Below are 57,671 nucleotides of genomic sequence, written 5' to 3'. Positions count from 1 at the left end.
GGGGTGAAGAAGGTGATCTCCGCGGCGATCACGCCGAACGGGGTGCCCAGGAAGTTCAACGGCCCGTGGTCGGCACCGGACAGCTTGGCGATCAGGGCGTTCACCGCGCCGGCGGTGCCGTAGAGGAAGGTGAACGCGAGGGTGATCAGGAACGAGGGCAGCGACAGGATGGTGTCGATCAGCCGGCCGACCACCTTGGACCCGGCGAACGGCACGAAGGCCAGCACCAGCGCCAGGAAGGTGCCGAGCACCAGGCAGCCGAGGGTCGAGAGTGCGGCGATCTCGACGGTGCGCCACAACGCCTTTCGGAACAGTGTCGACCCGAGGACGTCGGCCCAGGTGGACAGCCCGCGGCCGTCGTCGGTGACAGTCGACTCGGCGAGGACCCGGCCCATCGGGTACACAGCGAAGCCCAGCACCAGCAGCAACGGGGGCATGGCCCACGCGATCCGGCGCCAGCCGCCCTTCTCGGGCCGGACCTCCGGCGGCTCGAGCTGCGTGCGGTCGAGAAGGGCGGTCATGACACGGGTCCCGGCGCGGGCACCAGCACGGCGCCCTGGTCGGGGAAGCGCACACCGACTTCGGTGCCCACCGGTCGCTCGTCGTGTCCGGTGACGTCCGCCTCGATCGGCGTCTCGGGCATGCCCACCAGCGCGACCGTGAGCCGGGTCGAGGCTCCGCGCCACACGGTGCCGACGATCCGGGCCGGCATCGCACCTCGCTCGGCGGGCGAGACCAGGTTGACGGCGTGCGGTCGAATGCACAGCAGCGCACCGGAATCCGACTCCCAGTCGACGTGGCCGATCTCCGGCTGCGGGGCCTGCGCCGTGACCGGGGTGCCGCCCACCGTGACCAGCGCGGAGGTGCCGATCACCCGGGTCACGACGGCGGGCAGCAGGTTCGCGCCCCCGAGGAAGGCTGCGGTGAAACTGCTCGGCGGCCGTTTCCACAGGTTCTCGGCGGTGTCGATGTCGACGAGCCGGGCGTCGCGCATGACCGCGATCCGGTCGGCGAGCGCGAGCGCCTCCGACTGGTCGTGCGTGACGTAGAGCATCGCGGTGTCGGGCAGCGCCGCGCGCAACTGCTGCAGTTCGGTGAGCATGCTCTGGCGCAGCTGGGCGTCGAGGGCGGCCAGCGGCTCGTCGAGCAGCAGTACCTTCGGTCGGATCGCCAGTGCGCGCGCGATGGCGACGCGTTGCTGCTGACCGCCCGACAGCTCGCGCGGGAAACGCTTGCCGTAGGCGGACATTCCGACCATCGCGAGGGCGTCCGAGACGCGCCCCCCGATCTCCGAGCGCGGGACGCGGTGCGACCGGAGACCGAAGGCAACGTTCTCGGCGACCCGCATGTGCGGGAACAGTGCGTAGGACTGGACGACCACGCCGATGCCCCGCTTGGCCGGCGGCAGGTCGGTGACGTCCCGGCCGCCGAGCCGGACCGTGCCCGAGACGGGCTGGGTGAACCCGGCGAGCGCCTTGAGCGCGGTGGACTTGCCGGATCCGCTGGGCCCCAGGAGCGCGACGGTCTCTCCGGGGGACACCCGCAGGTTGAAGTCGATCAACGCCCGGGTAGCGCCCCGGCCCCGCCCGTAGGCCACGTTGACGCGGTCGAAGGTGATGGCGGGGGCGTGGTCGGTGGCCCCGTGGGTGGCGGTGGCGGTCACCCGCCGGGTGTTGATCCGTGACATCTCAGCTCCCGGTGGCTTTCTGGTATGCGGCGACGTCGGCGTCGAGGGTGCCGATGACCTCGGTCCAGTTCGGGGTCCACACGGTGACGCCGTTCAGGAGGCCCGCGGGGGTGGACTTGTCGCTCGCGTCGACATTGGCGGACTCGCGCACGTCCTTGCGGACCGAGACGCCGAGCGCGTCGGGGCCGACGGTCTTCTGCGCCTTCTCCGAGAGCAGGAACTCCATCAGCTTCTTCGCCTGCTCGGACTTCGGCGCGCCCTTGGCCAGGCCCATCACGTAGGGCAGCGCGACGGTCGTGCGGGCGCCGTTCGCCTCGGCCGGGAAGAAGACGTTGAACTTCGAGCCGTCGTCCTTGATCGACGCCAGGTTCATCTGGACATCACCATTCGCGACGAGGAGTTCGCCATTGCTGACCTTCGGCTGGAGCTTCCCGGTGGACGAGGACGGGCCGACGTTGTTGGCCTGCAGCTTGCTCAGGTAGTCGAGTGCGCCCGCGTTGCCCTTGAGGTGTTGGAGCAGTAGCAGGACCGCGGTGCCGTCGCCGGCCTGGCCGGGGGTGGAGTACTGCAGCTTGCCCTTGAACTGGTCGCTGAGCAGGTCGTCCCAGGTGACGGGCGCCGGGTTCGCGCCGGGGTTGGCGATGAACGAGAGGTAGTTGTTCACCACGGGCACGTACTTGCCGGCAGTGTCCTTCTCCTCGGCCGGGACCGCGGAGGTGTCGATGCCGCTCGGCTGGAGCAGGCCCTGGGCGTCGGCCTTCTGGATGAACGGCGGCAGGGTGACGACGACGTCGGCCTGCGGGTTGGACTGCTCCTTCTCGACGCGGGAGACGACCTCTCCCGAGCCGGCCTCGACCAGGTTCACGGCGATGCCGGTTTCCTTGGTGAACTCGGCGAACTGGGGCTTGTACCAACCGGACAGGCCGTCGGCGCTGTAGACGGTGACGGTGCCCGCGTCGGACGAACCGGCGGCGGTGCCGGTGCCGCCACAGGCGGTCAGGGACAGAGCCGTCGCGGCCAGGGCGATTGCGGCGAGACCGGGACGCATCGAAATGCTGAAGCGGCGCATCGGATTCCTAACTGTGAGTGGAGGAGCGAAGGTGGGCGAAGCGGTGGAACATGGTGGGGAGTGCGCTATCGGGTGAGCAGCAGCTGGGCGAACTCGCGCACCGACGGCACCACGTGGGTGGCGCCGGCCGCACGCAGCTGATGCTCGTCGTGGGCGCCGGTGAGGGTGCCCGCGACGACGGCGGCGCCGGCGCGCAGTCCGCTGGTCACGTCGTTGGACGTGTCGCCCAGGACCGCAACGTCTTTCACGTCGTCGGCCTGCAGCCGCAGCAGCGCGGTGAGGATCAGGTCGGGGTACGGTCGGCCGCGACCGGCCTCGGACGGAGCCAGGGTGAGGTCGGCGAGGGTCTGCCAGCCGAGGGCAGCGAGCAGCTTGTCCTGGGTGCCACGGCTGAACCCGGTGGTCAGTGCCACCTTGATGCCGGTCTCACGCAGTGCGGTGATCGATTCGGCCGCACCGGGAATCGGCTCGGCGTTGCCCTCGTCGATCAGGCGGTCGTAGGTGGACTCGAAGGCGACGTTGGCGGCCTGCGCGCGGTCCTCGTCGCCGAAGAGCGCTCGGAACACGACTATCTTGGACTGGCCCATCGTGTCGAGCACGTACTGCCGGGCGGCGTCGGCTTCGGCGCCCTCGGGCGGCAGGCCGGCGGCGTCGGCCGCCGCGGCGAACGCGCGCAGGACCAGGCCGTCGTCGGCGACGGTGGTGCCCGCCATGTCGAGCACGGCGAGGGTGATTCGGTTGTCGGACATGCTGTCTCCTTGGATTAGAGGCCGAGCTGGTCGGCGGTCTGCTCGGCCAGGGCAGGACCGAGGGTCATGCCGCGACCACCCGGGCCGGCGACGACCCACACGTTGTCGGTCGGCTGCCCGCGGTGCACCAGCTCGCCCGGGTCGAGGTGCTGGCTGTAGACGCCGGCCCACCGCTTCACGATCGGGGGAAGCGTGCGGCCGAGCAGTTCCTCGACGACGCCGGTCAGGTGCTGGTAGGGCGCCTCGTCGACGTCGAAGTCGAACGGTTCGTCGTATTCGTGGGTGTCGCCGATCGTCAGCCCGCCGTGCAGGCGCTGCACGCACAGCAGCTGCATCCGGTGGGCCTCGGCGGTGGGAGCCTGCGGCTGCGCCGCCTTCAACGCGTCGAGCGCGGTGCCGGCGAAACCGGGGTAGTAGCGCAGGCTGTCGCCGTCGGCGATCGCGGTGGTCAGGTCCTCGCCGAGCGGCGCGGTCTGCATCATCTGCAGCCGAACCCGGCGCAGAGGCAGTTCGCCGGCCAGGTCACGTGCGAGGCCGCCGAGGGTGGCGCCCGGGCAGACGATCGCAAGATCGGCGTCGAAGGTGCGGCCGTGGTCGTCGCGGATGTGGACACCGGTGGAGTTGCTGGTGACCTCGCGAGCCTCGGTGCCGGAGTGGAAGGTGTACCGTCCGCTGGCTGCGAGCTGACGGCGGATGGCGGGCAGCGCGATTCGGGACTCGACGGCGCCGTCGAGGGTGCAGTGCAGTCCCGCGAGGTACTTGCCGCGCAACGCCGGGTTGACGGCGAGCACCTGCTCCGGATCGAGCAGTGCGAAGCCACGGACGTCGGCGTCGGGCCGGGCCATCGTCTGCTCGGCGACGGCCACCTCCTCGGGGGTGCGCAGCAGGGTCAGGGAGCCGGCGGGCCGGAAGCCGATCTCGGGGACACGGGAAGCGAGGTCCTGCCACAGCTGACGCGATCGCAGCGCCGCCTCGAGTTCGAACTCGGCCCGGCCGGACACCCAGACCAGTCCGAAGTTGCGTACCGTGGCACCGCGCGCCTCGTGCTCGCGTTCGAGTTGGATGACCTCGTGTCCTCGACGGACGGCCTCGTCGGCGTGGGCCGTTCCGAGGATTCCGCCTCCCACAATTGCAATTCGCATGGGGGAAGCATGGACTTTGGTCTAGACCAAATGGTGTTGCCGAGGAATACAACAGATTAACAATTGGTATAGACCAATTCTTGGTACGCTGACCAGCATGAACGACAACAACTTCGTTCTCGGGGAGACTGCGGCGCTGCTCAGTTCGCTGCGGGGGGTCTTCGACGAGGAGTGGGTCGACGAGCTCGACCACGCGCTGCAGGCGGCCGGCCGCGCGAGTGTGAACGGAGCCGACGACGAGCTGGTGCTGGCGAGCGCGTTGCACGACCTCGGCCGCAGCCCGCTCCTGGCGCCGGCGGCGGAAGCGCCGCATGACGTCGTTGCTCGCCGGTACGACGACGGAGCGAAAGTTCCTGGCGCACAGGCTCCGTCGATCGAGGATGTGCTCGGCGTAGCCCGTCGGGTGCTGGCGGGAGCGTCGGAGTGACCGAGACCGGAAACCTGCCCAAGTACTACCGCGTGCGCACCGAGCTGGCCGCGATCGTCGCCGACCTCGCGGAGGGCGACGCGGTTCCCACCGAGCGCGACCTCGCGGCGCGGTTCGCGGTGTCCCGCGAGACCGTGCGCCAGGCCGTGCACGAGCTGCTCGTCGAGGGCCTGATCCAGCGCCGGGGGCGTGGCACCGTGGTCGCCAGTCCCAAACTCGTCCAACCGCTCTCGCTCGGCTCCTACACCGAGGGCGCGCTCAGCCAGGGTCGGGTGCCCGCTCGTGAGCTCGTCACCTTCGAGGAGGAATTGGCCGACCCGGAACTCGCTGTGGAACTCGAGATCCCGGTCGGCGCGACCGTCATCCGGCTCGAGCGGGTGTTGCTCGCGGACGGCCAGAAGATCGGCCTCGAGAACACTTATCTGCCGGCGCGCCGCTTCGCGGAGATGGCAGAGTCGTTCGACCCGGGCACCTCCCTCTACGCCGCGATCCGGGCGACCGGGGTGGTCTTCGGTTCGGCGACTGAACGCATCGAGACGGTGCTCGCGTCGCCGCGCGACGCGGCACTGCTCGACTCGACCACCGCAATGCCGATGCTGCTGCTCAATCGGACCTCACTGGACATCGACGGGGTGCCGATCGAGCGGGTGCGCTCGCTGTATCGCGGCGACCGGATGGCTTTCCTCACCACACTGCGTGAATAGCGACACTCGACGGCCGGCTTTCGGAGGTCTCGGATTTCGGTCCGGTGTTAGCGTGCCGACATGGGCACGGTGCTGGTTCCACTTCCCGCGTGCGACTTCGATCCGTCCGAGGTTGCGGTCAGCTGGCGAGTGCTCCGCCGGCTCGGTCACCGGGTGCGGTTCGCCACTCCAGACGCGACCGTCGCCCGGGCCGACGACGTGATGGTGACCGGGCGTGGTCTCGACCCCTGGGGTGCCGTTCCCGGGCTCGATCGGCTGGTGCTGGTGGGGCGGATGCTGCGCGCGAACGCCGCCGCCCGCGATGACTACGCTGCGTTGCTCGACGACCCCGAGTTCAGTGCGCCGTCGAACTGGGACGCCATCGACCTCGAGGGCGTCGACGGCCTTCTGCTGCCCGGCGGACATCGCGCCCGGGGCATGCGTCCGTACCTCGAGAGCACAGGCCTGCAGCGGGTTGTCGTCGATGCCTTCCGCCGCGACCTGCCCGTCGCGGCGATCTGCCACGGCGTGCTGCTCGTCGCGCGCAGCGTCGATCCGGCGACCAGGCGTTCGGTGCTGTACGGGCGCCGCACCACCGCGCTGACCTGGGCCCTGGAGGGGCGGGCCTGGCAGCTCGCGCGCGTCACCCGCTTCTGGGATCCCGACTACTACCGGACCTACCGAGAGGGGCATGGGCAGCCGAAGGGGTACATGTCCGTGCAGCAGGAGGTGACGCGCGCGCTGAAGCAACCGAGCGACTTCGTCGACGTCGAGCCGACGGACCGGGATCGCCGACTGAAGTCGAGCGGGCGTGCCCGCGACTCCTTCGACGATGCCCGGCCCGCCCTCGTGGTGTGCGACGGCAATTACCTGTCGGCGCGCTGGCCCGGCGACGTGCACACATTTGCGCGCGAGTTCGCCGGAATGCTCGGAGGCGCAACGTGAATTCCGCTCGCTCGACGAGTAGCAGGATCGCCGCCGGGTTGCCGGTGCACGCATATGCGTCGCACCCCACGCGCGGGAGCGGGGGGAAACTTGGGACGAGGTGCTACCGCGGCGGCATCGCGGGGCGGACAATCGAGTGACGCGACATCGCAGAGGCGACGGACGAAGGAGTGGCGTGGTGAATCGGACCGAGCTCCCACAGACATTGCGGCGATCGTCGAAGGAGGTGCAGGCGGCCTTCGAGGCGGCGCACGACACCGCGGTCAAACGGTTCGGGGACAGTGAGGAAGCCCAGCGGGCGGCCTACGGGGAACTCAAACAGGGCTACGACCTGATGACCGACCACTGGGTGCCCAAGCAGGAGTGACTGCGGTGTCGCCGGCTCACTCGGCGAGCAGCCCGGAGCCCATCGCGGCATAGATCAACATGAACGTCATGAGGGCCCAGCCGGCGCCCTGCCACGCCGGCCAGGTACCGCCGTGCCGCCACACCGTGTAGGTGTGCACGAAGGCGCCGAGACCGCCGACCATGAGCACCGCCGCCGGCGCGATGGCGAGCACGTAGCGGTCGGCGGTCCCGCACACCGCGGTCGGGGCGTCGGTGCAGTCGCTGCGGCCGAGGTACGCCCACAGTCCTGCCAGTGCCATGACCACGAGGGCGGTGGCGAGCACCACGACCGCGTACCGAGTGGCCCGACGGATCTCCGGCGGATCGTTCCACCGCTTCTCGACGTCGTCCGACATCGCGCCTCCATCGAGTGCGCGGAATTCCTTCCGCTACCTCGTGTTCCACGCTACGCCGACCAACGGGAGCCCCCGGCCCGACGGGTCAGGAGGTCCGAGTCCCGTCCGACTGCGGGGCGGGGCGCGGCCACGGGCGCCCGGCGCGGCGCTCTATGTCGAGATTGAAGCGTTCGAGCAGTCCCGCGAAGGCGGCGCGGTCGTCGGGTGTCCACTCCTCGAGGACGAGTTCCAGCCCGCTGACGTTGCCCGACCGCTCGCGGTCGAGGCGGCGTCGGCCCTCGTCGGTGAGTCGGAACTTGCGAGCCATGCCGCCCTCGGGGTCCGGGATGCGTTGGACCAGACCGGAACTGAGCATCGACGCGGTCTGGCGGCTCAGGGTGGAGGTGTCCAGGCCGAGGGCCTCACTGAGTTCGCCGACGGACATGGGCCCCGCCATGCTGAGGCGGGTGAGCAGGAGGTACGCGCTGCCGTCGAGGTGGCCCTCGCCGCGGCGCGGGTGTGCGAGATGTCGGGCGAGCAACTGGGGCATCTTGAACACCACCGCGTCGAACGCGTCCTGGATCGTCACCGCGACGCTGGTCGCCGGCGCGGTGTGCGTCCCGATCACCGGCCGCCTCGGCGACATCTACGGCAAGCGCCGCATGCTGCTGATCTGCACTGTTCCCCTGATCGCGGGTTCGGTGCTGTGTGCGGTCGCGACGTCCGTGGTCCCGATGATCGCCGGGCGCGCGTTGCAGGGCATGGGCATGGGCCTGATCCCGATCGGTATCAGCGCGATGCGTGACCTGATCCCCGCCGAGCGGTTGAACTCGTCGATCGCCCTGATGAGCGCGTCGATGGGAATCGGCGGCGCGTTCGGCCTGCCGATCGCCGCGGCGGTCACACAGAACACCAGCTGGCGAGTGCTGTTCTGGGGTGCCGCCGCTCTCAGCGTCGTCATCGCCGGGCTGATCTGGAAGATGGTGCCCGCCACCCCGGTCGACTCCGACGCCGGCAAGTTCGATCCCGTCGGTGCTCTCGGTCTCGGCGTCGGCCTCGTGTGCCTGCTGCTCGGAGTGTCCAAGGGCGCAGTCTGGGGCTGGACCAGCGGTACCATCCTCGGCCTCTTCGTCGCCGCGATCGTCGTCCTGCTCGCATGGGGCTGGTGGGAGCTGCGCACCAGCGATCCGCTGGTCGACCTCCGCACCACCGCCCGGCCGCAGGTGCTGCTGACCAACGTCGCCGGACTCGTCGTGGGCTTCGCCATGTACGCGCAGTCGCTGATCCTGCCCCAGCTGCTGCAGCTCCCGGAGTCCACCGGCTTCGGACTCGGGCAGTCGATGCTGGTCATGGGCCTGTGGATGGCGCCCGGTGGCATCGTGATGATGCTCATCTCACCGATCGGCGCCAAGTTGTCCTCGGCTCGCGGGCCCAAGATCACGCTGATCGTCGGTGCCCTGATCATCGCGCTCGGCTACGGATCCTCGATGCTGCTGATGGGCTCGGCCTGGGGTCTGATGATCGTCGCCGCCATCTGCGGTGCGGGCACCGGCTTCGCGTACGGCGCGATGCCCGCCCTGATCATGAGTGCGGTGCCGCACTCCGAGACCGCGGCCGCCAACGCCTTCAACACCCTCTCGCGGAGCCTGGGCACCTCGGTCGCTGCCGCCGTCGTCGGCCTCGTCCTCGCCCAGATGAGCATCCAGGTCGGCGACTACACGCTGCCCACCGAAGACGGCTTCCGGACCGGGCTGCTGATCGGCTGCGGTGTGGCGCTCGTCGCCGCAGCGGTCGCCGCGTGCATCCCGGCGCGCCGAGCGGCCTCGGCTCCGCAGGCCACCGACGGGGAATTGGTCTCGGCGCGAGGCTGATCCACTCGAACAGACCGGGCCCGGCAGTCGTCCACGCGGACGACCGCCGGGTTCGTCCGTCCCGGCGCGGTGCGCCGCGTAACCTGGACCCATGTCTGTGCGCGTACCCCTCGTCCCCGGAACCGTCTCGCCGACCCTGCCCGTGCCCGCGAAGATCGAGCGCCCCGAGTACGCGTGGAAGCCCACCGTCAACGAAGGCCACGAGCCGTGGGTGCAGACCCCGGAGACCATCGAGAAGATGCGACTCGCGAGCAGGATCGCGGCACAGGCGCTCGCGCAGGCGGGCAAGGCCGTCGCGCCGGGCGTGACCACCGACGAACTCGACCGGATCGCGCACGAGTACATGATCGACAACGGCGCCTACCCGTCGACGTTGGGCTACAAGGACTTTCCCAAGTCCTGCTGCACCTCGCTGAACGAGGTCATCTGCCACGGCATCCCGGACTCGACGGTGATCCAGGACGGCGACATCGTCAACATCGACGTCACCGCCTACATCGACGGCGTGCACGGCGACACGAACGCCACCTTCCTCGCCGGCGACGTGTCCGAGGAGAACCGCCTGCTCGTCGAGCGCACCCGTGAAGCCACCATGCGCGCCATCAAGGCGGTCAAGCCGGGCCGTGAACTCAACGTCATCGGCCGGGTCATCGAGGCCTACGCCAACCGGTTCGGTTACGGCGTCGTCCGCGACTTCACCGGCCACGGTATCGGCGAGACCTTCCACAACGGCCTGGTGATCCTGCACTACGACCAGCCGAACGTGGACACCGTCATCGAGCCGGGCATGGTGTTCACCATCGAACCGATGATCAACCTCGGCACCCCGGACTACGAGATCTGGGACGACAACTGGACCGTGGTCACCAAGGACCGCAAGTGGACCGCACAGTTCGAGCACACCATCGTGGTCACCGACTCGGGGGCGGAAATCCTCACCCTCCCGTGAAGGGCGCGCTGCTGGTCGCCGGTACCACCTCCGATGCCGGCAAGAGCGTCCTCGTCGCGGGGCTGTGCCGGATGCTGGCCCGACGGGGTGTGTCGGTGGCGCCGTTCAAGGCGCAGAACATGTCCAACAACTCCGTGGTCACCCTCGACGGCGGAGAGATCGGGCGCGCACAGGCGCTGCAGGCGCGGGCCTGCGGCCTCGAGCCGAGCGTCCGGTTCAACCCGGTGCTGCTCAAGCCGGGCAGCGACCGGACGTCGCAACTGGTGGTGCGCGGGCGGGCGGTGACCTCGGTCGGTGCCCGCGACTACATCGAGCACCGCGAGTGGCTGCGCGAGGTCGTCGTCCGCGAACTGGCCTCCCTGCGAAGCGAATTCGACGTGGTGATCTGCGAGGGTGCCGGTTCGCCCGCCGAGATCAATCTGCGTGCCACGGATCTGGCGAACATGGGGCTGGCCCGGGCGGCGGCACTGCCGGTGATCGTGGTCGGGGACATCGACCGCGGGGGAGTGCTGGCTCACCTGTTCGGCACCGTCGCGGTGCTGTCGCCGGAGGACCAGGCGTTGATCGCGGGCTTCGTGGTCAACAAGTTTCGCGGCGACGTGGGACTGCTCGAACCCGGACTCGACCAGTTGCGGGCACTGACCGGGCGGCCGACCCTCGGGGTGGTGCCGTTCGCCGAGGGACTGTGGATCGACGCCGAGGACTCGCTGTCCACCACGCCCGACGCTCCCGTGGGCAGGCCGGCCGCGCCGAGGGGCGAGGCGTGGCTGCGGGTTGCCGCGGTGCGACTGCCGCGGGTGTCCAATGCGACCGACGTCGAGGCGCTGGCCTGCGAACCCGGCGTGTCCGTGCACTGGGTGAGCGAACCGTCGCGGCTCGCCGATGTCGACCTGGTGGTGCTCCCCGGCAGCAAGTCCACGGTCTCGGACCTGAACTGGCTGCGCTCGAGTGGAATCGCCGACGTGCTCGCCGCCCGCGCCGAGGCCGGGCTCCCGATTCTCGGCATCTGCGGCGGGTACCAGATGCTCGGCCGGACCATCGTCGATGAGGTCGAGTCCCGGGCGGGCGCGGTGGCCGGGCTGGGCCTGCTCGACCTGGACATCGAGTTCGCGGACGAGAAGGTACTACGTCAGGTCACCGGCCGCCACGAGTCGATTCCGGTGTCGGGCTACGAGATCCACCACGGGCGTGTCGTGCGCAACGGCGACGCGCCGCTGCTGCGCGGCGACGACGGGCAGCCCGAGGGCAGCCTGCGGGGGTGGGTGTTGGGCACCCACTGGCACGGCCTGCTCGAGTCCGACGAGTTCCGGCGGTCCCTGCTCACCCGCGTCGCGGCCGCGACCGGGCGGGCGTTCACGGTCGCCCCGGACACCTCGGTCGCCGCCGAGCGGGACGCGCAGCTGGACCTGCTGGCCGACCTGGTGGAGCGGCACATCGACATCGGCGCGGTGGCCGCGCTGATCGACGAGGGGGCGCCGACGGGGCTTCCGGAGATCGCGCACACGACCTCCGTCGGCTGACCGGTGGATCAGGAGAGATCGAACCGGTCGAGTGTCATCACCTTGTCCCAAGCGGAGACGAAGTCGTCCACGAACTTCCGTTGCGCGTCGTCGCTGGCGTAGACCTCGGCGAGAGCGCGCAGCTGTGAGTTCGAGCCGAAGACCAGGTCGACGGCGGTCGCAGTCCAAGCGAGTTCGCCGGTCGCCCGATCGCGAACCTCGTAGACACCCTCGGTCGAGGTGGATGCCGTCCACTCCTTGCTCATGTCCACCACGTTCACGAAGAAGTCGTTGGTCAAGGCCTCGGGCCGGTCGGTGAACACGCCGTGGGCGGATCGGCCGACGTTGGCGTCGAGGGAGCGCATCCCACCGACGAGAACCGTCATCTCGGGAGCAGTCAGCGTCAACAGGCTCGCCCGGTCCAACAGCAGGCGCTCCGGCGGCTGCTTCTCGCCTTCCCGGATGTAGTTGCGGAATCCGTCGGCCTTCGGTTCGAGCACGGCGAACGCCTCCACGTCGGTCTGCTCCTGCGCGGCGTCCGTGCGACCCGGTGCGAACGGGACCGCGACGTCGTGACCGGCATTCTTCGCCGCCTGTTCGACCCCGGCGCACCCGGCCAGGACGATCAGGTCGGCGAGCGAGACCCGCGTTCCACCCGTCTGCGAGCCGTTGAAGACCTGTCGGATCTCCTCGAGGGTGCGCAGAGCGGCGGCGAGTTCGCCCGGCTCGTTGACCTCCCAGCCCTTCTGCGGTTCGAGCCGAATCCGTGCGCCGTTGGCTCCGCCGCGCTTGTCGGTGCCGCGGAATGTCGCTGCCGACGCCCACGCGGTGGAGACCAGTCGGGGGATGGACAGTCCCGAGTCGAGAATCTTGGCCTTGAGGGCAGCGATGTCCGCCTCCCCGACCAGTTCGTGATCGACTTCGGGGACGGGATCCTGCCACAGCTGCGGCTCCGGGACCCACGGGCCGAGGTAGCGGGAGGCGGGTCCCATGTCGCGGTGCAACAGCTTGTACCAGGCCTTGGCGAACTCGTCGGCAAACTCCTCCGGGTGGTCCAGCCAGCGACGGGTGATCGGCCCGTAGATCGGATCGACCCGCAACGAGATGTCGGTGGTCAGCATCGTGGGGGCGCGCCCCGCCGTCGTGTCGAACGGGTCGGGAATCGTGCCCGCTCCCGCACCGTCCTTCGCGACCCACTGCCAGGCGTCGGCCGGACTCTTGGTCAGTTCCCACTCGTAGCCGTACAGCGTCTCGAGGAAGCTGTTGTCCCACGTGGTCGGCGTGGGTGTCCACACGACCTCGATGCCACTGGTGATCGCGTCACCGCCGACGCCGGTGCCGAAGGAGCTCTTCCAGCCCAGGCCCTGTTCCTCGAGCGGGGCGGCCTCGGGCTCGGGACCGACGAGGTCGGCCGGCCCGGCACCGTGGGTCTTGCCGAAGGTGTGGCCACCCGCGATCAGCGCGAGGGTCTCGACGTCGTTCATCGCCATCCGGCGGAACGTCTCCCGGATGTCCGTGGCCGCGGCGAGTGGGTCCGGATTGCCGTTGGGCCCTTCCGGATTCACGTAGATCAAGCCCATCTGCACGGCGCCGAGGGGACCCGCGAGTTCCCTGTTGCCGCTGTACCGCTCGTCACCGAGCCACGTGTCCTCGGGTCCCCAGAACACCTCGTCGGGCTCCCAGATGTCCTCGCGACCGAAGCCGAAGCCGAACGTCGTGAAGCCCATCGATTCCAGGGCGCAGTTGCCCGCGAAGATCAGCAGGTCGGCCCAGGAGATCTTGCGGCCGTACTTCTGCTTGACCGGCCAGAGCAACCTGCGCGCCTTGTCGAGGCTCGCGTTGTCGGGCCAACTGTTGAGCGGCGCGAAGCGTTGCGCGCCCCTCCCACCGCCACCCCGGCCGTCGGCGATGCGGTACGTACCCGCGGCATGCCAGCTCATCCGGATGAACAGCGGACCGTAGTGCCCGTAGTCGGCCGGCCACCACGACTGCGACGCCGTCATCACCTCGATGAGGTCACGCTTGAGCGCCTCGACGTCGAGGGTCGCGAACTCCGCTGCGTAGTCGAAGTCCTCGCCCAGGGGATTCGCACGCGGTGACTGCTGGTCGAGGACGCGCAGGTCCAGCTGATTCGGCCACCAGTCCACGTTCGAACGGGGTGGATGGGGGCGGGGGGTCGGGGCGGGGATTGCCGGGTTCTCACTTTCACTGCCATCGGCATGACGTCCATCGGCGACAGGCGGGCGTTCGTCAGACATGGCCTTCCTTCCGGGCGTGGGTGGCTCGGCCGACGGCGCCCGTACGCAGCTGCCCTACGTATTCGACGTCGAGGACACCAACGAATTGTTTCGCAGTCTTCTGGAGTCAGTCAATGCGTCAGGTAGCGATCTCGGCATTCCGTGCTGAACAGTGGTCACGGCGTGGGGTGCCGCAGCGTGTACCGTCCGATGCCATGGAATCCAGGCAAGTGGCCGCAGGGGACGGCACCGTCACCGTTCGCGTCGACGGACCCGAGAGCAAGCACACTGTGCTGCTGCTGCCCGGGGCAGGAGAGGACGGGTCGATCTTCGACGCGGTCTGCGAGCGGCTGCACAACTCCGACCTGCGCACGATCGTCCCGGAGACGCTCGACGGACTCGACGTGACGTCGACGATTGCGCTGCTCGACGCGCTGAAGCTGCCCTGGGTGAACCTGGCGGGCAACCGCGAGGGCGCGGCGCTGGCCTGGTTGCTCGCCGCGCGCACATTCGGGCGCTTCGCCAGCCTGGTGGTCGCCGACTGCCCGCACCCGGCCGTGGCCGACCTCGACGGCGCCGTCCGGCAGGCCGACTGCCCGGCGATCGAGATGCCCACGACGCTGCTGATCGGCAGCTCACTGGCCCGGCCGTTCGCCGACAACAGTGGTCGCCGCGTGTACTCCGACTACCGGGTCGTCCAGCTCGACGGCATCGACTCGGTCCCGACCTCCGCGCCGGCCGAGATGGCCACGGAGATCGTGCTGCGCACCAGTTCCTGGTGATGCGCGCTTCGCGCCTGTGAGTCCTTCTGGTGCCTGTGGGGGCCGGAAGGACTCACGGGCGGCGCAGCCGCCTACAGCCCGAGCAGGGCGTTCTCGACGACCTCGGTCAGGGCGGGGTGGATCCAGTACTGGCCGAGGGCCATGTCCCGCACGGACAGGTCGAAGCTCATCGCCTGGATCAGCGGCTGGATCAGGGTGGAGGCCTGCGCGCCGATGATGTGTGCTCCCAGCAGGCGCCCGGTGCCGCGTTCGGCGATCAACTTGCACAGGCCCTCGTCGTCCTCCATCGCCCAGCCGTAGGCGACGTCGGCGAACTTCTGCACCTTCACCGTGATGTCGTGCCCCTGCGCGCGGGCCTGGTCCTCGGTCATGCCCACCGAGGCGATCTGCGGGTCGGTGAACACCGCCGACGGCACGAATCGGTGATCGGTGCGGACCAGTGGTTCACGCTCGCCCCAGGCGTCGCGAAGCAGGTTCTCCTGCACCACCCGGGCCTCGTGATTCGCCACGTGCTTGAGCTGGTGCGGCGAGGAGACGTCACCGAGCGCGAAGACACCCTCCGCGCTGGTGCGCTGGAACTCGTCGACCACCACCCTGCCGTCGGCGGACACCTCGATGCCCGCGCTCGCCGCCCCCAGTCGGTCGCCGTTCGGGGTGCGGCCCGTCGCCACCAACAGCGTGTCGCCGGCGATCACCGTGCCGTCGGCGAGCGTGACCCGGATGTCGCCGGGGCCGCCGCTCACGTCGGTCACCCGGTTGCCCAGGTGCACATCCCATTTGCCGCGAGCGAGGTCGGTGAACTGCTGCGAGATGTCGGCGTCGAGGTCCCGCAGCAGGCGGTCGCCGCGACCGATGATCGAGACCCGACTGCCGAAGGCGGAGAAGACGTGCGCGAACTCGGACGCGATGAACCCGCTTCCGATGATCACCAGGTGCTCGGGCAGCGCCGGCAGTCGCATGATGTCGTCGTTGGTGAAGTACGGGACGCCGCTGCGACTGACCTCGTCGGGGATGATCGGGCGCGATCCCGCCGCGACCACCACCTGGTCCGCGGTGATCACCTCCCCGGTCCCGGTTCGGATCTCCCGCGGACCGACGAACGAGGCGTAGCCGGAAAACAGTGTGGTGTTGGGGTTCTCGTCGCGCCGGTACCGCTCTCCGCCCGCCGAGATCGGGTCGATCCGGTCGAAGACCCGGTCGACGATGTCCGACCATCGCACTTTCTCGACGTGCGCGTCGACGCCGTACCGGCTCGCGTGCTGGATCGCCCTCGCGACCTCCGCCGCGTAGACGAACATCTTGGTCGGGATGCACCCGACGTTCAGGCAGGTGCCGCCGAAGGTCCCACCCTCGAGGATCGCCACCCGCTTGTCCGCGAACCGGTCGTCGAGAATCGTGTTGCCCGAACCGGATCCGATGATCGCGAGATCGTAGTTGTTCATGCGCCCTGTCCATTCAGCCAGCCCAGCCACTGGTCCACCTCGTCGAAAGCCTGCTTGCGTGGAACCTCACGGGACAGGAACACGTCGTGCCGTGCCCCCTCGATCGGAACGATGGTCGTGCGATCACCCAAGCACCCCGCCCATCGCGCGATCTGCTTCACGTCGAGGATCAGGTCGGCCACCTCGGACTTCTCGGTGTACCGCCTCGAGTAGTGAGTTGCCTTGGAGCGCAGGATCAGTGACGGGACACCGACGTCGAGACCGCGGTGCAGGCGGGCGTGACCCCGGCGGACCGCCCGCAGCCACCCGAAGGTGACCGGGAAGCCGGTCAGCGGCTTCCAGTCGAGGTCGTAGTCCCACTCGCCGCCGTGATCGCGGTGCAGGGTCCGGCCGTACACATCGGTGGGCGGCTGCTTGATCACCAGCCTGTCCTTGACCCGGCCGACCGCGTCGACCGCGACCGTCCCGACACTGCGCACCAGCGAGGGTCCCTGCATGTCGAACCACGGGCTGTTGAGGATCAGGCCACGCACGCCCGCCCCCGCACTGCCGCCGGGCTTCGCGTTGAGCCGGTCGAGCCAGAGCGGCAGGATCAGCCCGCCCGTCGAGTGCGCAGTGAGCAGCACTGAGCTTCCACTCGTTCCGCCGGCTCCACTCGAGTCGATGCTCGTTCCGCCGGCTCCACTCGAGTCGATGCTCGTTCCGCCGGCTCCACTCGAACGGCCGTCCAGGTCCTCACGGACGAGCGCCAGCGCCCGGCCGAGTTCCTCGTCGTAGAACGAGAGATCGGTCACGAAGTGCGGTGTCTGGCCTGCCCGCAGTGATCTGCCGCACTTGCGCAGGTCCAGTGCATAGAAGGCGTAGCCCTGCTCGTGGAAGTGCTCCGCGAGATGCTTCTGGAAGAAGTAGTCGGTGAATCCGTGCACGTAGAGCACGGCGTGGCGGGTGCGTGCGGCACCCTCCGGTCGGTAGCGAACCAGGGTCGCTTCCACCGTGCCCTCGCCGTCCGGATCGGCCCCGAGAGGGATCGTCAGCTGCTGATATCCGGTGCCGAGGAGGTCCGGTGCCCAGGTAGTCACAGATCACAACAGTAATGTGCGGGATACCCCTCCGCAGAGGGGCACAATTGGGTGAGGTTAACGCCGCTTATACGCACGGGTAACCTGTCGGCTGCAGTCGGTGTGACTGCCCACTGCCAATGGACAAGGAAGTCGATTCTCCAGTGTCAGACAACAACGCGGTACAGACCAAGACCGATGTAGTGCTCGTCGGTGCAGGCATCATGAGCGCTACTCTCGGCGCCCTCCTTCGTCAGCTGCAGCCGGACTGGTCGATCAGCGTGTTCGAGCGGCTCGACGCCGCCGCTGCGGAGAGCAGTGACCCGTGGAACAACGCGGGAACCGGACACTCGGCACTGTGTGAGCTCAACTACACCCCGGAGAACGCCGACGGCTCCGTCGACATCGCCAAGGCGGTCAATGTCAACGAGCAGTTCCAGGTCTCGCGGCAGTTCTGGGCGCACGCGGTCGAGAAGGGGATCCTCACCGAGCCCCGCGAGTTCATCAACCCGATCCCGCACGTGAGCTTCGTGCACGGCGCGGACAGCGTGAAGTACCTGCGGGCGCGTTACGACGCCCTCGCCGGCCACCCGCTGTTCGCGGGCATGGAGTACACCGAGCGACCGGACGAGTTCGCCCGCCGCCTCCCGCTGATGGCCAAGGGCCGCGACTTCTCCGACCCCGTCGCGCTGAACTGGACCGACGGCGGCACCGACGTCGACTTCGGCGCGCTCACCAAGCAGCTGCTGGGCCACGTCGGCGCGTCCGGCGGCCTCGTGTACTTCGGCCACGAGGTCACCGGGATCAAGAAGCAGTCCGACGGCACCTGGAACCTCAAGGTGCACAACCGTCGCACCGGCGCCCGCAGGAAGGTCAACGCGAAGTTCGTGTTCGTCGGCGCGGGCGGCGGTGCGCTGCACCTGCTGCAGCAGTCCGGCATCGCGGAGGCCAAGGGCTTCGGCGGCTTCCCGGTCAGTGGAGCGTTCCTGCGCTGCACCAACCCCGAACTCATCGCTCAGCACCGCGCGAAGGTGTACGGCAAGGCGGCCGTGGGCGCCCCGCCGATGTCGGTGCCGCACCTGGACACCCGCGTCATCGGCGGCAAGCCCGGACTGCTCTTCGGCCCCTACGCCGGCTGGTCGCCGAAGTTCCTCAAGGAGGGCCGGGTCACCGACCTGCCCGGTTCGGTCAAGCCGAACAACCTGCTGTCCATGCTCGGCGTGGGCGTCTCCGAGCTCGGACTGGTGAAGTACCTGGTCAGTGAGCTGGCGAAGTCCGAGGCTGGTCGCATCGAGACCCTGCGCGAGTTCGTTCCCGAGGCGCTCGGCAAGGACTGGGAGCTCATCACCGCCGGCCAGCGTGTCCAGGTGATCCGCCGGGCCAAGGGCAAGGGCGGCGTACTCGAGTTCGGTACCGCGGTGGTCAGCGCCGCCGACGGCAGCATCGCCGGCCTGCTCGGCGCCTCCCCGGGTGCCTCGACCGCTGTCCCCGCGATGCTCGACGTCCTGCAGCGCTGCTTCGGCGACCAGTACAAGGCGTGGGAGCCGCAGCTCAAGCAGATGGTGCCCTCGCTCGGGGTCAAGCTCTCCGACAACGAGTCGCTGTTCCGGGAGGTGTGGGACTGGTCGAACCGTGTGCTGCAGCTCGACACCTCCGACGCCGTCGCCGCCGCGAGCGCCTGACCCGCTCGACGCACCGAACCACCGCCGTCATCGCGCCCACCGGGCGCGGTGGCGGCGGTCGTCGTTGCGCCCGATAGAGTCGGGTCCCGAACGACAATGTCCCTGCCGCGGGGAAGTCCTGTGCAAGTCAGGCACGGTCCCGCCACTGTGACGGCCGCTCGACCCCGGTCGGTGCCGAAGTCAGATCACCGCGGCAGTGGATCGACTCCGACCCCCGGCGTGGAGACCAGGGAGTGAAGGGAATTGCACTGTGGTACAAGATTATTCGGCGGCACACGATGGTTCGACGGAACCTGCTCGTCCGGAACCGGGATTCCCGTTCAGTGCGATTGTCGGTCAGGATCAGCTGCGGCTCGCGCTGACGTTGTGCGCGGTGCACCCCGGCATCGGCGGCGTGCTGGTGCGCGGCGAGAAGGGCACCGCCAAGTCCACCGTGGTCCGGGCGCTCGCGGCGCTGCTGCCGCCAGTCGTCGGAGACGACGGGTCGCGGCCTGCCCGCCTGGTCGAACTGCCGGTCGGCGCCACCGAAGACCGGGTGGTGGGGTCGCTGGACCTCGAGAAGGTGCTCCGGGACGGCGAACGAGCCTTCCAGCCCGGACTGCTCGCCGCCGCGCACGACGGCGTGCTCTACGTCGACGAGGTGAACCTGCTGCACGACCATCTGGTCGACGTGCTGCTCGACGCCGCAGCGATGGGCCGGGTGCACATCGAGCGCGACGGCGTCTCGCACTCGCATCCCGCCCGATTCGTCCTGGTCGGCACCATGAACCCCGAGGAGGGCGAGCTGCGCCCGCAGCTGCTCGACCGGTTCGGCCTCGCCGTGGACGTCGCCGCCTCGCGCGAGGTGGACACCCGCATGCAGGTGGTGCGCCGCAGACTCGACTTCGAGTCCGACCCAGCGGCCTTCGCCGCGCGCTACGCCGCGCAGGACGAGGAGCTGGCCCGGCGGATCGCGGCCGCACGGGACGCCCTCGCGGGCGTCGAGCTCAGTGACACCGAACTGCGCCGGATCGCAGCCCTGTGTGCCTCCTTCGACGTCGACGGCATGCGGGCGGACCTGGTGCTCGCCCGCACCGCCACCGCGCACGCCGCCTGGCGGGGCGCGAGCGCGGTCACCGAGGAGGACGTCCGGGTGGCGGCCGAGCTGACCCTGCCGCACCGGCGGCGCCGCGACCCCTTCGACGAGCCGGGCCTGGACCCGCAGCAGCTCGACGATGCGATGCGAGACGCCGGCGAGCACGTCGACGACGCAATGCGTGACGCCGCCGAGCAGCCCGAGCCCGACCCGGAACCGGATCCCGACGGTCCGGGCGGCGGCGCCCCCGAACCCGAATCAGGCGACGGCGGTGACACTTCCGCTCGCTCCGACGACCCGGCGGACCGACCCGACGAGCGTGAGCGCCCGGCGCCCGGGCGTGCGCCCGACCGGCCGGCCGCGGCGCCGTCCGCACAGTTCAAGACCCGACTGTTGACGATCCCCGGCGTCGGTGAGGGCGCGCCGGGGCGCCGTTCGCGGTCGCGGTCCCCGCAGGGTCGGGTGGTGCGCTCGACCACCGAGCCGGGCCGCGGCCTGCACCTGGTCGGCACGCTGTTCGTCGCAGCCGAGCACCAGGTCGCGCGCGGGCGAACGGACGGCCGGATGATGCTGGCGCCCAGTGACATCCGCGGCGCCCACCGCGAGGGTCGGGAGGGAAACCTGGTGGTCTTCGTGGTCGATGCCTCGGGCTCGATGGCCGCTCGCGACCGGCTCTCGGCCGTCACCGGCGCCGTGATCTCGCTGCTGCGCGACGCCTACCAACGCCGCGACAAGGTCGCCGTGATCACCATGCGGGGGAGCGCAGCGGAACTGGTGCTGCCGCCCACCTCCTCGGTGGACGTGGCGGTGCGGCGGCTCCGGTCGCTGCGGACCGGCGGCAGGACTCCGCTCGCGCAGGGCTTCCTGAAGGCCCGAGAGGTGGTGCTCCGTGAGAAGGTCCGGGACCCGCAGCGCCGCGCGATGGTCCTGGCACTGACGGACGGCAGGGCCACCGGCGGAACCGATCCCGTGCGCCGCGCCAAGGTCGCCGCCTCTCTGCTCGCCGACGCATCGGTGGCTTCGGTACTGGTCGACTGCGAGTCCGGGATGGTCCGTCTCGGCCTGGCACGCGAGCTGGCCACCGCGATGCGCGGCGCCTACGTCCGGATCGACGAGCTGTCGGCGGAGAAGGTCGCGGGCGTCGTCCGGGCCGGTGCCGCGGCGTTCGCGGCCTAGATCCTCACCGCGACAGAAGGAGTTGCACGATGCCCAAGGGAGTTCCGCTGCCCGAGTCCGTCCCCGACGACGGGCTGACCACTCGCCAACGCCGCAACGCGCCGGTCCTCGCCGTGCACACCGGCCCGGGGAAGGGAAAGTCGACCGCCGCGTTCGGGATGGCGCTGCGCGCCTGGAACCAGGGTTTCGACATCGGGGTGTTCCAGTTCGTCAAGTCCGCGAAGTGGAAGGTCGGCGAGGAGTCGGCGTTCCGCGCGCTCGGCGAGCTGCACGAGTCCACCGGCGTCGGCGGCCCCGTGCAGTGGCACAAGATGGGTGAGGGCTGGTCCTGGACCCGCAAGAAGGGCGAGGACGAGGACCACGCCCGCGTCGCGTTGGACGGCTGGCGCGAGGTGGCCCGCCGAATCGCGGGCGAGGAGCACAAGTTCTACGTCCTCGACGAGTTCACCTACCCGCTCAAGTGGGGCTGGGTGGACGTGAACGAGGTGGTCGAGGTGCTGCGCACCCGGCCGGGCAACCAGCACGTGGTGATCACCGGTCGGGACGCGCCGCAGGCGCTGATCGAGGCGGCCGACCTGGTCACCGAGATGACCAAGGTCAAGCACCCGATGGACGCCGGCCGCAAGGGCCAGCGGGGCATCGAGTGGTGACAAGTGTTCCGGCGATCGTCATCGCCGCGCCCGCGTCGGGTAGTGGAAAGACCACCGTCGCAACGGGTCTGATCGGCGCGCTGCGCGCCGCCGGCGATCGGGTCGCGCCGTTCAAGGTGGGACCGGACTACATCGACCCGGGCTACCACGGCCTCGCGGCCGGGCGGGTCGGACGCAACCTCGACCCGGTCCTCGTCGGCGCCGACCGGATCGGACCGCTGTACCGGCACGGCTCGGCCGGCTGCGACATTGCCGTCGTCGAGGGCGTGATGGGCCTGTTCGATGGCAAGATCGCGGACCCCGCGGACGGGATCGACGGAATGGGGGGAGCCGCCGAGGGCTCCACCGCACAGGTCGCCGGACTGCTCGGCGCCCCGGTGGTTCTCGTCGTCGACGCCCGCGGTCACAGCCAGTCCCTGGCCGCCGTGCTGCACGGCTTCGCGACCTACGACTCCGGCGTCCGCATCGGCGGCGTGATCCTCAACCGGGTCGGCAGCGCGCGACACGAGCAGGTGCTGCGGCAGGCCTGCGACCGCGTCGGCGTCCAGGTGCTCGGGGTCGTGCCGCGGCTGGCGGAACTGGCCGTCCCGTCCCGGCACCTCGGCCTGATCACCGCGGTCGAGCACGGCCGCGCCGCGACCGCGGCGGTGGACGCGATGACGGAGCTGATCGCCGCCCACGTCGACCTTGTCGCGGTACGGGCGCTGGCCCGGTCCGCGGTGACCGTGCCCGCGTGGGATCCGCACGTCGAGGTCGGCGAGCCGGTACCGGGCGCCCCCGTCGTCGCGGTCGCGGGCGGGGCGGCATTCACCTTCGGCTACGCCGAACACCGCGAACTACTCGAGGCCGCGGGCGCGCGGGTGCACGTGTTCGATCCGGCCGTCGACCAGCTGCCCGACGGCGTCGCGGCCCTGGTGCTGCCCGGCGGCTTCCCGGAGGAGCACGCCGCGGACCTGGCCGCCAACACCGCCCTGCTCACCACCGTGCGCGAGCTCGCCCGGCGCGGGATGCCGATCCACGCCGAGTGCGCGGGACTGCTGTACCTCGCGCGGCGCCTCGACGGCCATCCGATGGCCGGTGTGATCGGCGTGGACGCGACCTTCGGCAGCGCGCTGACCCTGGGCTACCGGGAGGCCGTCGCGCTGGGGGAGTCGGTGCTGTTCGAGCCCGGTCAACGGGTGGTCGGGCACGAGTTCCATCGCACCGCCCTCGAGGCCACAGCGGTGTCCGGGTGGCCGCCCGCGTGGGGCTGGCGCGCGGCGGACGCCTCCGTCCGGGAGGGTTTCACCGGCGGCGGCGTGCACGCGTCGTACCTGCACACGCACCCCGCAGGTAGTCCGGCCTCGGTTCGTCGATTCGTCAGTGCGGCAAGGAAGTTCGAGGTGTGCAGTGGGTAGTCTGGGTGGCGGTGACCTGGTGGTCGGGGTCGGCCTGCGGGACGGCGTCGGTCCAGACGCGGTGCTGGACGCGATCAGTGCCGTCGTGGACGACCCGACCGAGCTGCACGCACTGGCCACCCTCGAACGGAAGGCGACCGAGTCGTCCGTCGCAATCGCGGCCGCCGAACTCGGCGTGCCGGTGCTCGGCTACACCGCCGACGAGCTCGCCGCTGTCCACGTGCCGAGTCCGTCCGGTCGGGTCGCCGACGCGGTCGGCACCCCGAGCGTGGCCGAGGCCGCGGCCGTACTCGGTTCCGGTGGCGGGGACCTGGTGGTGCGCAAGCGCGCCCGCGATGGCGTGACGGTCGCGCTCGCCCGTACTGTTTGGTAACCCGAATACCCCCGAACTGTGCGCGCTCGTCACCCCCGCCGGGGTGAACGGCGCGCACGGGGCGAAGCCCACGAAGGAGAGCGCAGTGCCAGCAGCGGCCGGAGACGAGTCGAACTACCTCGTCGGCCTGAACCTGACCGACCGCCGGGTCGTCGTGGTGGGCGGCGGGACGGTCGCCCAGCGCCGCCTCGGTCTGCTCGTCGCGTCGGGGGCGAAGGTGCACGTGATCGCCCGCGCCGTCACCCCCGCGGTCGAAGCCATGGTGACCGGCGGGCAGATCACCGCCGAACTGCGCGACTACGCCGACGGCGACCTCGACGGCGCCTGGTACGCGATCGCCTGCACCGACGAGCCGGACACGAACGCCGCGGTGGTGGCGGAGGCCGAGCGCAACCGGACCTTCTGCGTGCGCGCGGACAGCGCGCGCCAGGGCACCGCCGTCACCCCCGCCAGCGCGTCCTTCGACGGGCTCGAGGTGGGAGTACTCGCGGGCGGCCAGCACCGCCGCTCGGCCGCGGTGCGCACCGCGATCGTGGACGCGCTGCAGTCCGGGGCGCTCGCCGACGCGCAGCCGCACGTGCCCGGCGTCGCCCTCGTCGGTGGCGGCCCCGGCGACCCCGACCTGATCACCGTCCGCGGCCGGCGACTGCTCGGCCGCGCCGACATCGTGGTGGCGGACCACCTGGCCCCGCAGGAACTGCTCGCCGAACTCGCACCGCACGTCGAGGTCATCGACGCGTCGAAGCTGCCGTACGGCCGGGCAATGGCACAGCAGGCCATCAACGAGACCCTGATCGAGGGCGCGCGGGCCGGCAAGTTCGTGGTGCGGCTCAAGGGCGGCGACCCGTATGTGTTCGGTCGCGGCTACGAGGAACTCGAGGCGTGCGCGGAGGCGGGCGTCCCGGTGACCGTGGTGCCGGGCATCACCAGTGCCATCTCGGTGCCGTCAGCGGCGGGTATCCCCGTCACGCACCGCGGTGTCACCCACGAGTTCGTCGTCGTCAGCGGTCACGTCGCCCCCGACCACCCCGACTCGCTGACCGACTGGTCGGCCCTCGCCCGTCTGCGCGGCACCCTGGTGCTGCTCATGGCGGTCGAGCGGATCGAGAAGTTCGCCACAGTCCTGATGGACGGCGGCCGTCCCGCCGACACCCCGGTGACCGCGATCCAGGAGGGCACCACACGCTCCCAGCGGGTGCTGCGCGCCGACCTGGCCACCATCGCCGCACGGGTGCGCGAGGAGAACATCAGGCCCCCGGCGATCATCGTGATCGGACCGACCGCGGGGTTTGCCGTCGACGCTCGGTAACGTGGACTCTCGTGTCTGAATTTCGAGCCCCCGAAGCCGCCGCGGCGCACCCCGTGAACGCCCCCGTCGCGACGCGGGTGCTCGGCCTCGCGATCGTCGTCCTCAGTGGTCTGCAGATGATGGTGGTGCTCGACGGGACCGTCGCCAACCTTGCGCTCGCGCCCCTGCAGCAGGACCTCGGTCTCAGCGACAGCGGCCGCAACTGGGTGCTCACCTCGTACGCGCTCGCGTTCGGTGGACTGATGCTCCTCGGCGGTCGCCTCGGTGACGCGTTCGGACGCAAGAAGATGTTCATCAGCGGCGTCGCCCTCTTCACGCTCGCCTCCCTGGCGTGCGGCCTGGCGTTCAACGAGTTCACCCTCGTCGCGGCGCGATTCCTGCAGGGCGTCGGCGCCGCGGTCGCGTCGCCGACCGCGCTCGCACTGGTCGCCACGACCTTCGCAGCGGGGCCCGCACGCAACCAGGCGATCGCGATCTTCGCGGCCATGACGGGTATCGGGTCCATCGCGGGCCTGATCATCGGAGGCGCGCTCACCGAGGTGTCCTGGCGGCTGATCTTCCTGATCAACGTGCCGATCGGCGCCGTCATCGTGGCCTGCGCGTTCGTGGCACTGCGGGAGACGGCGAGCGAGCGACTCACCCTCGACGTACCCGGCGCCGTGCTCGCCACGTTGGGCTGCACCGGGATCGTGTTCGCGATGAGCGAGGGCCCGGAGCTGGGGTGGACCAGCGCCGCGGTGATCGGGGCCGCGATCGCCGGTGTCGTGCTGCTGGTGGCGTTCCTGCTCGTCGAGCGACAGGCCGACAACCCGCTGCTGCCGTTCTCGCTCTTCCAGGACCGCAACCGGGTGGCCACCTTCGTCGCAATCTTCTTCGCCGGCGCGGTCATGTTCTGCGTCGCCGCATACGTGGCGCTGTTCGTGCAGGACATCCTCGGCTACAGCCCGCTGCGGGCCGGCATGGCGTTCATCCCTTTCGCGTTCGGTCTCGGTGGTGCGGCCGCGGTCGCGTCGAAGCTGGTGGTGCGGATCCAGCCGCGGTGGTTGGTGCTCGCGGGCGCAGCGGTCATGGTGGTCGGGTTGCTGTACGGCTCGACGCTCGACAGCTCCGCGACCTACTGGGGCAACCTGTTCGTCCCGGTGATCGGCATCGGCTTCGGTGTCGGGCTTGCGGTGGTCCCGCTCCCGCTGTGCGCCATCGCCGGCGTCGGACCGTCCGAGATCGGTCCGCTGGCCGCGATCGCGCAGGTCGCCCAGACCCTCGGCGGCCCGCTCGCGCTCGCGGTGGTCGGCGCGATGGCCACCTCCAAGACGCTGTCCCTCGGCGGGGTGAAGGGCGCGGTCGCCGAGATGAATCCGGCGCAGCTCGTCGCGCTCGGCGAGGGCTACACCTTCGCCCTCGTCGGCAGCGCGGTGTGCGCGGCCATCGCCGGTGTCGCCGCCCTGTTCATCCGGTTCACCCCGCAACAGGTCGCGCAGGCTCAAGCCGCGGAGAAGGCGGCCCAGGAGGGTTAGGCGGGCCAGCCCCGGATTTCTCTCACACTCTGTGGCCGCAATGCGTGAAATCTGCCGGATCGGCCACGGAATGTGAGAGCACTGCGGTGCCAGCGCTCGAGTCCGAGTCGGTGGACCCCTGGCTGGCCGCACTACCGTGCGCGCCGTTTACCCCAGTCGGGGTGAACAGCGCGCACGGGCACGAAGTGCCTAGCTGCGGCGGCGGAGGGCGTAGGCGCCGCCGCCCACGGCTGCGACGACCACCGCCGCGACCCCGACGACGATGAGGGCGGTGGAGTCGCTGTCGTCGTCGCTCCCGGTCGCGGCCTGCGTGTCCGCGAGCGTGACGACGTCGGGCGAGGAAGTGGTGGTCGGCACAGGGGAGGTCGTCGCCGCTGCCGGAGCGACGCCGAAGGTCACCGGGGTGCGGGTGTCCTGGCTACGGTCCGCGGAGCCGTGCGCGGCGACCGTGTAGATCGAGCAGGCGTTGCGGGTGCAATCCGAATCGCCGTGCACGGCAGTGAGCTCCAGCTCGGTCGACCAACGCCCGTCGACGATCTTGTCCGGCGTCAGGTACGCCGTCGTCATCCACGCGGACGCGTCGGTGGCCGAGTAGTGGTCGTCCTGGATCAGCCCGACGTAGATGCCTGCGCCCGCCCCGGAGAATCCGGTGCCGGTGACGGTGACCTTCTCGCCGGCCGCGGAGATGCCCTCCGACTTGGACGCCGACACCGCGGCGGTGCCTGCGGGCGCGGGAGCCTTGGCGGTCGTGGGTGCGGCGGTCCCGACGAAGGTGATCGGTGTCGCGGTGTCCTGGCTGCGGTCGGCGGAGCCATGCGCCGCGAGGGTGTAGATCGCGCACGCGTTGCGGGTGCAGTCGCTGTCGCCGAACGCGCCGGTCACGTTCAGCGTCGTCGACCACGCGCCACCGGACATGTCGGACGTGCGGATGTACTTGGCGTCCTGGAATGCCGACGCGTCTGTGGTCGAGAAACGGTCCGACTGCGCGACGCCGACGTAGATGCCGGGGCCGCCGGTCGAGAATCCGGTACCGGACACGGTGACGGTGTCGCCCGCCGCGTCGAGTCTGGCGGTGCGCGAGGCCGACACGACCGGAGTCCCGGCCGGTGTCGGGGTGGCCGTCGGCGTGACGGCAGGCGCACCGGCCGAGTCGAAGGTCACCGCCGTGACCGTGTCCTGGCTGCGGTCGGCGGACCCGTGCGCGGCGAGCGTGTAGATCGCGCACGGCCGGGCCAGGCAGTCGGTGTCGCCGACCCGCGCCTGCACCGGCAGGTCGACGGTCCACGCTCCGCCGGTGATCTCGGAGCTGCGCACGTACACGGTGGCGGCGAACGAGTCCGCGTTCATCGGGTTGTACTTGGCGGTCTCGGCGAGGCCCACGTAGATGCCGGCGCCTGCCGCGGAGAAGCCGGTGCCGGAGATGCGGATCGTCTTGCCGGCCGCGCTGATGCCGCTCGTCTTGGCGACTGTGGTCACTGGACCTCCCGAACCCGGCGCCGCGCCCGAGCCCTCGGCTGCGACCTCCGCGTCCGAGGCGAACGAGATCGGATTCCACACGTCCTGGCTGCGGTCGGTGAAGATCGACGGGAACGCGGCGAACGTCGCGACGAAGCAGTCGGTGCGGAGGCAGTCGACGCCCTTGAAGGTCCGCGCGACCTCGACGTCGACCGTGAAGGCGCCTGCGGCGTCGGTGGTGACCTTCGACTCCTGGCCGTAGGTGGTGGGGAAACCGATCGCGGGCTTGGCGACGGTCTGCGCCAGGTACAGCGGGGTGTTCGGCTTGAACCCGGTGCCGGACACGGTGACCGCGTCACCAGTGCCGAGACCGGTGCTCCGGGACAGTGTCAGCGCGCCGGTACCGGGACCGAAGTCGACGTCGACGGGGCCGATCGAGACGCCACCGCTCGACGACCCGAACGGGATTTCCTGCGCCTGGGCGACACCGAGCGGCATCGCTGCCGACATCGCGACCACGGCGGTCGCGACCGCCACCCGACCGAACACCCGCATTGCAACTCCCTGGTTCCGGCCGCCGAGGCGACACCCACGATACGAACAAAAGGTGAGGCTAACCTATGTACTGGACGGGCGTTCAGGCGGCTCCCTCGACTGCGTCCGCGGTGAGGGCGGGCGCGCAGGGCGTGCCGTCGTCGCTGATCTTTCGGCATCACCACCTGCCCGGACCGGGCCGGCGACTGCGCGGTGATTTCGCTCAGCTCGAGGTGACGCTCGTCCCTAGGTGAGGACGACCAGCTCGGTCGGAGAGGCGATCTCGACGGTCAGGCCCGCCTTCGCCGCGACCCGCGCGACGCCCCTCACGTCCGACGGCTCGGCGCGGGAGACGACGAGCGCGCGCGCCAGCAGTCCCTTGTGGTGCTTGTTGAAGTGGCTGACCACAGACCGGCTGCCGTCGGGCTTCTCGGTGAGGACGGTCGCAGTCACCGCACCGGCCACCGGTCCGAGCTGCTGGTAGATGCCCGAGCGTAGGTCCACCACGAGGCCCTCGTTCTCCGCTTCGAGCGCGGGCGTGAGCTCCGGCTTCCACAGCGACTGCAGCGTACCCATCCCGGGCAGTTTCGACCCGCCCGACAGTCGGTACGCGGGTATCGGGTCGCCTGCTCGGACGACACCGAACAGCGCCGACCCGATCGCCAGTCGCGACAGTGCCTTCGCCTTCTGAGCGCGGGTGAAGGACTTCGCGTCGAGGGCGTCGAACAGCACGCCGGTGTAGCGCTCGAGTGCGGGCCGGGTGGGAGACGTCCACAGTGCGGCGTTGCGGGCGATCTCGTCGGACTGCCCGGCGCTGAGCCCCAGCGCGAGGCTCGACGCCTCCTCGTCGGCGGCGAGGTCGACGAGCGTGTTCACCAGCAGTTCGCGCGTCGCCGTGAGCTTGGGCAACGACAGTTCGCCGAGGTCCAGCGGGGCGCCCTTGCCGCCCTCGGACTTCGTCTCGGACGGGGGCAGCAGTACCAGCACGGGCGGTAACGGTACCGGGGATGCGGTCCGGCGCGGAGAGACAGGTCCGGCCTCCGCTGACGAGCAGCGAAGGCCGGACGGTGTCGAGCGGAGGATCAGCCCGCGAAGGTCACCGGGGTCTTGGTGTCCTGGGTGCGGTCGGGGGAGCCGTGGGCGGCGACGGTGTAGATCGAGCAGGTGTTCTTCAGGCAGTCGGAGGTGCCGGCGATGGCGGCGACGTCGACGGTGGCACTCCAGGCGCCGTCGACGATGTCGGTGGCCTTGAGCCACTTGGTGGTCATCCATGCGGAGGCGTCGGTGGTGGAGAACTTGTCGTCCTGGGCGAGGCCGACGTAGAGGCCGGCGCCCGCGCCGGAGAAGCCGGCGCCCGAGATGGTGATGGACTCGCCCGCGGCAGCGATGGCGGTCTTCTTCGACAGGGTCACGGTCGGCCCGGCCGGCTGCTCGGGCTCGGGGTCCGGGGTCTCGCCCGGCGTGCTCGGGTTGAGGCTCCCCAGCGATCCGGTGTCGAGCCCGGCGAGCACGTCGGCCGGGAGAAGGGCCAGCAGGTCGGCACCGGCCGCGGAGATGTCGGTGTTGATGCTCGCCGTCGATCCGAGGTCGAGGTTGATCGGCGTTCCCGCCGTGGCGATCCCGGTGGGAAGGGCCGAGATGAGAGCGGCGGCGGCGGCCGTGACGGCGACCTTGTGGAACGAGCGCATTGTCCTACTTTCCTTCGTGTGTGGAACAGGATGGATTCAAAGCCGAGGTACAACTTAGGCAAAGCTAGCCTAAATTAGCAAGCCCTAACTTTGGCGCCGCCGGAGTGCCGCAGTCGTCGCGACCGCGATGCCGGCGCCGAGACCCCCGCCGACCAGCAGTGGGAGGATCCAGGTGGCGTGCCCGCCGAGCGAGCTGTCCAGGCTGCGCAGGGCCGCCGACGGCGAACCGCTCGTGCCACTGCCGGCGCCGACTGCCGCGCTCGCGGCGTCGGCCTCGAGGTCGTCGCCGAAGCTCACCGGCGACTTCGTGTCCTGGCTGCGGTCGCTCGACCCGTGCGCGGCGATCGTGTAGATCGCACAGGAGTTCTTCGTGCAGTCCGAGTCGCCCTTGACTGCCGCCACCTCCATCTCGGTCGTCCACGCCCCGTTCTCGATCTTGTTCGGCGTGATGAATGCGGTGGTCATCCACGCGCTCGCGTCGGTCGTGGAGAACTTGTCGTCCTGGATCAGGCCCACGTAAATGCCCGGGCCGGTGGCGGCGAATCCGGTGCCCGAGACGGTGATCGTCTCGCCCTCGACCTTCAGGCCGCGTGCCTTCGACAGGGTGACGGCCACCGTCTTCGCTGCGTCACCGGACGCCGCCGTGGCGGGTGGTGCGGTGACGGTGCCCGGTGCGACGCCGCCGACGAAACTCACTGGCGTCTTCGAGTCCTGGCTGCGGTCGCTCGACCCGTGTGCGGCGACCGTGTAGATCGAGCAGGCGTTGCGGACGCAGTCGTAGGCACCCACCACCGACGGAAGCTGCATCGTGATCGACCAGCTTCCGCCCGGGATCGCGTCCGGTTTCAGGAAGGCGGTGGTCATCCAGACCGATGCGTCGGAGTTCGAGAACACGTTGTCCTGGACCATGCCGACGTAGAGGCCCGGCGCCGCCCCTGAGAATCCGGAGCCGGAGATGGTGACCGACTCGCCGGCGGGATCGAGCTCCGACGCCTTCGACAGCGAGACCGACAGCGCGCTGTTGGTCGTCACCGCCCCGACTCCGGTACCGCTGTTCGCGCCGCCGCTGTTCGTGCCGCCTGCCGTACCGCCGTTCCCTTTCGCGCCGCTCGACGCCGGTGGCTCCGCGGGGGTCGGAGCGCCGGCGAACGTGATGCGGGTGACGGTGTCCTGGCTGCGATCGGACGAGCCGTGAGCGGCGAGGGTGTAGACAGCGCAGGCGTTGGCCATGCAGTCGCTGCCGGCGAAGGTGGACGACACGTTGAGGGTCGTCGACCAGGACCCGCCCGGCATGTCCGCCGGTTTGACGAACTTCGCGTCCTGGAAGACGGACGCGTCGGTCGTCGAGTACCGGCTCATCTGCGCGACACCGATGTAGATGCCGGTGCCCGAGGTCGAGAACCGTTGGCCGCTGACGGTGATCGTGTCGCCGGCCGGGTTGAGTCCACTCGTGCGATCGGCGTTGACGGTCGGCCCGTTGTCGGGGGCCGGAGTCGGTGTCGTCGTGCTCGGCGCTGTGGTGGTCGGCGCTGTCGTCGTGCTCGGCGGATTCGTCGTGGTGGTCGGCGGAGTCGTGGTCGTCGTCGTCGGCTTGGTCGTGGTGGTGACGGGCGGTTTCGAGGTTGTGGTCGTCACCGGCTTGGTGGTGGTGGTCGGAGGTTTCGTGGTTGTGGTCGTGGTGACCGGAGGCTGTGTCGTGGTGGTCGGCGGTGGGGTGGTCGTGGTGACCGGAGGCTGTGTCGTCGTGACCGGCGGCTGCGTCGTCGTGGTCGGCGGTGTGGTGACGACCGGAGGCGCGGCGAAGGCCACCGGCACCCTGGTGTCCTGCGACCGGTCCGACGAGCCGTGGGCGGCGACGGTGTAGATCGAGCAGCTGTTCCTCGTGCAGTCGGAGCCCCCGGCCACTGCAGTCACGTCGAGTGACGTCGACCAGGAGCCGCCGGTGATCGCGTCCGGACGGACGAACGCGCTCGAGATCCACGCGCCGGCGTCGGCGGTGGTGAACCGGTTGTCCTGAACGAGTCCGACGTAGATCCCGGGGCCGTCGGCGGAGAATCCGCTGCCCGAGACGGTGATGGTCTCGCCGTCGGCGCGAAGGTTGGTCGTCTTCGACACCGATGTGCTCGGCGTGCCGGAGACGGCTCCCGCGACCCCCACCGGCGTCGCCCACGCAACGGCGACCGCCGTGACTGCGATAGCCGCCCTGCTCAACGTGCGCATGTGTCTACTTCCTGGTCACGGCCGCATCCGCGGCACGGCAAACAAGCAAATTGCGATGAAGGTTAGCCTATGGTTAGCAAGGGGAGGCTAAACTATGTCCGTTCTGGTAGTTTCGGGCGGGTCTCGCGCGCTCGACCGCTGTGCCGACCTCGGTCTCGCGCGCTCGACCGCTGTGCCGACCTCGGTCTCGCGCGCTCGACCGACTAGGCTCATCGGTCGTGATCACCCGCCTGTCTCAGCTGTTCCTGCGCACGCTTCGTGACGATCCGGCCGACGCCGAGGTCGCCAGCCACAAGCTGCTCGTCCGTGCCGGCTACGTCCGCCGTATCGCCCCGGGCGTCTACTCCTGGCTGCCGCTGGGCCTGCGGGTGCTGCGCGAGGTCGAGCGCGTCGTTCGCGAGGAGATGAATGCGATTGGCGCGCAGGAGATCCTGCTGCCCGCGCTGCTTCCTCGCGAGCCGTACGAGACGTCGAACCGGTGGACCGAATACGGCGCGGGCCTGTTCCGCCTCAAGGACCGCAAGGGCAACGACTACATGCTCGGCCCCACCCACGAGGAGCTGTTCGCTCTCACCGTGAAGGGCGAGTACAACTCGTACAAGGACTTCCCGGTCACCCTGTACCAGGTGCAGACCAAGTACCGCGACGAGGAGCGCCCGCGCGCCGGCATCCTGCGCGGACGCGAGTTCGTGATGAAGGACTCCTACTCCTTCGATCTCACCGACGAGGGCCTGGCCGCCTCCTACCAGGCGCACCGCGACGCCTACGAGCGCATCCTGGCCAGGCTCGGCGTCAAGTACGTCATCGTGTCCGCGACGTCCGGTGCGATGGGCGGCTCGGCGTCCGAGGAGTTCCTGGCCGAGTCCGAGATCGGCGAGGACACCTACGTTCGCTGCCTCGAGTCCGGCTACGCCGCGAACGTCGAAGCGGTGAAGACGCTGGCTCCTGCTGCGCTGCCGATCGAGGGACAGTCCGAGGCGACGGTCTACGACACCCCGGACACCCCGACCATCGACTCGCTCGTCGGCTGGGCGAACGCCACCACCGGCGTCGCCGAGAAGGTCGGACACACCGTGACGGGGGCCGACACCCTGAAGAACATCGTGGTCAAGACCCGGGTACCCGGCGGCGAATGGGAGCTGCTCGCCATCGGCATCCCAGGCGACCGCGAGGTCGACGAGAAGCGGCTCGAGGCCGCGCTCGAGCCGGCCGAGTACGTGCTCGTCACCGAGACGGACTTCAAGAACAACCCGTTCCTCGTCAAGGGCTACATCGGCCCGAAGGCGCTGCAGTCCAACGGTGTTCGCTACCTGGTCGACCCGCGGGTGGTCGACGGCACCAGCTGGATCACCGGTGCCGACGAGGAGGGCAAGCATGTCGTCGGCCTCGTCGCCGGACGCGACTTCACCCCGGACGGCACCATCGAGGCCGCCGAGGTGCGCGACGGCGACCCGTCGCCCGACGGAGCCGGACCGCTGGTTGCTGCCCGCGGCATCGAGGTGGGTCACGTGTTCCAGCTGGGTCGCAAGTACACCGACGCGTTCGAGGTGAACGTGCTCGGCGAGAACGGCAAGCCGGTTCGCCCGACCATGGGTTCCTACGGCATCGGCGTCTCGCGCCTCGTCGCGGTGATCGCCGAGCAGCAGCACGACGACAAGGGGCTGCGGTGGCCTGCCGAGGTGTCGCCGGCGAATGTGCACCTCGTCATCGCCAACAAGGACGACGCCGCCCGCGAGGGCGCCGAGGCCCTGGCCGCGCAGCTGGACAAGGCCGGCCTGTCGGTGATCCTCGACGACCGCAAGGCCTCGCCGGGCGTGAAGTTCAAGGACTCCGAGCTACTCGGCGTCCCGCTCGTGGTCGTGGTCGGCCGCGGCTACGCGGACGGCAACGTCGAACTCCGTGACCGCTTCACCGGCGAGTCCCGCGAGGTGCCCGCCGAGACGGCTCTCGACGAGGTCCTCGCCATCGTTCGCGGCTGAGCCGCGCCGCGTGAACCGTGCGCGATTTTCACCCCGATCGGGGTGAAAATCGCGCACGGGCGCCGTTGGTGCCTCAGTCGGGGGCGATCCGCTGTTCGTATGCCGTCCGGTCGTCACCGACGTCGAGGAACACCCGGTCGAGTCCGATCCAGCGGCGCATCACCTTCGCGGCGGGCCGCGGGAACAGTTGCCACACGGCACTTCCCGTTGACAGTCGGCCCGGCACCACGGCGTGACGTCGGCCGCGGCGCAGTACGGAAACCACTGTGGCGGCGACCTGCTCGGGCGGGATCGGGCGGGTCAGCGGACCCGGCGTGGTGCCGGCGATCAGGTCGGTGTTCGTGAACGAGGGCAGGACAGTCGAGACCCGCACCCCACGGTCGGCGAGTTCGGCGTCGAGCGCTTCCCCGAATCCGACCACCGCGAACTTCGTACCGCTGTAGACGGCCATCCCCGGCGCGGGCATGCGCCCGGCGATCGACGCGACGTTCACGATCCGTCCGCCGCCGCCCGCGACCATGCGCCGTGCTGCGGCGCGCGCACCGTTCATCACCCCGAGGACGTTGACGTCGACCGCGCGACGGACGAGGGCGTCGTCCTGGTCGAGGACCGGGCCGATCGGCATGATGCCCGCGTTGTTGATCCACACCTTGACCGGACCGAGCGTCGACTCGACCTCATCGAGGAACGCCTCCACCGACTCCGGATCGGTGACGTCCAAATGGATTCCGAGGACGTCGAGGTCGATCGCCGTCGCCGACGCCTGCGGGGCGTCCACGTCGCCGACCGCGACCCGCGCGCCGGCGGCGGTCAGAGCCGCGGCGGTGGCGCGACCGATGCCGCGGGCTCCGCCGGTGACCACCGCGACCCGCCCGGTCAGTTCGATTCCCTTCACGCGTGGCTCTCCTTCAACTCGTCGAGGGTGTGGCGCAGTACCTTTCCGGACGCGCCGCGCGGGAGTGCGTCCACGAACACGATGTCGCGGGGCATCCTGGACCGTGGAAGTTCGGCCGCCACGTGCGCGCGCACGGCGCCCTCGTCGAGCGATCCGGTGCCGCGAACGACGTAGGCGCGCAATCGCTGTCCGAACTCCTCGTCGTCGACGGGCGTCACGGCGGCGTCCGCGATCGCCGGGTGCGTCAACAGCACGAGTTCGACCTCCTCCGGGAAGACGTTCTCGCCGCCCGAGACGATCATCGAGTCGGAGCGACCGGACACGTGCAGTCGTCCGCGAGCGTCGAGGTGCCCGCGGTCGCCGGTGTCGAGGAACCCGTCGGCGCCGCTACGGGTGGTGCCGTCGGTGTAGGCCTCGATCTGCGCGGGGGTGCGCACCAGGATGCGGCCCTCGATACCGACCGGCTCCGAGCGTCCGCGTCCGTCGGCGATCCGCACGACCGTGCCCAGCGTCGGTCGTCCCGCACAGTCCGGTGCGTCGGCGAGGTCCGTGGGGGTCGCAATGCTGATGTAGGCGGCCTCCGTCGACCCGTATAGGTTGTGCAGCACCGGTCCGAACACGTCCGCCGCGTGGGTGACGAGGGCGCCTTCCAGTCGAGCGCCGCCGCTGGCGACGATGCGCAGCGCCGACAGGTCGGCGGCGTCGACAGCATCCCCGAGGTCGAGCATCCGACGGATCATCGTCGGCACCGCTATGAATGCGGCGCACCGCTGCTGGGTGAGGGCGGTCAGGGCCCGTGTCGCGTCGAACCGTCGATGCAGCACCAGCGTCGAACCCAGCATCAGGGTGAGCATCGCGACGAGCAGGCCCCAGCCGTGGAACACGGGCGCGGACAACAGCACTCGCTCGCCGCCGCGCAGGGGAATACGTTCGAGCAGGCCGGCGGTGAGCATCAGGGTGCGCGGTTCGGCACGCGGCGCTCCCTTGGGCATCCCGCTGGATCCGCTGGTGAGGATCACTAACGAAGCGGCGTGCTCGGGGCGCGGCGGTGCAGTGGCCGCGCCCTGCTCGACCAACCGCTCCAGCGCATCCGGGGGGATCGCGCCGTCGTACCACGCACACCACCGGCGACCGTCGAAACCGGCGACCGCCGCGGCGAACTCCTGGTCGTAGACGATCGCGTCGAGACGTTCCCGGGCCGCGACCACCTCGACCTGCGTCGGCCCGAAATCCGCCCCGAGCAGGACGACCCGAGCGCCGGCGGCGGCCGCCGCGCACAGCGTCACCAGCGCATCGGCGTGGTTGCGGCACAGGATCCCGATACTCGGCTGGGTCCCTTCCGAGGACAACGCGGCACGCAGCGCGTTCGCCAGGCGATGGGTTCGGGCGGCGAACTCGTCGAACGTGACGGCGCCACGGTCGTCGACGATCGCGACCGCACCCCGATGCACCGCGGTGCAGTACGCGGGAAGGCCGCCGAACGGGCCGAGGCGTGCCACCGCTGCGACACCGACGACCAGTGCCCGGGGTGTGCCGCGGATCATGCCCGCCCGCCTGAGAGTGCGGGCGGCGATCGCTTCGTTGCGGGCTCGGTGCAGCAGCGTGCGGGCGGTCATCGGCGTCCTCGGAACGGTTGCGGCATAAAGAATCTACTGGGAAGTGCGAGTTTCAGCCGGGTGGTCGAGTTCATGACGCGCAACAGTCCCGCACGCATCCGGTCGGGGTAGGGAGTCGGGACGCGCTGGGTGGTGACGGTCTGCGACTCGGTGTAGCGGACGATCCCCTCGCGGCCGTGCCTGCGCCCGACCCCACTGGATCGCATGCCGCCCATCGGAGCGCCGAGCGCGGCGATCGCCGACAGGTACCCGTCGTTGACGTTGACCGCTCCCGCGACGATTAGCCGCGCGAGCGCCCGGCCCCGGCCCAGATCCTTCGTCCACACGCTTGCGCTCAGGCCGTACTCGCCTTCGTTCGCGAGCCGGACGGCCTCGTCCTCGGAGGCCACCCGGTACACCGACACCACCGGGCCGAATGTCTCCTCGGCGTACACGGTCATGGCGGCGGTGACGTCGGCGAGCACGGTCGGGTCGTGGAACAGCGGCCCGACGTCCGGACGGGGGCGCCCGCCGGTGAGCACTGTCGCGCCCTTGGCGACGGCGTCCTCGACGTGCGCGGTGGTGGTCTCGAGTTGGCGACGCGACGTGAGCGATCCCATGTCGGTGGCGTACGTGTAGTCGGATCCGAGTCGCAGCCGGCGGGTACGGCCGACGAAGGCGTCGACGAACTGTGAGTACACCCGTTCGTGGACGTAGATCCGTTCGACGCCGATGCACATCTGTCCCGCGTTGGAGAAGCAGGCCTGGACCGCCCCGGTCGCGGCGGCGTCGACATCGGCGTCCGCGCACACGATCATCGGGTTCTTGCCGCCCAGTTCGAGGGACGCCCCGATCAGACGGTCCGCACACTGCCGCGCGATCGCACGCCCCGTTGCGGTGGATCCGGTGAAGCACAGGTAGTCGACGGCGTCGATCACCGCGGAACCTATCTCGGCTCCGGAACCCGCCACCACCTGCCAGACGGCCGGCGGCAGACCGGCTTCGACCGCCAGTTTGCGTGCCAGCAGCAGCGTCCACGGTGCCTGGGAATCCGCTTTGCTCAGCACCGCGTTGCCGGCGACCAGTGCCGGGATCACGTCGCCGACGGCGAGGAACAGCGGATAGTTCCACGGGGCGATCACCCCGACCAGGCCCTTCGGTCGGTACCCGACACGTGCGGACACGATCCCGGGAACAGCGGTGCGCGCGCGCCGCCCTCGCAAGTGCTCGGCACCGGTGCGGCCGTAGTAGGAGGCCACCGAGATCACTCCCTGCACCTCGATCGCGGCGTGGACCCGTGCCTTGCCCGTCTCCCACTGCATCAGGTCGCAGAGCAGGTCGTGGTTCTCGATCAGGGCCCGCGCGAAGCGGCGCGCGACTGCCTCACGCTCCCGGATCGGGGTCCGTGCCCACGAGTCCTGTGCCCCTCGCGCGGACCGCGCAGTCTCCGCAACCGCAGCCGGATTCGCTTGGGGCACACCGGGTAGCGGCTGCCCGGTGAACGGGGCCGCCGCCCGGCGCAGGGCGCCGGTGTGGGGAAGTTGCGTGCGGAGCGTGTGGATCAGAGCCGGATCGACCGCACGGGGGTGGTCGGCGGAAGGCGGATCGCCGACCTCGGGTGAACGGACGGAGGTCACAGTCGTTGTCTCCTCACTCGCGAGGGATGGGGGAGCACGGCCCCAGTGGGGTCCGGCCGTCGACCGCGTGGGGTCGGTGGTGGATCGTGGGGTTCGGGTGAATCACCGGCGCCGGGCGCCGGTCGCCACACCAGCCGGACGAGGTACCGCTCGGCGTACTGCCGAACCGCATCCGGATCCGAGAGATCCAGCTGCCCTTGTGGATTGAGCATCAGAGACAGCGCGATCCGGATCAGGATCTCCGAGACCGCCTGCAGGTCTTCGTCGGACATGGTGACCCCGCTGCGCCGTAGCGAGCCCGCGACCTGCGTCGCCGCCTGGGTGATCGGCGCACCGCCCGTGCGGGTGGTCAACCCGAGGAACATCTCCGGCTCGCTCTCGAGAACCCGGCGGACGAGCGGCATCTCCTGCGCGAGCCGCACCCCGCGGGTGAAGCACTCGACCACCGCGCGTTGCGGGTCCAGATCCGTCGCCACCCGGTCGAGGTCGGCGAAGAACATCGCCGACTCCCGCAGCACCAGCATCTCGACAAGCGCGTCCTTGTTCGGGAACCGGCGGTAGAGAGTGCTGCGCGAGATACCCGCCCGGCGGGCGATGTCGTCCATGTTGGTGCGCCGGATCCCGTACCGCTCGAACTCTTCCCGCGCCGCGTCGAGCATCGCCGTCTCCGGCGGCGAGGACGTCGTGGTGCGATCGGATGGGGTGGGCATCAGGGGAAGCATATCGGTCGCCGCCTGCCGGCTCGGTGGGCGATCCTGGTCTGTCTCGCACGTCGCTGTCCGCCTACAGCGCGCGCATGCGCACGGGGAGGCGGTCCTTCGGCACTGGCAGCGTGGAGTTGTCGAGTTCCCAGCGGTAGTCCTCCGGTACCGACCATTCGTAGCGCAGCAGCAGATTGTGCATGATCGTCTTGATCTCCATCTGTGCGAAGTACAGGCCGATGCACTTGTGCACTCCGCCACCGAACGGCATCCAGGCGTAGCGGTGGACCTTGTCCTCGGCGCGTTCCTTGGTGAAACGGTCGGGGTCGAAGCGCTCGGGATCGGACCACAGCGCGGGGTTGTGGTGATTGACCAGGCCGATCGCGGCGACGTAGGTGCCCTTGGGGATGTAGTGCCCGCAGATCTCGGTGTCCTCGATCGCGCGCCGAGGGAGTCCGGGCACCGGGGCGTTCAACCGCAACGACTCCTTCATGATCCGGTCGAGGACCGTGAACTCGTCGAGTGTGTCGTAGGAGATCTCGGGTGGCAGCGTCCGCGACTGCTCGCGGGCCTTCTCCTGCCACTGCGGGTACCGGGCCATGTAGTACGCCATCGTGGTCAGCGTGATGGTCGAGGTGTCGTGCGCGGCCATCAGCACGAAGATCATGTGATTGACGACGTCCTCGTCGGTGAACGTGTGCCCCTCGTCCGATTGGGCGTGACACAGCACCGAGAACAGGTCGGGGGTCGCGGTGGCGCGTTTGGCCGGCAGGTGCTCGTAGAAGAAATCCTCGAGCACCTTGCGACCGGCCAGGCCGCGAGCCCAGCGGGTGCCCGGGATGTTCTTGCGGATGATCGACAGTCCGGCGCCGACGCAGTCGACGAACGCCTTGTTGATCCGGTCGGCCTCCGCGCGCGGCAGATCCAGGCCGAGGAAGATCTCCAGCGCCAGGTCGAGAGTCACCTGCTTGAATTCGTCGAGCAGTCGCACGTCGTCGGCGGTGCCGTTGGAGGCGACGTTGTCGCCGACCGGCAGGTGGGCCACCCGGTCGGCGAGCATCGGCTGCATGTCCTGCAGGTAGCCCTTGAGGTGGGTGTTGGTGAAGGCCTGCTGCATGATTCGCCGGTGGTACCGGTGTTCCTCGAAGTCCATCAGCATGATGCCGCGACGGAAGAACGACCCGATCAGGAATCCCCACGCCGGCTCGTTCGCGAACGCCTTCTCCCGGTTCATCGCGACGGCCTCGCACCCGTCGGCGTTCAGGGGGATCACGAACTTGAGGCCGAACGAGTTGATGTAGGTGATGTCGCCGTACGAGGCGCGACGCTTGGCGACCATCGTGATCGGATCCCGGAAGAACCGGAGCACTTCGAGCACGCCCGGATCGCCGGTTCCGTGAATCGGTTCGAGACCACTTCCCGCCGGAACCGTGGCCAACTGCTTGCGACGCATGGGAACTCCTGGTTTGTCGGTCGACGCGGATCGTTCGATGGTCAGGCCGGAGTGTTGTGCAGCCGTCGCGGGTCGACGCCGACCCGCTGCCAGGCCTCACTCGCCCACGGCAGGTACAGCGCCTTGATCGGCAGCCGGTTGAATACGGGGTTCAGTGCCCGCATCACGCGAGCGAAGCGCTGTAACCGCTTCTCCTTCTTCGCATCCCATTCGAGGCCACACACCTCGCGCATCTGCGGTGGGACGGTGCCGACGACCACGGTCCGGGTGAAGGCGTTCAGGGGAGCGGACACGACTGCCCAGACCGGCCGCGGGATCCGGCGCGGTCCCGGGATGCCCTTCCGGATGTACCCGGTCGCGTACACGATCGTCTTCGTCGCGACGAACCGGTCGAGCATGCCGTCCCAGTACTCGACGAACTCGGCGTAGGTCTGTGGCTGGCTGCGGTCACTCACGCCGTACAGCCGGTACCAGGCCTTGCTCTCCTCGAAGATCTGCTCCTTCTCGGCGTCGGACAGCCGGCGGACGAACGTGTCGGTGACGTAGAGGACCTGGTCGACGAAAGTGGCGTGCGCCCAGTAGAACAGTTCCGGATTGAGGGCGTGGTAGCGCGACCCGTCGGCGATCGTGCCCTTGATCGGCTTGTGGAAGTCCCGGATCGTGCGGCCCCACGCGTGCGGATCCTCGCTGTAGACGGTCTTCATGATCGGCGGTCCGCTGCGCTTCGCGCGGCCGAGTGTGTCGGCGAAGATCACCGAGTGGTCCTCGACGGCCTTGCCGAGTTGCTCGATGCAGTTCTCGGTGCCGGCGAGCCGCTGGAATCCGAGCAGTCCGCGAACGTCGCCGTAGAACTTCCACACCAGCGAGTCCGGGCCGAGCGGGACCACCAGGTCGGCGGCGTCGTCGTCGACCGGCATCGGCAGCGCTTCGCGGATGCCCTCGTCGAATCCCACCCGTACAGCAACGTCGCGGTCGGTGGTCTCGGGCACTGGCGTCATGGGCAACCCTCCGGTCGTCACGTCGGGTCACGACCCGGCGATGGAGATCGAAACAACTCGGCGAACATTGGAACAAAACTGTGTCTCTGTTCCAGAGGCTAGGCCGGGCGTGGTGATTCCACAAGGGTTCATGTCGATTTCCGGTGGAGGTCGTCAGCGCGCTCCGCCGGACGAGTGCCTGGTTGCCAAGCCCTTCACGCGAAAGTTACTCGCTGGTAAGTTGAGGGGGTACTTCGACGAAAGGCGTGGCCGTGACGGATCAAGCTGGACTGCTGTTCAACCCGAACACCTACGACCCCAAGGACTTCGACCCCGAAACGCGGCGTCTGCTGCGCGCGACCATCGACTGGTTCGAGAACCGCGGTAAGCGTCGCCTGCTGCAGGACGACCTGGAGGCGGAGTGGGTCTCCGACTTCCTCGACTTCGTCCGCGACGAGAAGCTCTTCGCGACGTTCCAGACGCCCGCCGAGTGTGCCGGCGGCGACCCGAACCGGCGCTGGGACGCCGCCCGCAACGCGGCACTCAGCGAGATCCTCGGTTTCTACGGCCTGGCCTACTGGTACGCCTGGCAGGTCACCATCCTCGGGCTCGGGCCGATCTGGATGAGCGACAACACCCTCGCGAAGGAGCGGGCCGCGCGCGAACTGTCCGACGGCGGTGTCATGGCCTTCGGGCTCTCCGAACGCGAGCACGGCGCCGACGTGTACTCGACGGACATGCTGCTGACCCCGGCATCCGCCGACGACTCCGCCGTGGCGTTCCGGGCGACGGGGGAGAAGTACTACATCGGTAACGGCAATGTGGCAGGCATGGTTTCGGTCTTCGGCCGGCGCCCCGACGTCGACGGCCCCGACGGCTACGTCTTCTTCGTCGCCGACAGCTCGCACCCCGCCTATCACCTGGTCGACAACGTCCTGCGCGGCCAGATGTACGTCAGTACCTTCCGGCTCGAGAACTACCCGGTGCGCGACGAGGACATCCTGCACACCGGTGTCCAGGCATTCGAGGCCGCGCTCAACACCGTCAACGTCGGCAAGTTCAACCTCTGCACCGGTTCGATCGGTATGACAGAGCACGCCTTCTACGAGGCGATCACCCACGCGCACAACCGCATTCTCTACGGCAACCCGGTCACCGACTTCGCGCACGTGCGGGCCGCGTTCGTCGACGCCTACGCACGCATGATCGCGATGAAGCAGTTCAGTGCCCGATCCGTGGACTACTTCCGCAGCGCCGGCCTCGACGACCGTCGGTACCTGCTGTTCAATCCGATGACCAAGTCCAAGGTCACCTCGGAGGGTGAGAGGGTCGTGGGCATGCTGCACGACGTCATCGCAGCCAAGGGCTACGAGAAGAACACCTACTTCCGCGAGGCCGCGCAGTACATCGGGACGTTGCCCAAACTCGAGGGCACGGTGCACGTCAATGTCGGCCTCGTCCTGAAGTTCATGCCGAACTACCTGTTCGACCCCGCCGACTACCCCGAGGTCGGCACCCGGCGTGACGCCGCCGACGACGAGTTCTTCTGGAATCAGGGTCCCACCCGCGGGGCGGCCAAGGTTCGCTTCCACGACTGGACCAAGGTCTACGAACGCTTCGGTGACGTGCCGAACGTGGTCCGCTTCTACGAGCAGGCGAAGGCCCTCAAGGAACTGCTGACCACCGCCGCCCCGGATGCCGCGCAGCAGAAGGACCTCGACTTCATGCTCAACGTCGGCCACCTGTTCTCGCTCGTCGTGTACGGCCAACTGATCCTCGAACAGGCCGAGAACACCGGCCTGGGCCTCGACCTCGTCGACCAGATCTTCGACTTCCAGGTGCGTGACTTCTCGGGTTACGCCGTTGCCCTGCACGGGAAGTCGTCGTCCACGCAGGCGCAGCAGGACTGGGCGCTCGGCGCGATCCGCAAGCCGGTGGTCGACGAGCAGCGGTTCGCTCGGGTGTGGGAGCAGGTGGTCGCCTACGATGGCGCGTACGAGATGACGCCGTAGCGTCGGCTGGGGGCAGGGACGATGAAACTTACTCGTGCAGTTGTGGTGTCGGTTGCGGTGGCTGCGTCACTCACGGGCGGCACCGCCGCGGCGTCGACCGGGTGTTCGGCCGGGTCGTCGGCCGACACGGTCGGGATCTCACCCACGTACACGCTCGGCGGCGGGGCGCTCGGCTGTGTCGGGACCGTGGACGCGCACTACGACCCCGCGGTGCTCTTCGGTGGGCAGAACCCGACCATCTGGGTGCGACCGGAGTTCACGTTCGTGCCGAGCCCGTTCCAGAGCGTGTACTGCGGCGTCGACGTCACCGTGCACTGGCAGAACCTCGACACCGGCGCGAGCGGAACCTTCCCGCAGATTCCGGTGCCGCTCGGTGACAACACGCCGTTGTCGCCGACGGACGGCCCGTGGGTGCCGTTGACCGCCCCGACCGGGCTCGGGCGGATCGAGGTGCGGATCGACACCAACTTCCCGCACGTTCCGGGCCGCGGCACCTTCGTCGTCTCCTGACGGACGCTGCCGACGCCGAGCCCGGGATCGGGTCGTCGCACGTCACCGCTACGAGATGCGCCCGTAGCGGACCCCGGTCAGTTCCTCGGCCATTGCCCAGAGCCTGTCCTGGGTCGCGTGGTCCCGGGCCCGGCGGGAGATCCTCGCCGGGCTCGGCGGACCGGTCAGTTCGAGTGGGCCACCGGGGCCGAAGTAGTCGCCGCCCGCGACGTCGCCCGCGGTCGCGGCGTGCAGTGCCGGCAAGGCGCCGAGGCGCGGCTCCTGAACCAGCAACCGCGTCAGTCGCTCGCGTCGCATCCCCCACTGGAGGAACGCCGACTGGTCCCGTAGGACCGCAGTCCGGCTACCGCCTGGATGGGCGCCGACGGAGATCGTCCGGGATCCCGAAGCCCGCAGCCGTCGGTCCAGGGCGAGGAAGCACATCACCTGCGCGAGCTTCGACTGCGCGTACGCCCGAAATGCCGAGAAGTGCTGCGCGAGTTGCGGATCGTCGAACCGGATGCGGCCGAACCGGTGCGCGACACTTCCGACGGTGACGACGCGGGCCGCCGGGGCGGCGTCGAGCAGGTCGAGCAGCAGACCGGTCAGGGCGAAGTGTCCGAGGAAGTTGGTGCCGAGATCCGCCTCGAAGCCGTCCGCGGTCACCGTGCGTGCCGAGGTCATCACGCCGGCGTTCGCGATCAGCAGGTCCAACCGGCCGTGGGTGTCGTGCAGAAGTTGCGCGGCCTCCCGGACCTGTGTGAGGTCGGCGAGGTCGAGGCGGACCACGGACACCGACGCGTCCGGGGTGGAGTCGAGGATGTCGGCCTGGGCCCGGTCGGCGCGGTCGGCGTTGCGGCAGCCGAGCAGAACGTGGCCGCCCCGAGCCGCGATGACGCGGGCAGTCTCCAGGCCGAGGCCCGAGTTCGCGCCGGTGACCAGCGCAGTCCGGCCAACGAGATCGGTGCCGGTCATGCCGTCGGCTCCGCTCGGACGGTCTGTTCGCGGCATTTCTGGACACCTTGATAAACAGGTGTCCAGCAAATACTGTCGGTGACGAGCGACGAGTTGTTCGTCACAGTGCAAGGAGGCATTGGTGGAGTTTGGCATCACGCTGTTCACGAGCGATCGCGGCATCACCCCCGCGGCCGCGGCGCAGGCGGTCGAACGGTTCGGATTCGACTCGTTCTACGTCCCCGAACACACCCATATCCCGGTCCGCCGCGATGCTGCCCACCCGCAGACCGGTGACGAGTCGCTGCCCGACGACCGCTACATGCGCACGCTGGACCCGTGGGTCTCCCTCGGCACCGCCGCGTCGGTGACCTCGCGGATCCGCCTCGGTACCGCGGTCGCGTTGCCTGTCGAGCACGACCCCATCACCCTCGCGAAGACGATCGCGTCTCTCGACCACCTGTCCGGTGGCCGCGTCACCCTCGGTGTCGGATACGGGTGGAACCTGGACGAACTCACCGACCACGGCGTGCCCACCGGAAAGCGCCGCACGATGCTGCGGGAGTACCTCGAGGGCATGCAGGCGCTGTGGTCGCAGGAGGAGGCGTCCTACGAGGGTGAGTTCCTCAGCTTCGGACCGAGTTGGGCGTGGCCGAAACCCGTTCAGCAGCCGCGGGTTCCGATCATCGTCGGTGCTGCCGGCAACGAGAAGAACTTCAAGTGGATCTCGCGGTCCGCGGACGGCTGGATGACCACCCCGATCGAGCAGGACATCGAGGACAACGTGCTGCTGCTGCGCAAGATCTGGGAGGCCGCCGGTAGGGAGGGTGCGCCTCGGATCGTGGTGCTCGACCGCAAGCCGGTCCCCGAGACCCTGTCGCGCTGGGAGGATCTGGGCGTCGACGAGGTCGTGTACGGCATGCCCGACGCCGACGAGCCGACCGTCACCGCCTACCTGGAGAAGCTCGCGGGCAAGCTCGGGCGCTGACCGGTTCTTGAACTGATGGAGTCCGACGAACGCCTGGGCGGGACCGCGCCCGGGCGTTCGTCCTCTCGACAAGGGGACGTGGCGACTCAGGGGGACGTGGTGACACGGGTGGACGCGGTGGCACAGGGTGACGCGGTGACACAGTTCGACGCGGTGACACATTTCGTGACCCGCTACGACTTCCGGGGCCCCGGCTTCTCGTCCGACGAACGGCGCCGCCTGTTCGAGGTGGCACTCGAGCAGGCGACCTACGTCGACGCGAAGGGGCACACGGCGATCACGCTGTCCGAGCACCACGGCTCGGACGACGGATACCTGCCCAGCCCGCTGCTGGTGGCGTCGGCGTTCGCTGCGCGCACCCGCCGGATCCCGATCTCGATCGCCGCGCTCGTGGTGAACCTGTACGACCCGTTGCGGCTCGCCGAGGACATCGCCGTCCTCGACCACCTCAGCGGCGGGCGCGTCACCTACACCGTCGGACTGGGGTATCGGCCCGAGGAATACGCGCTGTTCGGCCGGCCGTGGAAGACCCGCACGCGTGACCTGGAGGCATCGATCGCGGCGACGGTGTTCTGCGCCGCAGACCCCGACGCGTTCTGGGCGAAGCACGGCCACCACCTGCTTGCGGACGCCCTCGCCTACCGGGCCTGGATCGGTGAGCGGGACTCCTCGGCCACCGTCGACGAGTTGCGCGCGGCCGGCCGCTACCAGGTGTCCGCGCCCGAAGACCTGATCTCGAGTTGCCGGTCGGGGGAGATCCGCGTTGTCACCAGTCACCCGCTGTGTGGCGGGATGCCGGAGGAACCCGCGTGGGAGAGTCTGCGCCTGATCAGCGAAGTGGTGCGTCCCGCGGTCGGTGGGCGATGTGGTGCGTGATCGCGAACGTGCCACGACCCCGGACCTCGGCCCCTGTGTGGGGTCGTGGTCCGGGGTGGCAGTCGTGTGAGGTGGTCAGCTGATGAAGCGCAGCTGTCTTCGGTTGTGGGCGGGAACAGGATTTCGGTCGGGGTCAATCCACTTCGGAGGTCTGAACCATGGGTGGCCGTCGTCTCCGATGAAAACCTGCCAGTCGCCCTTGTGGATCATCGTGTGGTGAAACCTGCAGAGCAGAACCAGATTTGACAGTTTTGTTTCGCCACCGCGGGACCAGTGGCAGATGTGGTGCCCGTCGGTCCAGGCGGCGGGTCGACCGCAATTGGGGAAAGCGCATCCGCAGTCGCGGGCATCGAGGGCGCGGCGGATGCGGCGGGGGATGACTCGGGTCGTCTTGCCGACGTCGAGCGGGTTTCCGTTGTCGTCCATGACGATCGGGGTGATGGCGGCGTCGCAGGACAAGATGGCCGCCGTTCGGATGCTGATCGGTCCCATCCAGGGCATCCAAACCGGGCCACGTCTGATAAATGACCGTCCGGGATCTCGGGGTTCATCGGCGTCTGCGCGGGGTGACTCGCTGTTGCCGTGTGGTTCGTTGCCACTTTCGCCGAATCGTTCCGTGTCGCCAATCTCATTCCCGCCGCATGCAGCGTTGTCTCTGCTGCTGCCGTTGCTGTTCGGTGTATCGCCGTCGTCCGAGCAGTCAGTGTCGCTGGTGTGTCGTGCGGTGGCGTTGGCGAGGTCGTGGAGGCCGACGAAGACTGTCACGTGGGGCTTTTCGCCGCCTTCGCCGGGGGCGTCGCCGGAGTCGAGGTAGTGGCGGATGATGTCAGTGAGGGCGTCGGCGCGTCGTTGGGGTGCGCTGCGGGGGTCCTGGTCGGGTTCGCCGTCGGTGTTGTTGCGTCCGGGTTGGGGCTTCGACAGGGCGGAGAGGGCAGTGAGTAGCTGTTCTCCGCTGGTCTTGTCCAGGTGGCCTTTGATGCGGACCCGTCCGCCGGCGGTGGGGGAGGCGAAGAGCTCGTTGAGCTGTTCGTTCTCGTCGTCGGGTGGTGGTCCGTCGTCGTCTGCGGCGAGCATGGATTTGAGGGCAGCGGCGCGGTGGCCGGTGTCGGCGGAATGTTCGTGTTCTGCGGCGGCGACAAGGTAGTCGGTGCATTGCTGGGTGCATTCGGCGACGGGATCGGTGTAGTGGCCGTCCACGTAGTCGGGGGCGATTCCGGAGATGAGGTCGGGGATCTGGTCGAGGAGGTTGGTGATCGCCCGTACCTGGTCCATGTCGACGGCGCCTGCGGTGAAGGCGTCGGCGACGTCGGTCCGGTCGTGGAGGCTGCGTCCGGCGGTGATGATCTTCTTGGCCTGTCCGGGGGTGAGCTTGCAGGCTCCGGACAGCCATGCCTGTGTCGATGACGCGCCCAACGTGGCGGAAATACAACGTTCGTCGATCTCGTGGACAAGGCGCACGCGCAGAGCGTCGAGTTGCCGCATCCGCGCCGACAACTCCGGCACCAATGCCAGCAACGAACCCTCGTCGAGACGCCACGCCTCCACCCTGCGGGGTGTCGTGAGCGCCTCGTCGAGTTCCATGTCCCCACCATACTCGAACACGTGTTCGATAACAAGGTTACCAGTGGGGTGTTCTATTGCTGCGCACCAATATTCGGGATCGGGAGGTTGCGCTACCACCGAGGGGTCGTGAGGCTGACAGCCGCCGACGGCACGAGACGAGGCTCGGGGTGACCGACCCCAACGTGACCGGTCACCCCGAGCGGCTCGCGTGCGGTCAGCCCTTTGCAGCGGAGATGCCGGCGCGTCGGCCGTAGAAACTGCCGTCGCCCAACGAGGTTCCCGAGGCGTAGCCGCCCGCGCACACGCCCGACGTGCAGCGGCCGGCCGCGAAGAGTCCGGGGATCGGTTCGCCCGACACGTGCAGCACCTCGGAGTTGATCGTGGTCCGCAGGCCGCCGAGCGTGAAGCCGGCCGTGAAGTTGCGCAGGTCCAGTGCGGCGATCGGGGAGCCGATCGGCTTGCACCACTCGGACTTCTTGCCCAGGACCGGATCCTCGCCGTTCTCGGCGTGCCGGTTGTACACGTCCACCGTCGACACCAGGGTTCCTGCGGGCAGGCCCATGTCCGACTCGAGTTCCTCCACCGTCTCGGCGACCCACTTCGGTTGGAACCGGAAGAACGGCGTCGAACTGTCGGCTGCGCAGCCCTCCTCGTAGGCGGACTCGTCGATGATCAGGTAGGCCTGGTTGTCGTTGCGCAGCAACGTCTCCTGGCCGATCCGGCCGGGGTACGTGTCCTCGTTGACGTAGCGCTGGCCGCGGGCGTTGACGAGGATGCCGCGGACCATCAGCTGCGGGTCGCCGAAGAACGCGACCTCGGTGGCATCCATGTGCGCCAGGTCGGCGCCGATCGCCTGCGCCATCTGGATGGCCTTGCCGTCGTGTTCCTCGATCGAGGCCCCGGGCTTGCCGATCAGGCGCGGCGCGTAGTTCTGCACCATCTCCTTGTTGTAGGCGAAGCTGCCGGTGGCCAGCACCACGCCGGTGCGGGCGCGGACGGCGACCTCCTTGCCGTAGTGCTTGGCGACGATGCCCACCACACGGTCACCGTCGACGATCAGGCGCTGCACCCGCATGTCGTACTCGTGCCGCACGCCGAGCTTCTCGGCGGTCTCGACGAGTGGCTTCATCAGCATGAAACCGCCGCCCTTCTCGCCGGTCCGCTTCCCGGTCATCTGCGGGACGTGCCCGCGCGGGGCGGCGGTGGCGACCGAGTTGAACGGCGCGGCGTTCTCGCCGCCGGAGTACATGAGTCCGTCGTCGAACGGGGTCTCCCAGCCGGGCTGGCCGTAGAAACTCTCCTTGAACGGCACCCCGTTGTCGACGAGCCAGTTGTAGTGCTCGACGCTCCCGTTGCAGTAGTCGGTGATCTTCTCCTCGTCGGCACCGGGGCCGAGCGCCGCCATCATGAAGGCTTTCATGTTCTCGGGGGAGTCCTCGAACCCGAGCGCCTTCTGCAGCGGAGTGCCCCCGCCCAGGTAGATGAAGCCGCCGGCGAGGGCGGCCGCGCCACCCCATCCGCTGGTGCGCTCGAGCACCAGCACGTCGGCGCCGGCGCGGGCCGCCTCGATGGCGGCGCTGACGCCCGCGATGCCGAAGCCGGCGACGACCACGTCGGCCTCGTGGTGCCAGGTCTGCACCTGATCGGCGGACAGTGGGCGGATGGGGGTGGCGTCGGCCATGGATCGGGTCCTTCTCTCGAGAGTTGTTGCCTTCAGTGCAGTATTTCTCGTTCCGGCGTCAGCCGGTGGCCGAATCCGCGGACTCGGCCTCAGTCGCCTTCGCTGCGGCGCGGGCGGCCTTGCGCCGGTCCGCCTTCACCGCGATGAGCGCGTTGTTCAGCCCGGTGCCCAGCGGCCAGCCGACGTAGTGACACAGGAAGATCGCGGCCTCCTCGCACTGCTGCTCGGTGAGCTCCTCGTTGTGCAGCGCGGCGTTGAGCTGGATCTTCGCGACATCGCCCTGCCCCTGCGCGGTGATCGCGCCGAGCAGCAGCAGTCGCCGGTCGCGCAGGCTCAGGCCCGGGCGGGTCCAGATGTCGGCGAACAGGTGGTCCGCGGTCACGGCGAAGAAGTCGCCGGGGACGTTCGCGGGCATCTCCCACCCGTACACCTGGTTCATCATCGCGACGCCGCGAGCCCGCGCCTCGGTCAGTTCGTTCTGGTCGGTCACGCGTGCTCCTTCTCGAAGGTTTCGGACAGGTCGCCGGCCCCGACCCCGAGGCCGGGCCCGAGGCCCGAGAGCGCCCGGGTGGCGAGCGGCAGGTCGACGTCGAGGCGTTCGCCGAGGTCGAGTGCCAGGGACAGATCCTTCTCGCCGAGGTTGCGGACGTGGCTCAGGATCGAGAACCAGGGGTCCGACTCGGCGACCGGGGCGGTGGTCTCGCGCAGCATGATCGCGCCGGCGCCACCGGTGATCGCGTCGGTGTGCCGGACCACCTTGCCGAGCTTCCGGATGTCCAGACCGGCCGCCTCGGCGAGCCGCTGCGCCTCCGTGGCGGCCGTGAACGAGATGAAGTGGAGCAGGTTGCGGGCCAGCTTCATTCGCGTTCCGGCACCGACCTCACCGGCATGGACGACCAGTTCCGCGAACCGGCCGAACGGTTCGCGGACCGCGGCGAAGGCCTCCTCCGAGCCGCCGACCATCACCGCGAGGCGGCCCTGCTGGGCGCCCGGTGCTCCGCCGCTGATCGGTGCGTCGATCAGGTGGATGCCCGACGCGGCGCAGGTCTGCGCGAGGTCGATCGCGGTGACGTCCGAGATCGTCGAGTGCACCGCGATCACCGTGCCGGGTCGCGCGGTGGACAGGATGCCGTCCGGGCCGGCGACCACGTCGCGCACCTGGGCGTCGTCGAGCACGGTCACCGAGATCACCGTGGCCTCGGCGGCGACCGCGGCCGGAGTGGCCGCGGCGCGCGCGCCCGCCGCGGTGAACGGCTCCGTCGCCTCGGCGCGGGCGTCGCAGACCACCAGGCCGCCGGGCCAGTCCAGCAGTCGCGTGGCCATCGGCGCGCCCATGTTGCCGAGACCGATGTATCCGATCGTCGTGTCGGTGTTCATGTGGCTGCCGGAGTCGGGGGCGGCCGCGGTCATGACCGGTAGACCTGTCCGCCGTCGACGTTGAAGATCTGGCCGGTGACCCAGCCGGCCTCGTCGGAGAGCAGGAACAGGCACATGCCGACCAGGTCCTCGGTGGTTCCCATGCGCTGCAGCGGAATTCGCTTGACCATGTCCTTGACGATGTTCCCGGGAGTGACCGTGCGGGTGGCCTCGGTGTCGATCGGGCCGGGGGCGATCGCGTTGATGCGGATGTTCGACCAGCCCAGCTCGGTCGCGAGCTGCTGGGTCAGGCTGTTGACCCCGGCCTTCGCCAGGCCGTAGTAGTTCGAGTACAGCCAGGCCGCGGTGGAGGACTGGTTCACGATGGAGCCGCCGTTCGCCCGCATGTGCGGTACCACGGCGCGGCAGACCTGCAGCGCGCCGTCCATGTTCACGCTCATGAACTTGCGGTAGTAGTCCCAGTCCACGGTCAACAGGGAGTCGATCTTCATCCCGCCGTAGATCGCGGCATTGTTGACCAGGTGTTCGATGCTGCCGAACTTCTCGATGGTGAAGTCGGCCAGGGCCTTCGCCGAGGTCCCGTCCGCGACGTCGACCTCCTTGAACACCGCCGAGCCGCCGTCAGCGACGATCTGCTTGGCCACGGTCTCGCCGAGCTCGCGGTTCAGGTCCGCGACCACCACGTTCGCGCCCTCGGTGGCCAGTGCCTTGGCATACCCCTCGCCGATGCCCTGCGCTGCGCCGGTGACGATGGCTGTGCGTCCGTCGAAACGTCCCATTGTCGGATCCTGCTTTCTCGTTGTCTCGGTTGGTCTAGGTGGTGGCGGGGCCGGCGACGAGCTTGGACTCGAGGTACTCCTCGAAGCCGAGAACGCCCATCTCGCGGCCGATGCCGGACTGCTTGTAGCCGCCGAACGGCGCGTCGGCGGAGTACCAGAGGCCGCCGTTGACGCCGAGCGTGCCGGTACGGACGCCCGTGACGACGCGCTCGATGCGCTCGGGGTCGGTGCCCCAGACCGCCCCGGACAGGCCGTACGGCGAGTCGTTGGCGATCCGGATCGCGTCGTCGTCACCGTCGTGCGGCAGGATGACCAGCACGGGGCCGAAGATCTCCTCCTGTGCGACCCGGGCGGAGTTGTCCAGTCCGGCAATGAGAGTCGGTTCGACGAAGTATCCGCGGTCCTGGCTCTCCGGACGTCCGCCGCCGGTGACGAAGGTGCCGCCCTCCTCGATGGCGAGCTTCAGGTAGCCCTCGACCCGGTCGCGCTGCTTCGCCGAGATCAGCGGGCCGCACACGGTGCCGGGCTTGGTCGGGTCCCCGGCCCGGACACTGGCCATCGCCTTCGCTGCCGCCGCAACCGCCTCGTCGTACTTCTCCCGCGGAACGAGTAGACGGGTGCACAGCGCGCAGCCCTGGCCGGCGTGCACGGACACGGAGAAGGCGGCCATCGAACAGGCGGCCTTGATGTCGGCGTCGTCGAGGACGATGAATGCCGACTTGCCGCCGAGTTCGAGGAAGACCTTCTTGAGCGACTCCGACGCCGAGGCCATCACCGCGCGACCGGTGGCGGTCGAGCCGGTGAACGAGACCAGGTCGACGCGGGGGTCGGTGCACAGTTGCGCGCCGAGAGAGTGGTCGGTGGACGTGACGATGTTGACGACGCCGGCCGGGATCTCGGTCTCCTCGGCGATCACCTTGCCGACCAGCGCCGCGCACCACGGGGTGTCCGGTGCCGGCTTGAGTACGACGGTGTTGCCCGCGGCGAGCGCCGGGCCGAGCTTGGCGAAGTTGATCTGGTGCGGGAAGTTCCACGGCGTGATGGCGCCGACGACGCCAACCGCTTCCTTGAGCAGGCGCCGGTGTGTGGGAATCCCCATCGGTGTGGCGTTTCCGAGATCCTGCTCCCACGAATAGCTTTCGGCTAGATCCGCCCAGAAGTGGAGGTCAGCGATCGGTCCCTCGAGCTGCGGCCCGGCGGTGAGCATGGCGGGGGCTCCGACCTCGGCGATGGTGATCTCGCGCAGCTCCTCGATGTGGGACTGCAGCGCATCGCAGAGTTGTCGCAGGCACCGGGCGCGGAATGCGTGGTCGCGGCTCCAGGTGGTCGTGTCGAAGGCTCGTCGTGCGGCGGCGATGGCGGCGTCCATGTCTGCTGCCGTGCCCTCGGCGGCGAGGCCGACGACTTCCTCGGTGGCCGGGTTGAGGATCTCGAAAGTCCCTCCGGAACCCGGAATCAGCTTTCCGTCGACGAGCAGTGCCGAGCTGTCGGCAGGTCGAAGCGTCATTGCGCAAACCCTCCCTTTCTGGACAGGTGTCTGGACTATAGTTCGAACAAATGTCACATGCAATGGGTTTCGGGCAGAAGCGATTTCGAGTTCGGGTATCGACAAACGGCGGAAGTCGTGTCTACTCTTCGTCACACCGCCGCGTTGCCCGGCCGTCAGTGCCGGGGCAGTCGCCGCCGCTCGCGAGCCTCTCCGCCCGCGATGTCCGGCTGGTGGGTGCAGTGCGCGCCGTTCGCCGTTCCCCGTTCGTTCGATCAGAGGGAGAGATGCAATGAATCGAGTTGCCGGCAAGAAGATCATTCCTTAGGGCTCGGGCCGGCAAACATGAAGAAATCGACCGGCGCGCCGCGACTCGACGACCATTGTCCTGGACAGGAGCCTGTAGTAGCGTCCAGACATGTGTCCAGTCCCAGTTTCGAGTCCACACGACGGCGCCTGACCGAGAAGCAGGCCGAGACCGTGGACCGATTGACGCAGGCCGGCGTGGAGGTACTGCGCGAGCAGGAGTTCGCCGGGTTGACGGTGCGGGCGGTGGCCTCGCGCGCCGGGGTGGGGCCCGCCACGGCCTACACCTACTTCTCCTCGAAGGAACACCTCGTCGCCGAGATCTTCTGGCGGCGGCTGCAGAGCTCGCCAGTCGTCGACGGTGACGGACTCGACCGCACCGCCCGGGTGCTGGCGGTGCTGCGGAACATCGCTCTGCTGATCGCCGACGAACCGGCGGTGTCCGCAGCGGTGACCAACGCACTGCTCGGCGCAGACCCGGACGTGGAGCATCTGCGCGGCCGGATCGGCGCCGAGATCCACGGGCGACTCGCCGCGGCGCTCGGGCCGGGCAGTGACCCCGACCTCATCGAGACTCTCGAACTGCTCTATGCCGGAGCGCTTCTGCGCGCCGGCATGGGGTACGGCACTTACGCGCACATTGCCGGACGCCTCGAGGCGTCCGCAAGACTGATCCTGGAGTAGCGATGACCGAAGCCCTGATCGACCCGGTGGTCTTCAATCCGTACGACTACCAGTTCCACGACGACCCCTACCCCGTGTACAAGCGACTCCGGGAGGAGTCGCCGATCTACCACAATCCGGACCTCGGGTTCTGGGCGCTCTCGCGGCACGCGGACGTAGCCGACGCGTTCAAGGACAACCGCCGCCTGTCGAGTGCCAACGGCGTCTCGCTCGACCCGGCAGCGTACGGCCCGCACGCCCACTACGTGATGTCCTTCCTCGCGATGGATGATCCGCGGCACATGCGGTTGCGGCAGTTGGTCTCTCGCGGATTCACCCCCCGCCGGGTCGCCGAACTCGACGGTCGCATCCTGGAGCTGACCCAGCTGCACCTGACCCCCGCGCTCGCGGCGGGAGAGTTCGACTGGATCGCAGAGGTCGCAGGCAAGCTGCCGATGGACGTCATCTCCGAGTTGATGGGCGTCCCGCAGCCGGACCGTGCCGAACTGCGCCGGATGGCGGACCTGGTGGTGCACCGCGAGGACGGCGTTCTCGACGTCCCGCAGGCAGCGGTCGAGTCCTCGATGGCGCTGATGACCTACTACCGGGACATGATCGCCGAGCGCAGGCGCTCGCGCACCGAGGACCTCACGTCGGCGCTGCTCGACGCGGAGATTGACGGGGACAAACTCTCCGACGCCGAGATCCTCGGATTCATGTTCCTGATGGTGGTGGCGGGCAACGAAACCACCACCAAACTGCTCGGCAATGCGCTCTACTGGGGCGCACGAAATCCTGCTCAGGTGGCCCCGGTGCTGGCCGACCCGAGCCTGGTGTCCGACTGGACGGAGGAGACGCTGCGCTACGACACGTCGAGTCAGATCGTCGCGAGGACTACCGCGGAGGATCTCGAGTACTACGGCCAGACCGTGCCGGCGGGGGAGAAGATGCTGCTCCTGATCGGCTCGGCCAACCGTGACTCCGACGTCTTCGACGACGCCGACGAGTACCAGATCGGCCGCAACTCGACCAACAAGCTGGCCAGCTTCGGCGGCGGCGTGCACTTCTGCCTCGGCGCCCACCTGGCCCGGCTCGAGACGAACATCGCGCTCGCCGAGTTCGCCCGCCAAGTATCCGGATTCGAGGTCGACGAGTCCGGGATGGAACGTGTCCATTCGACGAACGTGCGGGGCTTCGCGGCCCTGCCGGTGAAGGTGCAGGTGCGCTGATGCCCAGATTCGAACCCAATCCGGACCGGCGGCCGGCGCTGATCAGCGGCGCCTCGTCCGGGATCGGCGAGGCGACCGCCTACGCGCTCGCCGAGCTCGGTCACCCGGTCGCTCTCGGTGCCCGACGGGTTGAGCAGAGCGAGGCGATAGCCGAGAAGATCCGCAGCAATGGTGGAGAGGCGTTCGCGCATTTCCTCGACGTCACCGACAACGAGTCGGTCGACGCGTTCGTCACCGCCGCCGAGGCGGCTCTCGGCCCGGCAGAGATCGTCGTCTCCGGCGCCGGCGACCTCGAGTTCGGCACAGCGGACGAGATGGACCCCGTCAGGTTCGCCAAGCAGATCGACGTGCACCTGGTCGGTGCGCAGCGGTTGGCGTACCGGGTGCTGCCGGGGATGCGGGCGCGGCGGCGCGGCGACTTCGTGCTGATCGGTTCGGACTGTGCCGACCGGCCTCGGCCGGGGATGGGCGCCTACGACGCGGCCAAGGCCGGACTCGAGGCGATGGGCCGGCAGATGCGAATGGAGCTCGAGGGCACCGGGATTCGCGCATCCATCGTACGGCCCGGTCCCACTTTCACCGGGATGGGGATGGATTCGACCCCCGAGATCCTCGCCCCCGTGGCCGAACTCTGGACCAAGTGGGGGTTTGCGCGGCACGGCTTCTTCCTGCGTGCCTCCGACATGGCCAACGCCGTGGTCGCTGTGGTCAGCGCACCGCGCGGCGCGCACCTGGTCCTCGTCGAGGTCCAGCCCGAAGCGCCCCTCAACCCGCTCCCGACCACCACCTCGCAGGAGACGAAATGACACACGGAGTGCAGGATAAGTCCACGGCACTGCCCAACCCACCCCGGGTGTCCGGCGGCGAGCACGAGCACGGGCACCTCGAGGAACTGCGCACCGACCCGATCACGTTGATGCGCCGGGTGCGCGAGGAGTGCGGCGACGTCGGGATCTTCCAGCTCGCCGACCGCGAGGTGGTGCTGCTCTCCGGCGCCGAGGCCAACGAGTTCTTCTTCCGCTCCAGCGACGAGGACCTCGACCAGCAGGCCGCCTACCCGTTCATGAAGCCGATCTTCGGCGAGGGCGTGGTCTTCGACGCCAGCCCCGAGCGGCGCAAGGAGATGCTGCACAACTCCGCGTTGCGCGGTGAACAGATGAAGGGCCATGCCGCCACCATCGGCGCCGAGGTCGAGGCGATGGTCGCGGGCTGGGGTGAGGAGGGCGAGATCGACTTGCTCGACTTCTTCGCCGAATTGACCATCTACACCTCGTCGTCCTGCCTGATCGGCAAGAAGTTCCGCGACCAGCTCGACGACCGGTTCGCCAAGCTCTACCACGAGCTCGAACAGGGCACCGACGCCATCGCTTTCGTCGATCCCTATGCGCCGATCGAGAGCTTCCGGCGCCGCGACGAGGCCCGGGTCGCGCTGGTCGCCCTGGTGCAGGAGATCATGAACGGCAGGATCGCGAATCCGCCGCAGGGTAAAGACGATCGCGACATGCTCGACATTCTCGTGTCCGTCAAGGACGAGAAGGGCGATCTGCGATTCAGTGCGGACGAGATCACCGGCATCTTCATCTCGATGATGTTCGCCGGCCACCACACCACCTCCGGTACCGCGGCCTGGTCGCTGATCGAGTTGCTGCGGCACCCCGACGCGATGGAACGGGTGGTGACCGAACTCGACGAGCTG

49 protein-coding genes, 2 pseudogenes and 1 riboswitch (2 of these 52 cut by a window edge) are annotated in these 57,671 nt (G+C 69.3%); of the genes and pseudogenes, 24 read left to right on the top strand and 27 right to left on the bottom strand.

All coding sequences use genetic code 11. The annotated features are described in order from the left end of the window. The 5 genes from FK531_RS15930 to FK531_RS15910 all read right to left on the bottom strand — a co-directional run. Window positions 1–521: the 5' portion of a 2-aminoethylphosphonate ABC transporter permease subunit gene (locus FK531_RS15930; RefSeq protein WP_142101044.1), read on the bottom strand. The gene continues 385 nt to the left of window position 1, outside the view; the window shows 521 of its 906 coding nt (coding positions 1–521); the start codon lies at window positions 519–521; its stop codon lies off the left edge, out of view. Next, complete coding sequence (locus FK531_RS15925) at window positions 518–1,687, bottom strand: ABC transporter ATP-binding protein (protein WP_142101042.1); 1,170 nt, start codon at window positions 1,685–1,687, stop codon at window positions 518–520. The genes FK531_RS15930 and FK531_RS15925 overlap by 4 nt, the downstream gene beginning before the upstream one ends. Window position 1,688: 1 nt before the next feature. Beyond that, complete coding sequence (locus tag FK531_RS15920; protein ID WP_435531059.1) at window positions 1,689–2,756, bottom strand: 2-aminoethylphosphonate ABC transporter substrate-binding protein; 1,068 nt, start codon at window positions 2,754–2,756, stop codon at window positions 1,689–1,691. A gap of 65 nt (window positions 2,757–2,821) precedes the next feature. Then, window positions 2,822–3,505, bottom strand: a complete 684-nt coding sequence (locus tag FK531_RS15915; RefSeq protein ID WP_142101041.1) for a phosphonatase-like hydrolase — start codon at window positions 3,503–3,505, stop codon at window positions 2,822–2,824. Window positions 3,506–3,519: 14 nt separating this feature from the next. Next, window positions 3,520–4,647, bottom strand: coding sequence for a TIGR03364 family FAD-dependent oxidoreductase (locus tag FK531_RS15910; protein WP_142101039.1), 1,128 nt, complete (start codon window positions 4,645–4,647; stop codon window positions 3,520–3,522). Between the two features lie 97 nt (window positions 4,648–4,744). Here FK531_RS15910 and FK531_RS15905 point away from each other — a divergent pair, with 97 nt between their 5' ends. From FK531_RS15905 to FK531_RS15890, 4 genes are all read left to right on the top strand, one after another. Further along, window positions 4,745–5,074 carry a hypothetical protein gene (locus FK531_RS15905; protein WP_142101037.1) on the top strand — a complete coding sequence of 110 codons (330 nt, stop codon included), beginning with the start codon at window positions 4,745–4,747 and terminating at the stop codon, window positions 5,072–5,074. After that, window positions 5,071–5,778: a GntR family transcriptional regulator gene (locus FK531_RS15900; protein WP_142101036.1), complete on the top strand. Its 708-nt coding sequence runs from the start codon at window positions 5,071–5,073 to the stop codon at window positions 5,776–5,778. The genes FK531_RS15905 and FK531_RS15900 overlap by 4 nt, the downstream gene beginning before the upstream one ends. Before the next feature lie 60 nt (window positions 5,779–5,838). After that, window positions 5,839–6,702, top strand: coding sequence for a type 1 glutamine amidotransferase domain-containing protein (locus FK531_RS15895; protein WP_142101034.1), 864 nt, complete (start codon window positions 5,839–5,841; stop codon window positions 6,700–6,702). Between the two features lie 178 nt (window positions 6,703–6,880). Then, complete coding sequence (locus FK531_RS15890) at window positions 6,881–7,069, top strand: ChaB family protein (RefSeq protein WP_142101033.1); 189 nt, start codon at window positions 6,881–6,883, stop codon at window positions 7,067–7,069. 16 nt (window positions 7,070–7,085) lie between these two features. Here the strand turns inward: FK531_RS15890 and FK531_RS15885 are convergent, their stop codons facing one another. Then, complete coding sequence (locus FK531_RS15885) at window positions 7,086–7,445, bottom strand: hypothetical protein (RefSeq protein ID WP_142101031.1); 360 nt, start codon at window positions 7,443–7,445, stop codon at window positions 7,086–7,088. A gap of 85 nt (window positions 7,446–7,530) precedes the next feature. After that, window positions 7,531–8,013 carry a MarR family winged helix-turn-helix transcriptional regulator gene (locus FK531_RS15880; RefSeq protein ID WP_435531058.1) on the bottom strand — a complete coding sequence of 161 codons (483 nt, stop codon included), beginning with the start codon at window positions 8,011–8,013 and terminating at the stop codon, window positions 7,531–7,533. Between FK531_RS15880 and FK531_RS15875 the strand changes: the two are divergent. From FK531_RS15875 to FK531_RS15865, 3 genes and pseudogenes are all read left to right on the top strand, one after another. Next, window positions 7,973–9,295: pseudogene (locus tag FK531_RS15875) on the top strand (MFS transporter); the annotation flags it as partial. The gene FK531_RS15880 and the pseudogene FK531_RS15875 sit on opposite strands and share 41 nt — an antisense overlap. A 91-nt stretch (window positions 9,296–9,386) precedes the next feature. Next, window positions 9,387–10,244, top strand: a complete 858-nt coding sequence (map, locus tag FK531_RS15870) for a type I methionyl aminopeptidase (protein ID WP_142101027.1) — start codon at window positions 9,387–9,389, stop codon at window positions 10,242–10,244. Continuing rightward, a complete protein-coding gene (locus tag FK531_RS15865; RefSeq protein WP_142101025.1) occupies window positions 10,241–11,764 on the top strand; it encodes a cobyric acid synthase in 1,524 nt (507 codons plus the stop codon). The genes map and FK531_RS15865 overlap by 4 nt, the downstream gene beginning before the upstream one ends. Before the next feature lie 8 nt (window positions 11,765–11,772). Here FK531_RS15865 and katG read toward each other — a convergent pair whose 3' ends face one another. Next, the gene (gene katG / locus FK531_RS15860; RefSeq protein ID WP_142101024.1) at window positions 11,773–14,001 is read right to left on the bottom strand and encodes a catalase/peroxidase HPI; all 2,229 of its coding nucleotides are present in this window, start codon (window positions 13,999–14,001) and stop codon (window positions 11,773–11,775) included. Window positions 14,002–14,195: 194 nt separating this feature from the next. Between katG and FK531_RS15855 the strand changes: the two genes are divergently transcribed. Continuing rightward, window positions 14,196–14,762 (top strand): alpha/beta hydrolase, encoded by a 567-nt coding sequence (locus tag FK531_RS15855; RefSeq protein ID WP_142101022.1) that lies wholly within the window; start codon window positions 14,196–14,198, stop codon window positions 14,760–14,762. A 71-nt stretch (window positions 14,763–14,833) separates the two neighbouring features. On the opposite strand, the gene mtr is transcribed toward FK531_RS15855, so the two are convergent. Together mtr and FK531_RS15845 are read right to left on the bottom strand one after the other, a co-directional pair. Next, window positions 14,834–16,204, bottom strand: a complete 1,371-nt coding sequence (mtr, locus tag FK531_RS15850) for a mycothione reductase (protein ID WP_142101020.1) — start codon at window positions 16,202–16,204, stop codon at window positions 14,834–14,836. After that, window positions 16,201–17,283, bottom strand: coding sequence for an alpha/beta hydrolase (locus FK531_RS15845; protein WP_142101019.1), 1,083 nt, complete (start codon window positions 17,281–17,283; stop codon window positions 16,201–16,203). The genes mtr and FK531_RS15845 overlap by 4 nt, the downstream gene beginning before the upstream one ends. A 119-nt stretch (window positions 17,284–17,402) precedes the next feature. Here FK531_RS15845 and mqo point away from each other — a divergent pair, with 119 nt between their 5' ends. The 7 genes from mqo to FK531_RS15810 all read left to right on the top strand — a co-directional run bounded on the left by mqo (window position 17,403) and on the right by FK531_RS15810 (window position 26,438). Next, the gene (mqo, locus tag FK531_RS15840) at window positions 17,403–18,944 is read left to right on the top strand and encodes a malate dehydrogenase (quinone) (protein ID WP_142101017.1); all 1,542 of its coding nucleotides are present in this window, start codon (window positions 17,403–17,405) and stop codon (window positions 18,942–18,944) included. Window positions 18,945–19,046: 102 nt separating this feature from the next. Continuing rightward, a riboswitch (adenosylcobalamin (AdoCbl) riboswitch) is annotated at window positions 19,047–19,141 on the top strand. A gap of 53 nt (window positions 19,142–19,194) precedes the next feature. Beyond that, entirely contained in the window at window positions 19,195–21,195 is a 2,001-nt protein-coding gene (locus FK531_RS15835; RefSeq protein WP_142101015.1) for a magnesium chelatase subunit D family protein, read from the top strand. A gap of 29 nt (window positions 21,196–21,224) precedes the next feature. After that, the gene (gene cobO, locus FK531_RS15830; protein WP_142101014.1) at window positions 21,225–21,845 is read left to right on the top strand and encodes a cob(I)yrinic acid a,c-diamide adenosyltransferase; all 621 of its coding nucleotides are present in this window, start codon (window positions 21,225–21,227) and stop codon (window positions 21,843–21,845) included. Then, window positions 21,839–23,242: a cobyrinic acid a,c-diamide synthase CobB gene (locus FK531_RS15825; protein WP_142101012.1), complete on the top strand. Its 1,404-nt coding sequence runs from the start codon at window positions 21,839–21,841 to the stop codon at window positions 23,240–23,242. The genes cobO and FK531_RS15825 overlap by 7 nt, the downstream gene beginning before the upstream one ends. Beyond that, on the top strand, window positions 23,235–23,615 hold the full coding sequence (locus FK531_RS15820) for a cobalamin biosynthesis protein (RefSeq protein ID WP_142101010.1): 381 nt from the start codon (window positions 23,235–23,237) through the stop codon (window positions 23,613–23,615). The genes FK531_RS15825 and FK531_RS15820 overlap by 8 nt, the downstream gene beginning before the upstream one ends. Window positions 23,616–23,700: 85 nt before the next feature. Then, entirely contained in the window at window positions 23,701–24,924 is a 1,224-nt protein-coding gene (gene cobA, locus FK531_RS15815; RefSeq protein WP_142101008.1) for a uroporphyrinogen-III C-methyltransferase, read from the top strand. A 53-nt stretch (window positions 24,925–24,977) separates the two neighbouring features. Beyond that, the gene (locus tag FK531_RS15810) at window positions 24,978–26,438 is read left to right on the top strand and encodes an MFS transporter (protein ID WP_142101387.1); all 1,461 of its coding nucleotides are present in this window, start codon (window positions 24,978–24,980) and stop codon (window positions 26,436–26,438) included. A 189-nt stretch (window positions 26,439–26,627) separates the two neighbouring features. Here FK531_RS15810 and FK531_RS15805 read toward each other — a convergent pair whose 3' ends face one another. From FK531_RS15805 to FK531_RS15790, 4 genes are all read right to left on the bottom strand, one after another. After that, a complete protein-coding gene (locus FK531_RS15805) occupies window positions 26,628–28,448 on the bottom strand; it encodes a neocarzinostatin apoprotein domain-containing protein (RefSeq protein ID WP_142101006.1) in 1,821 nt (606 codons plus the stop codon). 225 nt (window positions 28,449–28,673) lie between these two features. Continuing rightward, a complete protein-coding gene (gene yaaA / locus FK531_RS15800) occupies window positions 28,674–29,414 on the bottom strand; it encodes a peroxide stress protein YaaA (RefSeq protein WP_142101005.1) in 741 nt (246 codons plus the stop codon). A 95-nt stretch (window positions 29,415–29,509) separates the two neighbouring features. Next, on the bottom strand, window positions 29,510–30,115 hold the full coding sequence (locus FK531_RS15795) for a hypothetical protein (RefSeq protein WP_246098201.1): 606 nt from the start codon (window positions 30,113–30,115) through the stop codon (window positions 29,510–29,512). 84 nt (window positions 30,116–30,199) lie between these two features. Continuing rightward, window positions 30,200–32,335, bottom strand: a complete 2,136-nt coding sequence (locus tag FK531_RS15790) for a hypothetical protein (protein ID WP_142101003.1) — start codon at window positions 32,333–32,335, stop codon at window positions 30,200–30,202. Between the two features lie 218 nt (window positions 32,336–32,553). Between FK531_RS15790 and FK531_RS15785 the strand changes: the two genes are divergently transcribed. Then, the gene (locus FK531_RS15785; protein WP_142101001.1) at window positions 32,554–34,314 is read left to right on the top strand and encodes a proline--tRNA ligase; all 1,761 of its coding nucleotides are present in this window, start codon (window positions 32,554–32,556) and stop codon (window positions 34,312–34,314) included. 73 nt (window positions 34,315–34,387) lie between these two features. Here FK531_RS15785 and FK531_RS15780 read toward each other — a convergent pair whose 3' ends face one another. From FK531_RS15780 to FK531_RS15755, 6 genes and pseudogenes are all read right to left on the bottom strand, one after another. Then, window positions 34,388–35,209 (bottom strand): SDR family NAD(P)-dependent oxidoreductase, encoded by an 822-nt coding sequence (locus FK531_RS15780; protein ID WP_142100999.1) that lies wholly within the window; start codon window positions 35,207–35,209, stop codon window positions 34,388–34,390. Continuing rightward, window positions 35,206–36,825, bottom strand: coding sequence for an AMP-binding protein (locus FK531_RS15775; protein ID WP_142100998.1), 1,620 nt, complete (start codon window positions 36,823–36,825; stop codon window positions 35,206–35,208). Before FK531_RS15775 ends, FK531_RS15780 begins: the two co-directional genes overlap by 4 nt. Then, window positions 36,822–38,441: a succinic semialdehyde dehydrogenase gene (locus FK531_RS15770; protein ID WP_142100996.1), complete on the bottom strand. Its 1,620-nt coding sequence runs from the start codon at window positions 38,439–38,441 to the stop codon at window positions 36,822–36,824. Before FK531_RS15770 ends, FK531_RS15775 begins: the two co-directional genes overlap by 4 nt. 125 nt (window positions 38,442–38,566) lie before the next feature. Beyond that, window positions 38,567–39,163, bottom strand: a pseudogene (locus FK531_RS15765) (TetR/AcrR family transcriptional regulator); the annotation flags it as partial. A 61-nt stretch (window positions 39,164–39,224) separates the two neighbouring features. Next, complete coding sequence (locus tag FK531_RS15760; protein WP_142100992.1) at window positions 39,225–40,595, bottom strand: cytochrome P450; 1,371 nt, start codon at window positions 40,593–40,595, stop codon at window positions 39,225–39,227. A 41-nt stretch (window positions 40,596–40,636) separates the two neighbouring features. Continuing rightward, entirely contained in the window at window positions 40,637–41,593 is a 957-nt protein-coding gene (locus FK531_RS15755) for an oxygenase MpaB family protein (RefSeq protein WP_142100990.1), read from the bottom strand. 245 nt (window positions 41,594–41,838) lie between these two features. On the opposite strand from FK531_RS15755, the gene FK531_RS15750 reads away from it, so the two are divergent. Beyond that, window positions 41,839–43,584, top strand: a complete 1,746-nt coding sequence (locus tag FK531_RS15750; protein WP_435531057.1) for an acyl-CoA dehydrogenase family protein — start codon at window positions 41,839–41,841, stop codon at window positions 43,582–43,584. A 57-nt stretch (window positions 43,585–43,641) separates the two neighbouring features. After that, a complete protein-coding gene (locus FK531_RS15745) occupies window positions 43,642–44,094 on the top strand; it encodes a hypothetical protein (protein WP_142100986.1) in 453 nt (150 codons plus the stop codon). A gap of 48 nt (window positions 44,095–44,142) precedes the next feature. Here FK531_RS15745 and FK531_RS15740 read toward each other — a convergent pair whose 3' ends face one another. After that, on the bottom strand, window positions 44,143–45,084 hold the full coding sequence (locus FK531_RS15740) for an oxidoreductase (RefSeq protein ID WP_246098199.1): 942 nt from the start codon (window positions 45,082–45,084) through the stop codon (window positions 44,143–44,145). An 85-nt stretch (window positions 45,085–45,169) separates the two neighbouring features. On the opposite strand from FK531_RS15740, the gene FK531_RS15735 reads away from it, so the two are divergent. Together FK531_RS15735 and FK531_RS15725 are read left to right on the top strand one after the other, a co-directional pair. Beyond that, complete coding sequence (locus FK531_RS15735) at window positions 45,170–46,015, top strand: LLM class F420-dependent oxidoreductase (RefSeq protein ID WP_142100985.1); 846 nt, start codon at window positions 45,170–45,172, stop codon at window positions 46,013–46,015. A 78-nt stretch (window positions 46,016–46,093) separates the two neighbouring features. Then, window positions 46,094–46,891: an LLM class flavin-dependent oxidoreductase gene (locus tag FK531_RS15725; protein ID WP_246098198.1), complete on the top strand. Its 798-nt coding sequence runs from the start codon at window positions 46,094–46,096 to the stop codon at window positions 46,889–46,891. A 75-nt stretch (window positions 46,892–46,966) separates the two neighbouring features. Here the strand turns inward: FK531_RS15725 and FK531_RS15720 are convergent, their stop codons facing one another. The 6 genes from FK531_RS15720 to FK531_RS15695 form a co-directional block, all read right to left on the bottom strand. Then, window positions 46,967–48,472: an HNH endonuclease signature motif containing protein gene (locus FK531_RS15720; protein WP_142100979.1), complete on the bottom strand. Its 1,506-nt coding sequence runs from the start codon at window positions 48,470–48,472 to the stop codon at window positions 46,967–46,969. 196 nt (window positions 48,473–48,668) lie between these two features. Next, complete coding sequence (locus FK531_RS15715) at window positions 48,669–50,135, bottom strand: FAD-dependent oxidoreductase (RefSeq protein ID WP_142100978.1); 1,467 nt, start codon at window positions 50,133–50,135, stop codon at window positions 48,669–48,671. Window positions 50,136–50,193: 58 nt separating this feature from the next. Continuing rightward, complete coding sequence (locus tag FK531_RS15710; protein WP_142101383.1) at window positions 50,194–50,577, bottom strand: carboxymuconolactone decarboxylase family protein; 384 nt, start codon at window positions 50,575–50,577, stop codon at window positions 50,194–50,196. A gap of 44 nt (window positions 50,578–50,621) precedes the next feature. Beyond that, window positions 50,622–51,545: an NAD(P)-dependent oxidoreductase gene (locus FK531_RS15705; protein WP_142100976.1), complete on the bottom strand. Its 924-nt coding sequence runs from the start codon at window positions 51,543–51,545 to the stop codon at window positions 50,622–50,624. Beyond that, window positions 51,542–52,291, bottom strand: coding sequence for an SDR family oxidoreductase (locus FK531_RS15700; protein ID WP_142100974.1), 750 nt, complete (start codon window positions 52,289–52,291; stop codon window positions 51,542–51,544). Before FK531_RS15700 ends, FK531_RS15705 begins: the two co-directional genes overlap by 4 nt. Window positions 52,292–52,325: 34 nt before the next feature. Then, window positions 52,326–53,798, bottom strand: a complete 1,473-nt coding sequence (locus FK531_RS15695) for an aldehyde dehydrogenase (protein ID WP_142100972.1) — start codon at window positions 53,796–53,798, stop codon at window positions 52,326–52,328. Window positions 53,799–54,197: 399 nt separating this feature from the next. Here FK531_RS15695 and FK531_RS15690 point away from each other — a divergent pair, with 399 nt between their 5' ends. The 4 genes in view from FK531_RS15690 to FK531_RS15675 are tightly spaced (at most 2 nt apart) and all read left to right on the top strand, a layout consistent with a single transcriptional unit that may run on beyond the window. Further along, window positions 54,198–54,767 (top strand): TetR/AcrR family transcriptional regulator, encoded by a 570-nt coding sequence (locus tag FK531_RS15690; RefSeq protein WP_246098197.1) that lies wholly within the window; start codon window positions 54,198–54,200, stop codon window positions 54,765–54,767. A 2-nt stretch (window positions 54,768–54,769) separates the two neighbouring features. Continuing rightward, the gene (locus tag FK531_RS15685; protein WP_142100968.1) at window positions 54,770–55,975 is read left to right on the top strand and encodes a cytochrome P450; all 1,206 of its coding nucleotides are present in this window, start codon (window positions 54,770–54,772) and stop codon (window positions 55,973–55,975) included. Then, entirely contained in the window at window positions 55,975–56,781 is an 807-nt protein-coding gene (locus FK531_RS15680) for an SDR family oxidoreductase (protein WP_142100967.1), read from the top strand. Before FK531_RS15685 ends, FK531_RS15680 begins: the two co-directional genes overlap by 1 nt. Next, window positions 56,778–57,671 carry the 5' portion of a cytochrome P450 gene (locus tag FK531_RS15675; protein ID WP_142100965.1) on the top strand. 558 nt of this gene lie beyond the right edge of the window, so 894 of the gene's 1,452 nt are visible here — the first part of the coding sequence; its start codon is at window positions 56,778–56,780; its stop codon lies off the right edge, out of view. Before FK531_RS15680 ends, FK531_RS15675 begins: the two co-directional genes overlap by 4 nt.

This window comes from Rhodococcus spelaei (genome assembly GCF_006704125.1).
In the GTDB taxonomy this organism is placed as follows: Bacteria; Actinomycetota; Actinomycetes; order Mycobacteriales; family Mycobacteriaceae; genus Rhodococcus_G; species Rhodococcus_G spelaei.
The sequence above is the reverse complement of the archived record's forward strand: the minus strand, read 5'-3'. Positions and strand labels throughout refer to the sequence as shown.

Excerpts from the sequence above, each read along its gene's own strand:
- FK531_RS15925 (WP_142101042.1), bottom strand. The coding sequence starts at position 1,687 with ATGTCACGGATCAACACCCGGCGGGTGACCGCCACCGCCACCCACGGG.
- FK531_RS15920 (WP_435531059.1), bottom strand. The coding sequence starts at position 2,756 with ATGCGCCGCTTCAGCATTTCGATGCGTCCCGGTCTCGCCGCAATCGCC.
- FK531_RS15915 (WP_142101041.1), bottom strand. The coding sequence starts at position 3,505 with ATGTCCGACAACCGAATCACCCTCGCCGTGCTCGACATGGCGGGCACC.
- FK531_RS15910 (WP_142101039.1), bottom strand. The coding sequence starts at position 4,647 with ATGCGAATTGCAATTGTGGGAGGCGGAATCCTCGGAACGGCCCACGCC.
- FK531_RS15905 (WP_142101037.1), top strand. The coding sequence starts at position 4,745 with ATGAACGACAACAACTTCGTTCTCGGGGAGACTGCGGCGCTGCTCAGT.
- FK531_RS15895 (WP_142101034.1), top strand. The coding sequence starts at position 5,839 with ATGGGCACGGTGCTGGTTCCACTTCCCGCGTGCGACTTCGATCCGTCC.
- FK531_RS15885 (WP_142101031.1), bottom strand. The coding sequence starts at position 7,445 with ATGTCGGACGACGTCGAGAAGCGGTGGAACGATCCGCCGGAGATCCGT.
- map (WP_142101027.1), top strand. The coding sequence starts at position 9,387 with ATGTCTGTGCGCGTACCCCTCGTCCCCGGAACCGTCTCGCCGACCCTG.
- katG (WP_142101024.1), bottom strand. The coding sequence starts at position 14,001 with ATGTCTGACGAACGCCCGCCTGTCGCCGATGGACGTCATGCCGATGGC.
- FK531_RS15855 (WP_142101022.1), top strand. The coding sequence starts at position 14,196 with ATGGAATCCAGGCAAGTGGCCGCAGGGGACGGCACCGTCACCGTTCGC.
- mtr (WP_142101020.1), bottom strand. The coding sequence starts at position 16,204 with ATGAACAACTACGATCTCGCGATCATCGGATCCGGTTCGGGCAACACG.
- mqo (WP_142101017.1), top strand. The coding sequence starts at position 17,403 with ATGGACAAGGAAGTCGATTCTCCAGTGTCAGACAACAACGCGGTACAG.
- cobO (WP_142101014.1), top strand. The coding sequence starts at position 21,225 with ATGCCCAAGGGAGTTCCGCTGCCCGAGTCCGTCCCCGACGACGGGCTG.
- FK531_RS15805 (WP_142101006.1), bottom strand. The coding sequence starts at position 28,448 with ATGCGGGTGTTCGGTCGGGTGGCGGTCGCGACCGCCGTGGTCGCGATG.
- FK531_RS15795 (WP_246098201.1), bottom strand. The coding sequence starts at position 30,115 with ATGCGCTCGTTCCACAAGGTCGCCGTCACGGCCGCCGCCGCCGCTCTC.
- FK531_RS15790 (WP_142101003.1), bottom strand. The coding sequence starts at position 32,335 with ATGCGCACGTTGAGCAGGGCGGCTATCGCAGTCACGGCGGTCGCCGTT.
- FK531_RS15775 (WP_142100998.1), bottom strand. The coding sequence starts at position 36,825 with ATGACCGCCCGCACGCTGCTGCACCGAGCCCGCAACGAAGCGATCGCC.
- FK531_RS15760 (WP_142100992.1), bottom strand. The coding sequence starts at position 40,595 with ATGCGTCGCAAGCAGTTGGCCACGGTTCCGGCGGGAAGTGGTCTCGAA.
- FK531_RS15755 (WP_142100990.1), bottom strand. The coding sequence starts at position 41,593 with ATGACGCCAGTGCCCGAGACCACCGACCGCGACGTTGCTGTACGGGTG.
- FK531_RS15740 (WP_246098199.1), bottom strand. The coding sequence starts at position 45,084 with ATGCCGCGAACAGACCGTCCGAGCGGAGCCGACGGCATGACCGGCACC.
- FK531_RS15720 (WP_142100979.1), bottom strand. The coding sequence starts at position 48,472 with ATGGAACTCGACGAGGCGCTCACGACACCCCGCAGGGTGGAGGCGTGG.
- FK531_RS15715 (WP_142100978.1), bottom strand. The coding sequence starts at position 50,135 with ATGGCCGACGCCACCCCCATCCGCCCACTGTCCGCCGATCAGGTGCAG.
- FK531_RS15710 (WP_142101383.1), bottom strand. The coding sequence starts at position 50,577 with ATGATGAACCAGGTGTACGGGTGGGAGATGCCCGCGAACGTCCCCGGC.
- FK531_RS15705 (WP_142100976.1), bottom strand. The coding sequence starts at position 51,545 with ATGACCGCGGCCGCCCCCGACTCCGGCAGCCACATGAACACCGACACG.
- FK531_RS15700 (WP_142100974.1), bottom strand. The coding sequence starts at position 52,291 with ATGGGACGTTTCGACGGACGCACAGCCATCGTCACCGGCGCAGCGCAG.
- FK531_RS15695 (WP_142100972.1), bottom strand. The coding sequence starts at position 53,798 with ATGACGCTTCGACCTGCCGACAGCTCGGCACTGCTCGTCGACGGAAAG.
- FK531_RS15685 (WP_142100968.1), top strand. The coding sequence starts at position 54,770 with ATGACCGAAGCCCTGATCGACCCGGTGGTCTTCAATCCGTACGACTAC.
- FK531_RS15680 (WP_142100967.1), top strand. The coding sequence starts at position 55,975 with ATGCCCAGATTCGAACCCAATCCGGACCGGCGGCCGGCGCTGATCAGC.